A 52785-nucleotide genomic window follows, 5' to 3' on the forward strand; every position below is an offset into this window, starting at 1 on the left:
GCATCGTGAAGAAGGATGTTCAAACGCCGAATCCGGATCCAGGAACTCCAGGTCCGGGACCAGGTCCGGGAACACCGAATCCTGGTCCTGGCACATCCAATCCAGGATCAGAAAGCAACTCTGGTTCAGGCAATAATCCAGGTTCCGGTTCAGGAAGTGGCTCAGGATCAGGCTCGGAGAACGGTTCAGGTACCGGGAATGGAACGAACCCGGGTAACGGATCGGAAACAGGTTCTCAGCCTGGAAGCAGCCCTGGTACGGATTCGGGTAATGGGAATCCACCGGCGCTGAAGGATACTGCGGGGCACTGGGCCAAATCAGCCATCGATAAGGCCGTGGCAGCAGGCTTTGTCAACGGGTATGGAGATGGAACCTTCAGGCCAAATCAACAGGTTACGCGGGCTGAATTCATGGCTATGCTGGGCCGCGCGCTGTATCTGACCGAAGGCGGGACTAAGCTTACGTTTACGGACGCAGGCAAGATTCCTTCGTGGGCCAAGGATGCTGTAGCGCAAGGCGTGGCAGCAGGCATCATCAGCGGTTACAAGGATGGCTCCTTCGGTCCGCATAAGCCGCTGAACCGGGCCGAGCTGGTAGCGATGATCGTTCGCGCCAGCGGAATCAGTCCCGACTCGGTAGCGAAATTGACCTTTAAAGATACGAAGGAAATTCCGAAGTGGGCTGCGCCGTATATTGCGACTGCGGTTGATGCAGGACTTGTGGGCGGTGTGGGTAACAATCGCTTCGCACCACAGCAATTCGCAACACGGGCGGAAGCCGTGACGCTGATTATCGGACTTCTTGAATACGTGAACTGAATGAATTAGGAAGCCAATACGGGGGATTGTCCCGTATTGGCTTCTTTTTTGTGATTCCTACGTCACGGACAGCTTAAATTCCTGCCTGTTCAATAAAATTATATTTTACTAAAACTATTGAAATTTGAAATAAAATTTCAATATGATAGAGATAGAGATGAACATGTGTATACAGACCATCACGATCATCTACTCTAGCAGATCGATAGGAGGTGGGCGGCAGCCGATTTCGCTTGGAATTGGACTTCAGTTTGGATAGCAAGCATTCATACTAAAGGGAGTGAATTCGTGAATGATAACCAAAAGGCGTGTCTATCGAAGTAAGTCGATCCTATCCATGACGCTGGCGTTAGCCGTGATGTTCAGCTCGGCTGTTTCTGCTTGGGGCAATTCCATTGATGAGTACGCAAGTACCGGAGAGCCAGGGGCGATCGTTTTGGAAGATTTTGAATCGGTAACGAACTTGTCCGCATCCTCCGTAAGGGGAATGGCCCAGTTGGATGTAGTAGGAAGGCCGGAGCCAATCTATTACGGACATCACGCTGCAGCTCTAACTTATGATTTTGTGGGCAGCGAATCCGGCACCTCGGCGGCTTATCTCAACTTCAAAGATCCGGACGGTTCTACCGGCAGAAGCGTCCCCGGTTCACCGACTGCACTCGGTTTATGGGTTTACGGCGATGGCGGGAACCACTGGCTTCGGGCCCAGCTTCAGGATTCTTCCGGCGGCAAGCATGCCGTGGATTTAACCTCTACCTCCGGGTTTAGCTGGAAGGGCTGGAAATACGTCAAATTTAACGTCCCCTCTACCATCAAGGCTCCCCTCAAAGTGAATCAAATCTATATCACCGAATTAAAAGATACGAATAAAAACAAAGGTACCGTATACTTCGACAGGCTGTCCGCATTCTATACGGCTTCTCAGGTGTACGGGCTCGATATTGGCGGGCTGACGCCCATGGGCGTAGGAGAGACGGTGAAGCCCCAAGTATATGCAACCTATGAAGGATATACGGAACCTGCATTATTAACAACCGGCGTGAAACTCACCAGCAGTGACAACAACATCGCTACGGTCACGGGCGCTACATACGACACCATTGAAGCATTGGCGCCGGGAACGGTAACCATAACAGCTGAATACGGAGATGCACCGAAAGCTCAGTATGAGCTTCATATTACGCAGGATGTGCCAGCCCCTGGAGAATTGCTGTTATCCGGGCCGCTTCATATGGAGACCAGTCTTACGGGAAAAATGCGAACCAGTGTGGTTTACTCCGTATACGGAAACCAGACGGACCCTGTATGGCTGACTGAAGGAATTAGCTATGCAAGCGATCAACCGGGCGTTGTATCGGTAGATCAAGCCGGTCAGTTGACCGCAATTTCCGCGGGAACGGCAGACATTACAGCAATGTACCGCGGAATAACCGCACAGCATGCCATTACAGTGACGGACCCGGTTCCTGTTATGCAGAGCATCGAACTTCAAGGTCTTACAGCGGTTACGGTTGGAGACTCCTTCGAGACGGCGGTGTCCGCAACCTACTCCTGGATGGAGGAGCCGGTAATCATAACGGAAGGCGTTACGTTTACCAGCAGTCATCCGGATGTAGCCGCTGTCGATGATAAAGGAGTGGTATCCGGCTTGAAGATAGGTTCCGCTAGAGTAACAGCCACCTTCCAAGGAAAGACCAGCTCGCTCTACATCACGGTGAACAAAGCTTCTGAGCATCCGAAAGCCGAGATGAGAGCGGCCTGGATTGCAACCGTCGACAATATTGACTGGCCAGCCAAAGGAGTCACCGACCCGGATCAGCAGAAACAGCAGTTTATCAGCCTGCTTGACCAGCTGGAGGATGCGGGGATGAACGCGGTCATTATGCAGATCAAGCCGACGGCGGATGCATTCTACCCGTCCAATTACGGGCCATGGTCAGAATGGCTGACGGGAGTTCAGGGCAAAGATCCGGGGTACGATCCTCTGGCATTCCTGCTGGAGGAAGTCCATAAGCGGAACATGGAGTTTCATGCCTGGTTTAATCCATATCGCATCAGTCTTCAAGGAGACATTAACAAACTTGTAGCAGACCACCCGGCCAGGCAGCATCCGGAGTGGGTCGAAGAATATGGCGGCAAGCTGTATTTTAACCCAGGGATACCGGAAGCACAGCAATTTATTATCGATGGCATCATGGAGGTCGTTCGGAATTACGACATCGACGCCGTGCATTTTGACGATTACTTCTACCCGTATCCCGTAACCGGCGTGGATTTTCCGGATACGGACACCTTTAACCAGTACAAAGGCTCCTTTACGAACAAGGGGGACTGGAGAAGAAATAACGTCAATCAATTCATACAGAACGTGAACAAAGCCATCAAGGCAGAGAAGAGTTACGTGAAATTCGGCATCAGTCCGTTTGGTATCTGGAAAAATAAATCCAGCGATCCGACCGGCTCTGAAACCAGTGGTCTTGAGAGTTACAATGCCATCTATGCCGACTCGAAGAAATGGGTTGAAGAAGAGTGGATCGATTATATTACGCCACAGATTTATTGGAATATCGGTTATTCCGCTGCCGCTTACGATAAGCTGATCGATTGGTGGAGCGGGATCGTGTCCGGCAAGAATGTTCATCTATACAGCGGACAAGCCGTATATAAAATCGGGTCGAATGCCGATTGGTCCAACCCCGAAGAGATGCCGAACCAGATCCATTACAATCGCAACTTTGAGGAAGTCCGGGGCAGTATATACTTCAGCTCCAAATGGTTTAAGGATAATGCGCTCGGATTTACGGACAGACTGAAGAACGATCTGTATCGATATCCGGCATTGATCCCGGCGATGCCTTGGATCGATTCGGAGGCGCCGACTTCGCCCAAGAAGCCAAAGGCTGATCACGAGCAGGATGGTGTGCAGCTAAGCTGGAGGTCGATAGATGATGAGACGTATTATGCGGTCTATCGTTTTGATGGCCGAGACGCCGGCAGTGTTCAAGATCCGTCGCATTTGTTAGGGACTCTCCGAAAAACCGCCGGTACGACGCAGTCCTTTGTTGATCATACCGTCGTAAAGGGACAAACCTACACTTATGTTGTGACGGCCGTCGATCGTCTGCATAATGAGAGTGCCCCAAGCAAACCGGTCACGGTGAAAGTGAAACAAACCGGCAAGCCTGGAAAGCCACCGGTGAACCCACCGGGGAAACCAAGCAAACCGTGAGTTTACATGAGCGCGATAGGATATAATCCATACCGTTAACGGCTGATCCACTTCCTTAGCAAGATGTCGCTTCAGGGAACGGACGGCCCACTTCAAGAAAAAGGGACATCCCGGCTTATAGCCTTGGGATGTCCCTTTTGCGCTTGTTCCAATGGAGATGCTACGTGATACAATAGGTGCATTACGACCTGGAGTGTGGTGCATGTTCAAGAAATTAGGAATCGCATTGGTTTACGCCGCCATAGGTGGTCTTGTTTACTTTTATGGCGATGTCATATTGGTCTGGATTCGATCGACAGACAGTATCACGCTGATGATGTTCACGGCTGTCATCATGGCCTTGTTCCCAGTGATCCCTTATCCGGTGGTAGGAGGGGTAATCGGTGCCGCCCTGGGGCCGGTCATTGGCGGAATTGTCACTTGGGTCGGCTCCACCGCCGCTTCCATCCTTATGTTTATGTTCATCCGATACGGTTATCAGGAATGGGGCGACCGGGTGCTTTACCGTTATAACAGGCTGGGAAAAGTGACAACGATGTTCGAACGGAACGCCTTTTTGACCATCCTGTTTACCCGGTTAATCCCGTTTATTCCTTCCATTGTCATCAATGTGTACGCGGCTCTCAGCAAGGTAACGTTCGCATCATACAGCATCGCGTCCGCGTTAGGCAAAATCCCCGCCATGCTGCTGTTCTCGATGGTAGGCGATCATCTTATGACCGACCCTTCCCACATCATTATCACCATCGGCGTATATGGCGTATTTCTTGCGATAACCCTTATGGTTTACCGATTGTCGGGCTTTGGTCGTTCGGGAAGAACGGAGACCGAACGCTTATAGATGCTCAATTGACGAGGCGGGATCGCTCTGTTCTGCAGATGCGGAGGACCCGCTCTTTTTCTTTTGGAACCAAGCCCGAACAGCCTCGATCTCTTGCTGATCCATTCCGCTTAAACTTTCGTTGATCTCGCTGAATATCATCTTCACTTGCAGAGACAGAAGCCCTCTTCTTCGCTGTCTGCGGGTACCGCTGACCTCCATGGCGATAATCTGCGGCCGGCGTATATACCTGGTGGACATTGCAATGAAACGGCTGCGGATCGTTAGCTGTTTATCCGTTACATTAAGTCCGGAATCCCGGTGCGAGAGGAGTCCCCAAGCTAACGAGAGCGGAAGCAGCAGAAGCGATAACAAACCGAGCTTGTCAAAATACCAAATGCATGGGGCACTAACTACCGCGGCAAAAGCCAGCTTCCACCGCAGATACATCCATTTTGCGCGCGGCGGCGGCGAAGCGGTAATGGCCTGAGCGCTGAATTGAGGGGTAACCCGATTCAGCAGCGCTGGAATATCTCCGGTCTTCAGTAGAGGATGAAGCATGAAATGCTTGTCGGACTCGGACGTAAGCACATGAACCTTCACTTCAGCGTAACCGAACCAGCGCCGGAATACGCCTTCTTTAACGGTAATGGCCAGCACTCGTTCGGGAGAGAAGAGTAGTCTCTTTCTCTCCAGCAGACCGCAGCTGACCGAGATTTGTTTCCCGATTCGCTCGACGGTAAATCCCGCATATTTGATCGTGTAGAGCACGGCGGAGAGCAGCCAGGATACAATGAGCGCCACAGCGGCAATGCTGATCCAACTGCCGGGCAGCAGCTTCCCTGCCGATTGAAACAGCGATTGGTACATCCGATCCGGGAGCAGGTCATCGGCAAAAGATAAAATACCGCCCACAAAGGCTAAAGCCAGTGACAGGTTGGGTGAGGAGAGAGCAGCCATGAGCAGGCGTCCGGAGGATAGCTGCAGCAGCGTGCTGCGTTCCTCTTCTGCCGCGATTGGATCGCTTGCATTTTTTCTGCCAACGGCGCCCGAATCGGAATCCTCCAAAAGACCGATTCCGTATTCCATGTTCTGATTCAAAGTTTGAATGGATTCGTAATTCTCTCGGGTTTCCGAATGTTGAACAGATGGCCTCTCGCTCGGAGCGGGAAAGCTCTGATCGGATGGATCGGAACTTTCATGAGCTTGGTGGGCCTCCCGTTCCGTTTGTCTTGTTCGGGTTTGTTCGCGCAGCCAGCGCTGCAGCCGCTCGCCTTCGCTATTGGTGATGGCAGGCAGGATGCCGCCGCCTTCCGTTTTGCCCGGCGTTTCGATTCGGACCTGGGTAAGTCCCAGTATGCGCTGCAGCAAGGGCTGCTCCATATTCATGGAATGAATGCGGCCCGTATAGATGGACAATTCCTCACGGAACAGAACGCCGCGGCGAATGAGGATTTTGTCTTCTTCTAACGTGTAGACGAAGCGTTTCCACTTTAGATACCCGTACAGAAGCAGAAGCGAGACCAGGATGACGATGACGGCGGACAGCCAGTACCAGGGGATGTCGCGCAGCGATTTTCCGTTAAGGAATTTGATGGATACCAGAGCGGCGATCGGAATGAGTGATTTAACGCTGCTTACGAGCGGGAACAGGATGAACAGCCGGTGAAGTCTTGTCGGTTCATTCATCGTGATCCACCACTTTGGCCAGCTCGCCGATCTGTTTTTTCAATTCCTCTGCTTCTTCCAGCTTGAGCGCCTGAATGACATGAGTCGTTGCGGCGGTAACGACCTTTACCTTGGCTAAGCCATATTTACGAAGGAGCGGTCCCCGCTCCAGCTCGACATGCTGTACACGCGTCATCGGGACAAGGGTGTCACTGAGCCAGATCCAGCCGGAGCGAAGCTCCAATTCTTCCTCGCTTACCTTGAAGCCGAATTGTTTGTAGGTGAAAGAGGGTACGGCCCAGGTAAACCAGGCTCCGAGAACCAGAAGTCCGATGGTGATCCAGCCCGGTATCAGGGTCCACTCGAATATAACAGCAATGATTAGATAGGCTGCTGCAGCGAGTAGAATAACCCCATCCGTAATGAAACCCGTGATGCGAGAGATCGTTACGGAGTCCGGGTGACATCTGCGCATGGCGTCAAGCCGATTGTCCATATGTATGTTCCTCCTTGATGTTTAAGATTCGAGCAGTCCTTGCATTTATATGTATGTCTACGTTGCTCGGGAAGGATTCGTTTCATCTAGTCTCCCGTCTTGCTTGCCGTGCCTATCATTGTAGCATAACAGGTTAACGAGCAATTGAACCTGACCTAACGGTTGCATGAACACATGCCGAATCTGTTAAGCTTGAGTTAAGGAAGATTATGAAATGATCGAGAATGAAAGGATCGCGTGTAATGAAAATAGACCGGCTATTAGCCATAACCGTCCTGCTTCTGAACCGGGGAAGACTGAGTGCCAAGGAGTTGGCCGATCGGTTTGAAGTATCGAGCAAAACCATATATCGCGATATGGATACGCTATGCCAAGCCGGGATCCCGATTGTTGCCCACCAGGGAATATCCGGCGGATTTGAAATTATGGAGAATTATATGATCGACAAGTACTGGCTGTCCGCTGAGGAGATGAGTGCGCTGGTTGCAGCCGTCAAAGGGATGAGCAGCGCACTGGATGATCAACAGATGGGCATCCTGCTTGAGAAGGTAAAAGCGCTGCTGCATAGGGTAGAGCAGGGCCTTGGAGATGATTATCGTAGGGAACCTGTGGTCATGGACTTTCAGCCTTGGGGACAGCGTCAAGGACTGAAGCCCGCCGTGGGCTTGCTCAAAAAGGCTATTCAAGAAAAGCGCAGGGTCGAGATGGAGTATATCGATACGCAGGGGAATGCGGAGCGAAGAACCATTGAACCGGCATCTCTGATTTTGAAGGGCAATATTTGGTATGTACAAGCCTTTTGTCTGGAGCGGGAAGACCATCGCCTCTTCCGGTTGTCGCGTATGCAGGATATAACGATGCTGAGCGAGACATATGAGCCAAGGCCATGGCCCGGCAAGGAACGATTGGAATGGGATTCCTCTTGGTCGAGCGCGCTGGAGCAGGAGACTGTGCTGTTATTCGAAGCAGCCGCGCGTCAGCGGGTGGCGGATATTTTTCCGCCCGAACAAGTAACCGTCAACCCGGACGGCTCGTTACGCGTTCACTTGTTATACAAATTGGATGAGTGGTTTTACGGCATGATTCTAAGCTTTGGTGATCAGGTGCTGGTTGAGCAGCCGGGCAAAGCGGCCGAGGAAGTGAAGCGAAGAGCACAATTGATTATGCAGCGCTACGATAACCAGGACAGATAGATGTCCACGTTACCTCTTTAGAATAGAGATATATTCATTTTAAGGAGGATACATATGAGTGATAGCAATCAGAATCAGAGTGAACGATTTATAGAGGTTAGACCCGCCGTGTCCATTCAGGGTGTCGGCGTTCGAACGACGAATGAAGCGGAGGCGGGACCGCAAGGCAAGATACCGCAGTTATGGGACCGGTATTTCCAAAGCGGTTTGCAGACACAATTATCTGATAAGGATCAAGCCGTCTATGCGTTGTACACGGATTACGAAAGCGACGCATCCGGGGCGTACACCTTAATTATCGGCAACAGGATAGATGAAGACGTGGCTATTGCAGCTTCTTCGGAGGAGTTGCAGCAGGCGTCCGTCCCGGCAGCCAAGTACATGGTATTCCGGACAAGACGTGGCCCTTTGATGGAAATCGTTCCGCAGGTGTGGCATGAAATTTGGAGTTACTTCCAGCAACCAGCCGAAAAAAGGACGTATACCGGCGATTACGAACGCTATGATATGCAGCAGTTTGATCCCGCGAATACTGTGGTGGACGTTTATATCGCCATTGAATAGCGGTTAAGAATCGCAGACTGCTCCATTGCTTGGAGTGGAAACGACGATTCTTCGGTAAAACGACTCAATCCGGGAATACGCGATATTGGCCAATAATGAATGAGAGGGTGATCCTACAGTGGGATCGCCCTCTTTATTTCACTATCCGGAGACCGGCTTCTTGACCATCGTTATGAACGTAGTGCCGCCATAATCAAACGATGTTACTTCCGAGAAGCCCAGCTGGGTATACAAGCGAATGGCTCGTTCGTTGAATTTGGCAACGGTCAGCCGAAACGATTGGCGATTGTGAATTTCAGCGATGGACGCCAGCACGAAAGAGAGGAACTCTTTTCCCCGGCCTTGTCCGGTCGATTCCGGTTTCATGCCAAGTCCGAAATCCAGCAGATCCTCGTCATATACACCTAACGGGATCGCAATCGGAATTTGGGCAGATGAGCCTGTACAGCAAAAGCCGAACAGCTGCCCTTCCTCGTCCTGTATGGCGTAATACGAACACTCAAGGAGATCTTTTCGAAACTCCTCATCCGGCCCGCTGTTGTAGAAATCATAGGGAGGTTCATAGTTCCATTGCATAATTTGATCGGCGTACGCATCGGTCATGGCCGCGATACGAAGAGGCATTATTCTCATCCTTTGGTTTAAAAATAGTTTTCTTCCATAATCCTTTATTTCGATTTCGAAACGAAAAAACCTTCTCTTCCATGTTCATAGCTGGTTACAAGACCAAGCTACTATGGAAGAGAAGGCATCCATTCCGAAGGTCTAGCTTATTTGAACCCGGTTAGTGCCGATCCCGATTTCATGAAATACTTCTGTCCGAAGAAATAGATTAGGATCATAGGGATCGCCATGATGGTGGAAGCAGCCATGAGTTTCTCCCACTGCGCCCCGTGGTCCTGCTGAAAGCTTTGCAGGCCAACGGTGATGGTCCATTTGACCGAATCGTTCAGATAAATGAGCGGTCCCATGAAATCCACGTAAGACCATACAAAAGAAAATAAAGCGACGGTGGCCAGAGCCGGTTTCAGGATCGGCATGATGATCTGGACATAAACCCGCGGCTCTGAAGCACCGTCGATCTTCGCTGCCTCGGACAATTCGGTCGGTACGCCAAGTAGGAACTGCCGAAGCAAGAAGATGAAGAACGGTGCCCCGAAGAATGCGCCGATGGTCAGTGGCATCATCGTGTTGACCCAGCCCAGCTTGGTAAAGATAATGTACTGCGGAATCATCTGCACTTGAGCCGGCAGAATCATGGTCGCCACCACGATGGTAAAGATGATGTTCCGGCCCCTCCAGGGGATACGGGATATCGAGTAGGCCACCAGCGGCGCCGAGAAGAGCTGACCGATGATATTAATGATACAGATCATAAACGTGTTCATCATATAGCGTGTAAAAGGAATGGCTTGAAGGGCTTCTTTATAATTTGACCATTGGAACGTTTCAGGCAGGATACTCGGTGGAAACTTGAGTATTTCTTCCGGTGTCTTCAACGAGGTCATCACCAGCCATACAAATGGGAACAGGAAGATAACAGCGAATAGAAGAAGGACTACATGCGGTAAGATCACTCGCAACTTGACAGCCATGTTATTCACCTCCGTAATAGACCCAGCGGCCTGACGTTTTTAACAGGATGAACGTAATCAGCAATACGATAATAAACAGAATCCAGGCAAGCGCCGAGGCATATCCCATTTTCAGAAAAACAAAGGCTTCCTGATATAGATTGACCGCATAGAACAGCAGAGACTGCTCCGGGCCGCCCAGTGAGCCGCTTCCGTCCACCTTGCCTCCGGCCAGAATATAAGACTCCGTAAAAATTTGAAAGGCACCGATCAACCCCATGATGAGTTGAAAAAGAATGATGGGGGACAGCGCAGGAACCGTAATCTTCCAGAACCGGTACCACCAATTCGCTCCGTCGACCTGAGCAGCTTCATAATATTGTCTCGGCACGCCCTGGAGGGCGGCCAGAAAGATTAAAGCGCCCGCACCTGAGCCCCACAGGCTCATCAGGATAAGAGATGGTTTCGTATAACGGGGATCAAGCAGCCACGCCGGATCTGTTAAACCCAGGGTGCGAAGTGCCATGTTAACCAAACCGAAGTCGGGGTTCAGCATCCATGTCCACAATAGAGCGCTTGCAACGATCGGTATGACGGATGGAAGGTAGAAGATGGTGCGGTAATAATTGATCCCCTTTACTTTGAAATTGAGCATCACGGCAATCAGCAGAGAGACGGTTAGCGTGATCGGCACGGATATGAACGCCATGAAAAAGGTGTTACCGAGCGACTTATAGAAGCGGTCATCCGCAAAAATTTGCTCGTAATTCTGAAGCCCTACCCACTTGGGAGGGCTGAATAAATCGTATTCGGTCAGACTCAGGTAGAGCGAACCGAAGAACGGATAGACCGTAAAAGCCAGAAAGCCGATAATCCAAGGAGAGGCGAACGCCAGGCCAAGGTATACATAATGACGCTCCTTCCTGGACCAGCCTGATGCGTGTTTTCGTTGATTCGCTGTTGTGGAGACCTTCATCTTCGCGATTCTCCTTCCGCTTTAAGAGGTTGTTCAAAAAGTCCGCTTTTGATCACGAAGTGAATCAGGAAGCAGCTCGGCATCGAATCTTGAATTCAGCCGGGCCTTTCGGTGCTCACGTACCCAAAACGTACGCTCCGCTTCTAACGTCCCTAGCTTCATCCAACCTTCTCGGTGCTGAAAATCGACCTTTTTGAACACGCACTTTAAGTATTAGTATGCAGCTCCGCCCAATACGTCGCTGCATTGGACAGAGCCTGCTTAGCTCATCATTTCACCAGCGGCTGAATCTTTGCCTTTACCTTGTCCAAGCCTTCCTCCATGCTGACGGTACCTCGGAGAATAGCATCATATTGCGCGCTGAACTCCGTCATGTATTCGTTCGCGTAGGAGGAAGCCGGGAAGGACCTCAGGTTTTCGCTTCCCGAATAGTCGAGGAATTCCTTGAATCCGGGCACATCCTCATAGAGTGGATTGGAGAAAGCAGAGTTTCTCGTTGGGAGATTCCCAAGGGCGGCGGTAAATTCGGCCATTTGCTCCGGTTCGGTCATCCATTTAATGAATTTCCAGGAAGCGTCCGGGTTTTTGACGCCTTTCGGGATATAGAATACGCTGGTAGTCACATTTCCGGAGTTTTGAAGTTCCGGGTTGTTCTCATCATAAGGAATCGGGGCAATGCCATAATTCAGATCAGGCGAGTATTGTTTGATGAAGGTGGGCAGCCACTCTCCATCGATCGTCATCGCATACTTGCCCGAGAAGAACGGATTCTGTGCCGACATGTATTGGCCAAGCCCGGAAGAGAATCGATCCAGATTATCGGAACCGTATTGATCCCAGATCTCCTTCGAGAGCTTAATCGCCGATTGGATCCCGGGATGGTCCGGCGTCACCTGCTGCGCCGCTTCATCATAAAACGATCCGTTAAAGGCATAGCTGAACGTATACGCATCCATTCCGGGCCACAATCCGAGCCGCTGGAGGCGCCCGCCATCCTCGACGATGCTCAGCTTTTTGATATATTCTTTAAGCTCGCTTATCGTTTCCGGTGGAGCGTCATAACCAGCTTCCTGCAAAATATCCTTGTTGTAGAACAGCATGGATACATGCATGGCCGTCGGGATCGCATACGTCTTGCCTTCATGCTGGGAAGTGCTTAGGGCAGCCGGCACGAAGTCCTTAAGATCCAAGCCGTCCTTCGTTATATAATCATCCAGCGGCATCATGGCGCCGCGCAGCCCCCATGGCACGACATTTTGTCCGAATTGGGATGCGATCTCCGGAGGATTGCCCCCGGTGATTGCGGTAAGCTGTTTCTGATAATCGCTTTGGGATAGGCCTTTTACTTGAATGTCGGGATTGGCCGAGTTCCACTTGGCAATCAATCGTTCCAGCGCTTCCGCTTCCGGTCCGGTCCAGCCGTACCAGAAGTCGAGCGTTACGGCATCTTGGGCAGGCGGATTATCGGATGGCTTGTCACCAGCATCACTGCCCGATTGCGGCGGATTACCGCCAGAGCATCCTGTTACGATAGAGAACAATAGAATAAGACTCCATATCAAATGTTTCTTCTTCATTCCTCTTCCTCCCCTTGAGCAATCGTGTACAATCGTGTAATCGTAATACGAAGTTCTATCAATTCCCTCCCCAAAACAGTTGACTAAACAACCGGCCCTGATCCAGTTATTTGTAAGAATTATGGATATCGTAGCATGTAAAAAAATCATTTCATTTCACTATCGTGTTCAAAAATAGGATTATCGTATGGCATTGAACGTTCTATTTGATCGCTTGTTTACGAAAGTCGGTGGGGGAGATACCCGTGTATTTTTTGAAGATTCTGCAAAAATAAGAGAGTTCATTAAAACCGCTAGAGTAGCAAACATCCGTAACGGTTAACTCCGGCTGCTTCAGCATCATCATGGCCTGCAGAATCCTCAGGTCGGTGAGATACCGGTTGAATGTTTTGCCTGTCCATTCTTTGAAGAGGATGCAGAACGTGGACCTTGATAAATTTGATAGGGTGCATAGATCATTGAGATTCATATCTTCCTGGTAGTGGTTATGGATATGATCAACGACTCTTGTCATGATTCCCCGGTATTTCTCTGATTTCTCGAACCCTTCTTTGAGCAGTTCACCGTTGACCTGCCGTACCAGAATCGAGAGGAGGACAAGCAGCTTCGCTTTGAGCGAGATTTGAAAAAAAGGGGTTCGTCTCTCGTATTCAATCAGCATGTCCTTCAAGACATTTTGGACTGTTACGTCGGTAACGCTGTCCAGCGTTATTTTGGACTGGGCGTTCATTTCCTTGCGCAGAAAATATTCCAGAAACCCCACATCAAAAAAAGAATGATCTGTTGGCATTTCCTGAAATCTCTCGTTCACGAAGGCTGGCATAAATTCGCATCCGTAAATCTCGATATCCTCATCGGGTGAAATGCTGACACTGTGCAAGGTAAATGGAGGTATAACAAAAATATCGCCCTTGGAGATCTCGTACGCCTGTTGATAGACGGTGTGTTGGAATGCCCCTTTTGCCACATACCAAATCTGAAAATAATCATGACAATGCGTCCATAAGCTCTGTTGATAGGTCAATTTATACATTTTGCACGGAAGACCTTCCAACATTTCCATCTTTGAGTTAAAATAAACGACACCTGATCCCGTTAGTTCTTCAATATCAACCTGACTCCAATAAATACTCAATGTTTTACCCTCCCCTATTGATTTCCTTCAAATTTAAGAAAACGCTTTCAATTTATAAGCAGCCATTTTCTTAAAGATGATTATCCCTGAAAAACGAATCGTGTACAGCATTCCTCTTCCTGCCCTTTTGAAATATGTTTCGCATTCGCAAACATCCTATTTCTAGGGGAACGTGGGGTTGTTATGAAAATTGTATATTTGGATGGTTTGAGAGGTTTAGCTGCATTGATAGTGGTCGTATCTCATTTTTTTCAGGTGTTTGCACCGTCGGTTTTTGAGGGGAGGAAGGAGATCGAGCATTTCGTTTTCGAGGGGATTGCCGCGCGAACACCGTTTAATCTGCTGTTTAACGGCAACTTCTCTGTTTGTCTGTTTTTTGTGCTGAGCGGATATGTGCTCAGCTATCGATTTTTTCAAACCGGGGACAGGCTCATCATTTATTCGTCTGCCATTCGCCGCTATTTTCGTTTGGCTGTACCCGCCTTGGTATCCGTCTTCCTTGCTTATCTAATCATCGTGTTGGATCTCGGAGCATACGACAATATACGCGGAATGACGTTATCTTCGATGCCCGATCCGTTTATGGCTAACGCCAATCTGCTAGTCATGCTGAAGGAAGGCTTGTTTCATACCTTTTTCACGTATGGATCGCAGTATAATCCTGTACTCTGGACCATGACTTATGAGCTGTTCGGATCGTTTCTGATTTTTGGGTTTCTTGTCCTGTGTGGGAGACGGGTGATCCGTTATGCTGCATATGTTCTCCTGGTCTACGCCTTCAACGATTCTTACTACCTGGGATTTGTGCTGGGGATGCTGCTCGCAGACTTGAAGCATAGCGATCGGGATTGGCTGTCTTATTTCAATGCACCATGGATGAGCTTCATATGGATCACGGTTGGCATTTATCTTGGCTCTTATCCATACTTGGATCCGGAGGGAACAATCTATTCTATTCTCGTGTGGGAATCGGATAGATTCGAATTTTTTACATTTTATCATGTGATCGGATCGTTTCTGATTCTGATAGCCCTGCTGAATTCGAGATGGCTGCAAGCGTTGTTTCATCATAAGTTATTTGCCTATCTGGGAAAGATATCGTTCTCGCTCTATCTAGTGCACTTCACGATCATTTGTACACTGGGATGCCATCTATTTCTTCTGTTCAGCACATTTCTCTCCTATGGGTGGAATGTAATCGTGACGAGTCTAATCACGGTTCCGGTGATCTTTGGCGCTGCCCATGTATTCTACCGGCTGGTGGACGTTAACGTCTTATCTTTGCTGTCGCGCTGGAGCAAGAAATGGCTTGCCAGCCGGAAGAGGAGAGCGCTCAATGCCCATGTCCCTCATGAGCAATCCGTAAAGGCAGACTAAAGACTAAGGATATCAAATAAGCCCATTTATGCATGAGAAAAAACCTTCTGGTCCGCGGCCGATAGAGTTTGGGCATTTACCTAATCCCAGGCTCGGCAGGCTGCGGTAACCGAAGGTTCTTGCTATTCCTCCTTACATGAAATGAATATGTCTTACATACCCTGCTTCGATTTTTTACAGTTCAAGGGATAGTAGCGCCCGTACGCTTTTCCGTAAGACACGATTCTTTCAATGGTGTCCTTCTGTTTAAGTTTGGTGAATGGGCATGGATCAGGGAGCGTGTTCACTTCCAGTATCCAGAGCGTAAGGTCGCGATCTACTGCGAGGTCGAGCCCCAATTCGTTCAATGCAGGATAAGTATGGCTCATGGCAGCAGCCACTGCCAAGGCAATACGGTCAATCTCTTGAAGGAGTTCGTCTGTCTTCGCATCATCCGCACTTGCGCGAATAAGTCGGTCTGCGGCATAAATCGTACCGCCTTGGCTGCCGTTGGTAACCGCTTTTCTCGGATGGGCGACACGTCCAACCGTTCCGGTAGCCTCCCATTCCCCCTCCGGGTTTCTTTGAATCATGACACGAAGGTCGAAAGGGCGATGATCATATGTCAGCAAATGTATTCCTCTCTGGATCAGATAGCGCTTGCTGTCTATTTGTTCACTCAATGATCGGTACAGTTCTCGATAAGAACGACAAGTCAACGTTCTTATGCCGTTTTGATACTGATATGCCGATCCCTTCTTCTCCACGCGCATGACCCCTTTACCTTGTGAACCAGCATCGGGTTTCACATATACCATGCCGTAGCGCTCCAGCATGTCAAACAGATGTCTCCGTGAAAACAGCTGGGTGGGTGGAACGAGCTTCGCCAACTCTTGTTGGCTTTGCAGAAGTTTTGTTTTGGTCCACTTGCTCTTCACCGTGAATCGGGAGGTTTTCATAAGATGTGCCTCATTTCAGGAAGATATGGTGTTATTGTACGAAGCTGGCGGGCAAAGTGTAACCGTGCAGCTTTTTTTCTATAGGGGGAATCGAACGAAATGAAGGAAGCGACATAGACTATAGTCAGGGGTAGTGGACTCCAATCTGTCGAAGGGGGAAGCGAAGTGCGGGATTCCAACATTCTGCAGCAAGCCTTGGTCCGCTCGCGTCGTTATATGCCATGGTATGAGGGCTGGGTACGGAGGAGCATCGGAAGAGAGCTTGATGAGATGGCTCAGGAGCCGAGGTTAGAGCTGGAGCATCTACCGCTGATGACGCACACCGTGCTGGAGGAGCAATACTATACGGATGACAATCCGTTGGCAGCTCGAAGCGATGTTCATTATTATCGTACTTCCGGCACGAGTTCGGGTCGGCGCAAAGCGATTTATTACTCTGAAGCCGATGAAGAGGATTATATTCGGTTCAAGCTCCAGGTGTACCGGCAGATTCTTGGATCCGGCCAATATCGATCGGCTATTGCGGATATGGGAACCGGGCACGCAGAGGCAACGTCGATCGAGGTGTTCCGCCGCTTAGGTATGAACGCCGAATCGATCCCCTTTCAGGCGCCGATTGAGCAGCATCTTGAGCGGCTCGCACTGTGCAAGCCGGAGGTGCTATATACGATGCCGTCGATACTGGATCGCATCCTGAACGCTTCGATTGACGCGACCGCATATGGCATCCGTCACGTCATACTGGTCGGCGAAATGGCTTCCCCCGCCTGGATTCAGCTCACCGCCAAACGGCTCGGAATCGGTGCAGACCATATTACGGATACGTACGGTTCCATCGAGATCGGCACGATTGCTTATTACTCCCATGAACACGGGCGATATCTTCTGACGGACGGACTGCTTGCTGAGGGAGTACGCCCGGAGCAACTGGACGCTGATCTGGAACCGCTTGTCAATGCGGAGGAATCGGTGCTGGTTCTGACATCGGGGCATCGGGAAGCGTTTCCCGCCATTCGCTATGTCACCTACGACGTCGTGCGCGATTTGCGCCCGATAATGGTGGATGGAAGACTCCGTCAAAGCTTTAGCAGCATCGTTAAGCGAATCGGACCTGATCTGAAGCATGGAGAGAAGATCAGCATCTATGATATTGAAAACGTCGTCTTGCGCCATTTGCATGCGGGCAGCGTTCAGGTGAAGGTGGCTCATAACGCCTTAATCGTATATATATTCCATTCCACGGCAGAGCAAGCGATATTGCAGAGGATCAAGCATGATATCGAGCAGCAGATTCCCGAGATCGGTACGATGATACAGTCCGGAATCCTTGGCGAAATCCAGGTGATACGCGGAGATGGTGAGCCAGGAGCAGGTAAGACATCGGTTAAACATAAAAAAATATGGTACGAGTAAATAAGGAGAATGACCTTGGAACTTCGAGACGGGATTGCAGGCGTGATCGGTGTCACCCCATTAATCCGCCTTAGTCGATTGTTTAACAACCGTTCGTTTGATGTATACGGAAAACTGGAGTGGATGAATCCCGGAGGAAGCACCAAGGATCGACCGGCGCTTCATATGCTTCGGGAGGCCATGCGCCGCGGCGAAATCGCGCCGAGCACGGTCGTCATTGAATCCAGCTCAGGCAATCTGGGCATCAGCCTGGCACAACTCTGCAACTACTTGGGGCTGCGTTTCATCTGTGTCATTGATCCGCGCACAACGGATCAGCATCGCCGCATCATTCGCAGCTTTGGCGGGGAGCTTGAACTGGTCACGGAGCCCGACAAGGAAACCGGTGAATTTCTGCCTGCAAGAATAAGAAGGGTTAGTGAACTGGTTCACCGTTTTCCTAATGCTTACTGGACCAATCAATACGGTAACCCGGACAACTTTTTGGCCCATAAAGAAACCACCATGCAGGAAATTGCTGAGCGGTTGGGCGAGATTGATTATTTGTTTTGCGGGGCTAGCTCATGCGGTACGATCCGGGGATGCAGAGAGTATATTGCGGATCGGCAGTGGTCTACGCAAGTTGTGGCTGTGGATGCAAAGGGAAGCGTTATTTTTGGGGGAGAGAAAGGTCCGCGGAAATTGCCTGGACTGGGTGCCGGCATAACGCCGACTTTATACCACGAGGATATAGCGGACCGCGTAGAGTACGTGTCGGACCTAGATTGCATACGGGGCTGCCGGGATCTGGTTCGGTACGAGTCGATTCTCGCCGGCGCTTCATCTGGCGGGGTTATCTCAGCAGTCCAGCGGATGTCGGGCAGCATTCCTGAAGGAGCGGTATGTGCGGTGATTTTACCTGATCGCGGTGAAAGATATTTGGACACGGTGTATAACGATATATGGGTACAGCAGGAGTTTGGTGTGGACCCGGTTACTTTCTCGTTTGGAGGATAGATCATGATTTATTTACATGACGGACATATACGTGAAATCGGGATGGATTGGTCAACGCTGATTCAAAAGATAGATGAAATCATCAGGATCAAAGAGAATGGGGACTGCGTTCATCCGCTAAAGCCGTATTTACGCTTTCGCGCTCCCGAGAACCGAATCATTGCCATGCCTGCTTTTGTTGGAGGAAATGTAAATATGTCCGGCATCAAGTGGATCGCAAGCTTTCCGGGCAATAGCCTGCATGGTCTGCCAAGAGCGCATAACACGATAATCCTTAATCATCCGTTGACCGGTGAGCCCGTGGCTGTCATATATAGTGGATTGCTGAATGGTTTGAGGACAGCCGCTGTAAGCGGGTTAATGCTGAAAGCCTTCATTGCAGCCAGGCGGCTCGAGAGCGTACGGATCGGTATCATTGGCTGGGGGCCGGTCGGGCAGATGCACCTCGCGATGTGCAGGGCGCTGCTGGGGGATCGATTGGAACGTGTGCATCTATACGATCTCAAAGGCATCGATCCGGCAACCGTGCCTGAGGAGGTTCGGAACATCACAGATATTGCGGATACTTGGCAGCCTGTCTACCGAAACGCCGATGTTCTCGCCACATGCACCGTCTCGGGAGAGCGATATATCAATGAGAAGCCATCGGAGGGGATGCTGCTTCTCAATGTGTCGCTGCGGGATTATACAACAGACAGCGTAGCCGGGGTCAAGGCCATTGTTGTCGATGAATGGATGGAGGTTTGCCGTGAGAACACGGATGTGGAACAACTGCATCTGATGACCGGATTGCAGGAATCCGACGTCCTGACGCTCTCAGATATTTTATGTCGTGACGGCCTGGCCGCTTACGACGATCATGAAACGGTATTCTTCAACCCTATGGGATTAGCGGTATTCGATATTGGCATAGCCAGTTACTATTATCGCGAAGCAAAGCGACTTGGGAAAGGCATTGTATTGGATAAAGGATAGCGATCCATATTAGAACAACAGGGCCCTTCGTCCCGCTGTACAGCGGGACGAAGGGCCCTGTTGTTAAGACAGACCTTTAACCGCTCGCATGGGTCTGCACCACATGCTGCCGGCGGTAAGCGCCCGGCGTCATGCCGGTGGCCTTCTTGAACGTCCGGTTGAAGGAGGTAATGTTGAGATAGCCGACACGCTGGCTGATCTCATTGACGGTCAAGTCCGTGCACGCGAGCAGCTCCTTCGCTTTGTTCATGCGGATGCCAAGCAGATGGTCACTGAAGTTGAGACCGGTCTTCTCCTTGATATAGACGGAGAGGTAGGCGCTCGACAGGTTCAGCTTGGCTGACAAATAGTCGAGAGACAGATCATCGGCATACTGGTTATGGATAATGTTCATGAACATGGCGATGAGTGGCTCTTCCCCGGTATCCTTTTTCTTGCAAACGAGGGCGCAGGAGGCTTCGACGAGCTGACGGAATACCCCCTGGTAATCAGATAAACAATGGCATTCTGCCAGCCTTGCGCTCCACTGTTTCAAGGATTGGACAGAAGTTTTGTCTATCTGGGCCATCTCCATATAACTTAGGATCTTGGAAGCGACCGAATCGGCGAAGAAACGAAATTGCGCGATGCCCGCCTCCTTACGCTGCATTGCTTCGAGCGCCTGGTCGATGATCTGCAAGGAGCGGCTGTCGCTGCCGGATTGCAGGGCGTCAAGCAGTCCTTTTTCCTGAGACGGGCTCAGATTGACGGTGGTTGGAAGAACCCGCTGCTTGGTTACCATCTGGGATTCCTCCAGGAGCTGTGCCTGCGCGGCCAGTCCTTTGACCTGATGGTAGGCTTGATTGAATTCGGACGAATGGCTCACCTGGGAACTGACGGCGATGGTGACCAGGAACAATTCCTTTTCCTCGTTTAACATGTCCTTGATTTCCAGCAGAAGATCCTCCAGGCGGGCGGCTTCCTCCCGTTTAAAGATAGATACAATCTCATTCTTTTCGATCTGGAACGTATGAGACCCCGGATAGCGCTCAGCCGTGATCAGATGAATATGCTCCAGCATATGGCGGACAGCCTGATCGGTTTGAAGGGGAAGCTCATAAACCGGATTCATCCGGAAACGGATGTGATACAGAACCACGATAAAGCTTCCGTCATCCGACAGGAAGTCCTCCCACTCGCTGATATCGGTATTGATGCTCTTCAACTGACTGATATAAGAGTAACTGGTTAGAACGGATTTATGCTTGTTCATGCGCTCCCGTATTTCTTCCTTCTCCCGGAACAGCTCTTGAATACGGTTCTGGATCAGATCGTATTCCGTGATGCTGCCGGATTCCGGCATGGATGAACTGTTGGCTCTGTTCAGAACGGTGGTTAGAATCTGCTTCACCGGCTTGTGCAATCTGCGGCTGAGGAAATAGGAAGCGGCAAGGGCCACGCCAAGCGACAGGCAGAAAATGAGCAGCAAACCGCCGGTTAACCGGCTCAACTGAGAAGAGACATGGCTGTAAGGTACGGCCGAGACATAGGTCAGTCCGTCGGATCCGGCTTCGGCAAAATAGTAGGTTCCATCCTTCAGCACGGCTTTCTGTCCGGCTTCAAACGACGGAAGCTGATCTTGGTTCATGGAGCCTAGCGTATACAGCACTTGGCCTTCGGCATTCAGAATGGCGAGTGCACGATCAACCGACTCGCCGAAGAAGGACTGGGCGGCCTTGTCGATATCGATGAGGGCAATGACCTCATAAGGACTATCCGGCTGTTTATAGACAAAGGGCATCAGTTTTTTCTCGGACAAATCGTTGTTGATTCGATAGGTTGATGCAGGGAGGAGTTTGAAGGACTCCTGATGGCCTTCGTAGCTGCTCCAGAATGAATAAGGATACATCGAACTTGCATAGGAACGATTGAACATATAGGAAGCATCGCCGCTTCCGGATTTGCTCAGTACAAAATCAAACTCCCGAAGATAAATCAGGGTGTCCTCCAGAAAGAATAACGGGTTATAGATATCGCTCCGCATCTGCATCATCACTTCGCGGGCTTTCAAGTAATTCACTTCGTTTCCGGCCTGGTTGCGAAGCTGATTATTGAAGCCGATTAATTCGGATTGATTGTATATATCAAACATCAGCACCTGAAGCCTGCTGAATTGATTGGTGAACCGTTCCGCCGTATCGTGAACGGCCTGCTGGCTGGTATCGATGATTTCTTTTTGCAGGCTGGTCTTAAAAAGCTGGAAGATGACCATATAGAACAATCCGAATAACACGATGATGGCCAGAAAGCTCAGAAAAATCTTAAAGAATACACTGCGGCTTTTATGTCTGATCCAATTCACAGCCTTCCCCCCTTTGTATTTTTCTGACGTCCAAGGTTTCACAACATTATATAGGACAAGTGTTAAGGATTGTGCCCGATTCGTGTTAATCGTTCGTAAAAAATGGATAGTCAATATTTTAGATTTTAAGCAATGCTTTAGGAAAATGGCACTTCTGCCCAGTCATCCAATGAAAGGCGAGACATCATTAAAATGGTCAATACCCCTTAGGCATTCGGGTCGTTTATGATGCAGACGTGGACCTTGGGACACACGAAGACGCATAGACGAAAGAGGGGGGATTGCCGATTTTACAACGTCATCTTAACACCGTGGAAGCGCATTCAAACATTCGCAAGAAAAGTGCTTGGCGAAGCTGGATGATGCAGGTTCGCAGAAACTGGCAGCTTTACGCTTTATTTGCACCAGTTCTGTTATACTTCATTGTATTTCATTATGTACCCATGTATGGCGTCCAGATTGCATTTAAGGATTTTATTGCGAACAAAGGGATCATGGATAGTCCATGGGTGGGCTTCAAGCATTTTGAACGCTTTTTTGACAGCTTTTATTTTTGGCGGATTATCAAAAACACGATGGGCATCGGGTTATATGAGCTGGCGGTCGGATTTCCAATTCCAATTATCCTGGCCTTGATGATTAATGAAGCCAGATCGGGCCGGTTCCGCCGATTTGTACAAACCGTAACTTATGCACCCCATTTCTTATCTACGGTGGTCGTCGTTGGTATGATCATGATGTTCCTATCGCCGGTCAGCGGCCTAGTCAATTCGATTATCACCTCCTTCGGCGGAGAGCCGATCGCATTCATGACGGAGCCCTCCTGGTTCAAGAGCATCTACGTGTGGTCTGGCGTGTGGCAGGGCATGGGCTGGAGCTCCATTATTTATTTGGCGGCACTCGCCGGGATTGATCCGCAGCTGCATGAGGCGGCCAAGGTGGATGGTGCGGGCTGGCTCCGGCGAATCTGGCATATTAATCTGCCGGGGATCGCGCCAACGATGACCATTCTGCTCATTTTGAACATCGGTTCCGTTCTTGGCGTCGGCTTTGAGAAGATCTTCCTGATGCAAAATTCACTCAATATGGAAGCGTCTGACGTCATCGCTACGAACGTATACCGGAGCGGTATACTGGGTGCCCAGTACAGCTTTTCGGCTGCGGTTGGCCTGTTTAACTCCATCGTCAACTTTATCATGCTGATTACCGTAAACCGGATTGCCCGAAAAGTCAGCGAGAACAGCCTATGGTAAGGAGGAATGATGGCATATGCCGCAAAGCCGCAGTGAACGAATAGCCGGAGTATTTATTTACATTATACTATCTTTTATTACGCTCCTTGTACTGTATCCTTTATTTTTTGTTCTGATTGCTTCCATTAGTGCTCCGGAAACGGTGATGCGGGGGGAAGTATGGTTATGGCCGAAGGAACTGTCGTTTGTCGGCTACGAACGGTTATTTGCCAATTCGGAGCTCATGCGGGGATTCCTAAACACGCTGCTCTATACCACGACGGGCACCGCGCTGAATGTACTGATGACGATCGCAGCGGCTTATCCGTTATCGAGAGCCGATTTTAACGGCCGCGGCATTTTTACGGCGATCATCGTATTCACCATGTTCTTCAGCGGGGGGATGATCCCGAATTACTTGCTGGTCAAAGAGCTGGGGATGCTGGATACGATCTGGGCCATCATTATCCCTTCGGCCGTATCGGTGTGGAACATTATTATCATGCGGACCTTCTTCCAGAGTTCCATCCCGAAGGAAATGCAGGAGGCGGCGTTTATCGATGGGGCTTCTAACATGCGGGTACTGCTGCGGATTGTGCTTCCATTATCCGGACCGATATTAGCCGTCATGGTTTTGTTCTACGCAGTGGGCCACTGGAATTCGTATTTTAGTGCGCTGATCTATTTGTCAGACCGTGCCAACTATCCGATGCAGCTGTTCCTGCGTGAAATTCTGGTTCAGGGTCAAATGCAGGAGATGGTTGATATCAGTGATGATTCACTGGCACGAAGTCTAATGGATGCGGAAGCGATCAAATATGCGGCGGTCATTGTGACAAATCTGCCGATGCTGCTGCTGTATCCGTTCCTGCAAAAGTATTTTGTGAAGGGTGTTATGATTGGCGCAATTAAAGGTTGATCACGGATATTTCATGAGGAGGAATTGAATTTTATGGTGATGAGAAAATGGACTTCACTTACATTGGCAGCTGTACTGGCAGCCGGATTGCTGACAGGCTGCGGTAGTAAAAGCGGGGAAGGTGCAGCGGATAAGGGGGAGACGCCGCAAGCCAATTTTAACGAGACCGGCATGCCGATTGTGAACGAGCCCCTCAACCTGACGTTCTTCACGGGCAAGTCGCCATCGAACGGGAGCAAATTCGAGGAAACGCTCGTATGGAAAACCTATCAAGAGATGTCGAATGTGAATGTGACCTGGAACCTCATTCCATTCGATACCCTTACAGAGAAGCGGAACCTAGCGCTGGCAGGTGGAGATTATCCGGATGTATTCTACTCCGCAAGAGTCAGCTCCGCAGAATTAACCCGTTATGGGGAGCAAGGAGTATTTATACCGCTGAATGATCTGATCGATCAATATGCACCGAATTTCAAAAAGCTGATGGAACAGTACCCGGATATTCGAAAAGGGCTGACGATGCCGGACGGCAATATTTATTCCCTGCCTTCTTTCTACGATCCTGCGCTGCTCTCCATGTTGATTGGTACACCGATATGGATTAATCAGGAGTGGCTGGATCAGCTCGGGATGAAAGAGCCGCAGACGACCGAAGAATTCTATGCGTATTTGAAGGCGGTCCAGAAAACCGATCTGAACGGTAACGGTAAGCATGATGAGATTCCATTCGCTTCAACAGGCATTACCGGAATCATCGATCACTTGAAAGGCTCTTGGGGACTTGGTACAAGTGGACTTGGCCATAAATTGGTAGACATAGATCCGGATACAGGGAAACTGCGCTTCACCAAAGCCTTGCCGGAGTATAAGGAAATGCTGCAGTTCGTAAACAAGCTGCACCAGGAGGGACTGCTCGATAAAGAGATCTTCACGATTGAGGGCGGCGCATTGAATGCGAAAGGGCAGGAGGGCCTGCTCGGTGCCACGATTGTGCCGAATCCGGAGATGGTGATGGGACGTAAAGAATACATCGGGCTCGGGGCGCTTAAGGGACCGCATGGAGATCAACTCTATTCTCATGTCAAAGTTCCGATGGTTCACGTAGGTGCATTTGCGATTACTGATAAGAACCCGAATCCGGAAGCAACGATCCGCTGGATGGATTATTTCTACGGGGATGAGGGAGCCCAGTTCTATTTCATGGGTAAAGAAGGCGAGACTTACACGAAGAACGCTGAGGGTCAACTGGAGTATGTGAAGGAGATTACGGAAAATCCAAATGGATTAACGCAGGATCAGGCGTTGGCCAAGTATTTCACTTGGCTCGGGGGCAGCTATCCGGGATTTGTGCGGGAGAGATGGTTCAAAGCCTCGGAGACACGACCTAACGCAATGGCCGCTGCTGAAAAAGCAGAGCCGTATGCCGTGAAGGAGATCCTGTACAATTTTAACTTTACATTGGAGGAAATGGACGTCATGACCTCGATCGGTAAAGATATCGAGGATTACGTGAAGGAAATGGAAGCGAAATTCGTGAATGGTTCGGCCTCGTTCAGCCAATGGGAAGAGTATGTGAATACACTCAACAAGATGGGGATGGACCGATATATGGAGGTTTACCAGGCTGCATTTGACCGCTACCAGGCGGAGTAATCGGAAGATATGACAATCGAAAGACGCGGTGCGGGGGGTTCCGTATCGCGTCTTTTGCTAATCCAAATAATTGGTGAAACAGGTTACATGATGAAGCGGCCCTTTCAAGGAAACATCCTTGATTACGGACCGCTTCTGTTATGGTTTAATCGGATGAGGAACAGAGTTCTTCTACATGGATGGTACAGAACAGCAAGGCGGTTCTGCCGGGCTCCAGCACCTGCATGCCGGTGATTTCCGGATCCAGTTCCAGGTTGAAGGCATTGGTAGCACATGTGTAAGGCTCGGGGCATAGATAACCGCTCGCTCCATCGCCATTGTGCAGCACCCATTGCTTGAATGCGTCATCCGCACGGTATGTAACCCGGAGGCCTGCCGCCGAATCGGTTAATACGGTTTCATTACGGTCTTCCGGCATGGCAAGGAACAGATCATCGAGCGGAAACTGACTGACGGAGATGCCATCCCGTAAGCCTCTGCTGCGGAAATCATGGGCGAGCTCGCCGGTCGGCAGCACGCGGTCATTAAGGATCCATCGTTTCCCGACAGGGGCCTGCAGCGTGCAGCGTTCCTGACCGTATTCATTCCCGAAGGGAAAGCGGAAGGTGGTATGATATCCCAGTCCCCATGGAAAAGAGCTTGTGCTTTTATTGCGAATTTCCGCGGTCTGCCTGAACGAGGCCCCATCAATGCTCATACGCAGAAGGATGGTGAACTCGTGGGGAAATTGCGACAGGATCGTTGGACGGCCTCTTGAAGAGAACACGGTTTCGATCACGGCCCGATTCCCTTTTGTCCAGCAGCGTCCGACTTCCCATGCCTGGTCATGAACAAGCCCGTGCGCATGATTATGATGCTGCGGCTCGTTGATCCGGAATTGATAGGGCCGGCCTTCAAAAGTAAAACTCCCGTTTTCGATCCGGTTGGGCGGAAATAAAACAGGAATGCCATATAACAAGGGTGTCCGCTCATATTCCGTCATGGAAGGCGGCATACGCAGCAATTCCGTGTCTGATGGTTTCCACCGCAGCGAGATGACGCTGCTCCCCCAGCCTGGAACCACCGTCATGGATAAGCGATCATTCTCGGCCCTAACTGCAGGCATGTCAAGAAATGTACATCGTTCAACTGCTGGGCATGTCTCCATGTCACACCTGCTCTACTTGTCCGCTTAAGACGGAGCGATGGATGGCATGCACCAGCTTGGTATTCAACAAACCGGCAGCTGCGCCGGATTCCGGCATCGTATCCAGGCGGATATGATCGACGAAGGAATGGAGCATATAATTGGGTGCTGCAGTATATTGGCCGTTGATCGGTGTACCGAGCGTATGGACATGACTGTACACGCTGCCGCCTTTACGGACCATTTGATCGGATAAATCGACATACAATGCCCCGTCTTCGCCGATGATCTCGACCTTGAAGTCGTAGATAAGCGGCATCGATTCGGGCAGCACCCAGCTGGTCGTAAATGTAGCGTGCGTGCCATCATCGAAGGACACGATCGTTTGCATGGAATCGTAGGTGTCGATCCCCATCGCGACTAATTTCTTCTTCGTGCCTACCGCGTAAACGCTCACCGGCAGAACCCCGCTTTTCAGCCATAAGGCAATATCCGTGGCATGAGGGAAAAGGAACCAGCCGGGTGTTGATTCCCCGGCCCATTTCAGCATTTTGGTGGGCACGTAGATGGTGTCATTTAAGCGGGTATTGATGGTCAGAATGTTGCCTATGTCACCATTTTGGACCGCTTCCTTAACTGCAACGAATGGAGAATTCCAGCGATTCTCGAATGCGACGAGGCACTTAATGCCCGCCTTCTCGACCTCGGCGTACATGTCCTCGGCTTCCTCGACGGAGGTGGAGAAGGGTTTTTCAACCATGATATGAATGCCTTGCCGTGCTGCAAGCATAACGGGCTCTTTATGCAGGAAATCCGGCGTGGCAATAACGATGGCGTCCAAAGCCTCGCTTGCCAGCATATCTTCAACCTGCAGATAACCGGGAACCCCGTATTTATCCATGCTGGCGTTTCGTGTTGTTTCATAAGCATCGCTGACCGCGGCCAACTCCGCATAGGGATTTTGGCTAAGGGTATCGGCGAACATATTCCCGCGAATCCCCATGCCTACGATTCCTATTTTTATCATTATGAACCCTCCTCGAATGGTTAAATTATTTAACTGCTCCGGCTGTCATTCCACTGACCAGATGTTTCTGCAGCAGCCAGAACGCAATCACGATCGGAAGTGTGGTTATGACGGAGCCCGCCATGAGGTAATCCCAGTTGACGACATACTGTCCTTGAAAGCTGGCGATGCCGATCGACAGCGTCCATTTGTCGTAATCGCTGATGAACGTCTGTGCAAACATAAACTCGTTCCAGCTGGTTAAGAAGGAGAAGACGCCGGTTACCACGAGCCCGGGAAGCGTGAGCGGAAGCAGGATCCGGATAAAGGTCGTCCATCGGTTGGCCCCGTCTACGCTCGCAGCTTCGTCGATGGACTGGGACACGCTGTCAAAGTATCCTTTTAGCATCCATGTACAGAACGGTACTGCAAACGTGGTATATGCGATTACGAGACCCAGATGGGAATTCAGCAGATTGTAATCCTTCATGATAAGGTACAGCGGAATAATGAGCAGTGAGCCGGGGAGCATCTGCGTCAACAAGATGATATATCCGAGCGACATCCGTCCCCGGAAGCCGAACCGGGACATCGCATAGCCGCCAAAAGCGGAGATGACAAGGGAGAACACCGTTGTTAGCAGCGAGACTAGCGCCGTATTACCGAACCATTTCATAAAGTTGGCGCTGTCATCCGCATTGGGATTCAGCATTCCCTTGTAACCATTCCAATTAAGTTCATGTGGCAGGTACGTCAGCGGCGTGCTGTAGATTTCGGCCTGAGGCTTCAACGAAGTCAGGATCATCCATAGAAAAGGAGATACGGCAAACAACGAAATAAAAACAGCGCATACATATACAAGAATCTTGTTTGGGCCTTTGCTCATGACATTTCACCAGCCTTCGTCGCTTTCATGTACATGACGGTGAACACAATGGAGATCGCCAGCAGGATCATCCCTGCAGCGGAGGCCAGACCGAAGTCAAACGATTTGAAGCCTGCCCTGTAGATGAAGATGGTCAGTATTTCGGTTACCCGGCTCGGTCCGCCCCCGGTGAGGACGTATACGATGCCGAAATCCTTAATGGTCCAGATGATAAGCAGCAGGAACACGATGACGGATACGGGCTTCAACATCGGGAAGGTGATGCTGAGAAACTGGCGCCATTTCGAGGCACCGTCGATTTCCGCTGCTTCGTACAAGCTTTTGGATATGCTTTGCAAACCGGCCAGCAGCATGATGGCCGCGAACGGGAAGCCCTTCCATACATTGACGAACATGGCTGCCCAGAGCGCGGTGTCGGCTTCGCCGAGGAAAGCGACCGGATTGACCAACAGGTTGAGCTTCAGCAGCAGATCATTGATCACGCCGAATTGGTAATCATACATCAGAATAAATACGAGACATGCAACGACTTCAGGTACGGCCCATGGGATGATCACCAGTGCTCTTACAAGCCCTCGGCCCTTGAAGGGAATATTCAGCAGGACGGCCGTACCGATTCCGAGCAGGAAACGCAGAGCCACCGTCACGATAATATATAGAAAGGTAATGCCTAACGATTTCAGGAAGTTCCCCGACTGGATCGCGGCTGTATAGTTGTCCAATCCTACAAAGGGATTGCCTTCGGCAATCGGTTTGGCAACCTTCCAGTACTGCACGCTCATCAGCGCCGATTTCAGAATCGGATAGAGGAGCACGAGAGCAACGGTAATGACCAGCGGTGCAATAAATAAATATGCGGCTATATTTTTTTTGAAATGTCGTTTTTCCTCTAGCCATAAACGCTTTGCCCTCGATGGTCTTTTCAATGGCAAGGGAGTTTGCCTGCTTGTCACATCCGTTCGCGTTGGATTCATTCCCCTACCTCCTTATGATGTAAGTGCCGCCCGGCCATGAAGCCAGGCGGCTTCAAACGTTTGATCATCCGAATGTTTTTTAATGCATCGTGTCCTTCATTTGCTCAGCTGCACTGTCCAGCGTTGTCTTGGCGTCTTTCATGCCAACAAACATTTCCTGCGCGGCATTGATCAGGATTTGGGAGAGGGAGCCGAGTTCGGGAATTGGCGGGTCCATAACGGCCGGCGCATATACATTCTCCTGGAAATCGAAGAATTGGGCAGCCAGCGGATTCTCCGATTTGTATTCTTCGGATTCGGCATATTCCTTGCTGCTCGGAATCATGCCGGAGCCGGCGATAATCTGCTGCGCCTCTTGGGATGTCATCCATTTAAGGAACTCCCAAGCTTCATCAGGATGCTTGCTGTCTTTGGAAATCATCGATACGATCGGGTAATTGTGCGGGTTCGGTTTATAGGTTTGGCCTTCGTATACGACGGAAGGCTGCGGAATGAGTCCAAGGTCGTCCATTAAAGCTTCATCGCGTTCTTTGGTCATGCCGATAAACCAAGGGCCATCCATCATCATGCCGGCTTGCCCATTCCAGAACATCTCGCGGCTGACCTTCTTGTCGCGGGTTCCTGGAGGCGTTGCCTGCGGGTTCTTGATTAGATCCTGCCACCACTCCGCTGCCCAAACGTTCGGTGCCGAGTTGACATTAATCCGGTCGGCTTCGTAAGGGCCTGCCTCGCCGTCTGGGAAGTAAATTCCTCCTGATACCGGACGAGCGAGCAGCCTGTACCATTCCGAGGCGATAAAGGGATGCGTGCCGATGACGCTGGAGAACCCGTATTGCCCGTCTTTAACACCGCCAAGTTGAATGGCGGCTTCTTTGAAGTCGTCCATCGTTTGAATGGAGGCAGGATCAATTCCGGCCGCTTCGAACATCGATTTGCTGTAGAAAATGCCGGTTGATCCCCATGCGTAATTGGACAGCGCATAATAGGAGCCGTCGACCTTGCTCAGTTCCTGTCCGACAAGCTTGTCCTCAAGTCCGCTCGCTTGAATCTTTTCGTCGAGATTCACGAAAGTGCCGCCGCTCTGCAGCGCATTATAGGTGGCAATATTCTCAGGGTATACCTGAACGATGTCCCCCTGTGTACCTGCCAGAATCTCCGTGGTCAGTTTATCCCAGTAATTCTCGTAGTCTGTGCCGTGAACTTTGATGGTGACGTTAGGGTGGGATTCATTGTATTTGGCAATGAGCGCATCGATTGCCTTCTTATGAGGTTCTTCCGCATACACCGACGTCTCGAACGAGATCGTAATTTGATCACCTTCGGACGGGTCGTTGCTTGCCGATGCCGGGTCTTTACCACCCGAGCATGCGCTTAATACGGTTGATAACGTAAGGGCTGCAGCGATGAGAGCCGTCCATCCCTTTTTCTTTCTGTTCTTGTCTACCATGCTAGTTCATCCCCTTCTGGCTTTTTAGTATTGTGGAAAGCGCGGTGAGGCGCCGTTCCTATGCCCTTAATAAAAACACCTGCTGCCAAGTCAGGACAACAAACACTTTTCGTAAAACAAACCGAAAGGTGAATACAGTGTTAGTGTAAACGTTACCGCGATGGCAATTTAAATAACACTGGAAATTGTATGTAATATTAAGCACAAAAAACTTTTCTCTACGAGAAACTATTTTCTACTTTGCGGTGAAGGGCATCACTGCGCGGGTAGGAGCAACCAAGGCATAGACGGGAGAAGGCCGAGGGAGACTTTTATGTCCTCCTCGGCCTTCGTTTGAGATCGGGGCCTGCGCCGTTTTATTTGCCTTTACGATAATCCATTGGGGGTACGCCGGTAATTTTTTTGAAAGTCCTGGCAAATGATATCGGGCTGCTGTAACCGACCCGTTCCGTAATTTCTTGTACAGACAATGCGCTTTCCGTAAGGAGTCGTTTCGCTTCCTGAATTCGCAAATCGATCAAAAAGTCCACAAATTTCAAGCCATACTCTTCCTTGAATAATCTGCTCAGATATTTGCCGCTGATCCCGAATTTGTCTTGCAAGTAGTCAAGGGATAGTTCCGCTTTCGTATAATGCTTTTCAATATAAGCCTTAACCTCTTGTACGAGGTTTCCCTGGCTTCGCAGATTCCGCTGCTTATCCAGCCGTTGGGCAAATTGCTCCAGAAGCTGGAGCACCATCTGCGTCCAATCTTCCGGCAGGTCGATTTCTTTCTGAACCCGGTCGAGTGCCGGCATCGTTTCCGTTTTCCAGAGCAGGTAGTATTCGTCATTCATACTGGAAGCCGTCTTGTTCAAATGGTACGTCAGGTAATGCAGTACGCTGCTTGCGCCCCGTCGGGATATGCCTTCTTTCAGCATATTCTGAAAGAGCGCCTGCATCTGTGTCTTCCACTTGACTTCTTGCAGTTGGAAGGCGTCAACGATCCGGTCGACCTGTTGAAAATAATGAAAGCTGTGATCCTTCGACAAGGCATCGGACGAATAGGGAATGATCATGGCACTTCGGTTTACGGGCTTCGTTTGCAGCGCATCCAATGCCTCGTGATAGGAATCATGCAGATTATCCGGATGCTCAACCGGCTCCCCGATGCCGACGGATACGGTGAACGATAAGGCATCGGCAAATCGGCACTGGCATTCTTCGGTGAAGGAGAGTGCCTCGAATCCCTGTTTCTCCGCTTGTGGCGATATAACCAAAATGCAAGCAAGCTGGTGCAAGGACACCCACAGAAGCTTTACCTCGCAGGCGTGATCCGACGCCGCTTTCAGGATGATCGTTTCAATGGCTTTTTGCTGGGAGCCATGCTGCTTCTGACCGTAGTTGGCGCTCCACTCTGAACGATGATCAATTTCCAGGACAAAAACCAATGGCTTGCCAAACAGCACAGGCAGGCCGTGCTTGGCTGCTTCCTTCTCCCATTCCTTCAGATCGAAAGAGCGCGTCCCTTCTAGCAGCTCGTACATGAAAAAATTTTGCTGAGCCTTCAAGTCCTCCTCGAACTGAAACTGGAACCTTTTATTCTGATCAATCATATTTTGCAATTTGGAATTGATGAACGTAAATTCGTTTTTATGGATTTCCTCCGGGACGTCATCCTTGGAGGATAGCTGCTGCAGCTGGTTGACCAGGCGCTGAATGGGTCTGTAATTTTGCAGCGTCACGTAGACGATCCAGGCAACCGAAACGGCACATAGAAGCAAACCGGCAATAAACCATATATTTGATAAGCTAATGATGAAATTGAAGGTATCCGCCCCTTGAACGCTGCTAACGATGCGCCAGCCCGTATACTCGGAATTCGCTTCTGACTGAAGGGCGCCGTTGTTGGTTACAGGCTTGCTTACAGAAGTCTTCGATTTTGCCATATCAAATAAGCTGTTCCCTTGGGTATCATACAGGCTTAGTATGCGGGATGACGGATCGTGCATTTGAAGAAGCATTCCCTGCAAGGCGTCAGCGCTTACATTAACGACGATTAGCCCATGATGCTTCGAGAAGATGGAAACGCTGCGCGTCAATGAAACGACCGGCACCCCTTTGTCGGAGGGCAGCTCCTTGTATGATCTGATATCCGACCAATGGCTGTTGGGTGTTTCCAGCTTGGAGCGAATGAAGGCGTTATCGGCATATTGATCCAAGGGATAGCTCGTGCTTTCATTGAGGACTTGATTATGATCCGCTTGAACCATATAGATGGAATGAATCAGGGGGTTGGTCATTTTTAAATCGCGCAAAAGATTCATCACGTCCACCTGAAGGGGGAGATCCTTTTCCGTGCTTCTGGAGAAAAAGGATATGACCTTTCGATTACGCAGCATCTCGAGCGAAATTTTCTGATCCAGCGAAGACAACGACGTATCAATCATCAGCATCGCTTGTTGGGTTACGAAAGCATTGGAGCGCTCGGCATCCTTTCGGTTGCTCTCGCTCAATGATTGGGAAAAGACAAAAAATAAAAAGGCGGGGACGATCAGAAAGACAGGGATATACAGCATGAGCATCCGCGTAAACCAGTTACGATTCATGTTGGTTCCTCTTTCCTAGGCAAACATAAACGATATCCACACGTTATGGCCTCGAATAGTCATGAATAGATCTTCGGCTGTTATTCTTGTGAAGTGTTTGTTACAAATAGCAATTCTTTATGTTAGTTTATCAGACATCATGTCGATTTGACTACAATATTGTCGGAAATGTGACAAAGAAACATTTGAGATGGTGAATTTTACCAATGAACATGATAAAATTCAAGAAATGTGTTCAATGACTTGCCGGAACACTTGCGTTGTATATCCTACGTACAAATTGAAAGAAATGGAGGAAGACGCAGCAGATGGAGCCGAAGACGACATTCAGAAATATCCCAAAGGGGTTTGCTGTATGGTTGTTTAAGCAGAGGCGAAGGTATAGCTCGAATAAAAAGGTTGAATGGATGGTTGAGCGGTTGATTCAGGGCTTTCTGCTCATGTGGGCCATCTTGTTCATACGTTGGTGTATATTGATAACCATAGCCACGATGAGGCATTTTGGCATCATTGGTTAAAGGCGATGAGAAAGCGGGTAATTCTTCTGATAAGTGGAGTATCACAAAGCATATATGAAGGTAATTTCAAGGCGGCAGGTAGCTCGGACACAGCTGCCGCTTACAGAAGCCCGGCATGGCTGTCGCGGCTTTTTTTGCTGTGTAGCGTCCATTTTACACAAACCGTGACCTTTATTGAGGATGCGTTAACACTTCTTCCTTACACTTGAAATTAAATAAGGATAGAAGAGGGGATATGGAGTTGAAGCATAAAAGCATGAAAGTAGTCTCGCTCTTGATGGCGGCGGAAATCACGATGACCTCTTTATTTTCGGCAGGCACCGTGATGGCTGAAGAGGGACAGGAGATACTCCAGACGGTCAGCATGGAGACAGCATCACAAGATGCAGCTGTCGCTGCCGTTGATTTCGGCATTACTGATAAAATTTTTCCGGATGCACATGCAGAAGAAGCATATACGGTAACCGTTGATGTGTATGGCGGACAAGCACCGTATACGTTCTCGGCGACGGGTTTACCGGCAGGCTTGGACATTATGTCCGATACAGGATCTATTACGGGTACGCCTGCTGCTGGACAAGAGGGCGAATATACGGTTGAGGTAACGGTACAAGATAGTGCAGCCGTACCTGCTAAGGCTCAATCGACTGTGAAATTGCAAGTATTGGGGAAACGACCTGATCCGGTGGCTGACAAGCTAGCCATGAAGATGATCGGGCATTATTCTGTGGGGACCTCCAATAAGGATGGCGGCGTTGCGGAAATTGTAAAATACAACAAGGATAACGGGAAGCTCTATCTGGTCAATGGTTCAACTCAGCCGGCTAGTCTCGAAATCGTGTCGCTTGGCGCTGACGGCAGCTTGCTGAAGGACAAGCAGATCAATGTGGAAGACTTGGCAAGCACGGGCGGTTTTCTGTATGGGGACCTGACCAGCGTGGATATCAACACCAAGACGAAGCAGGTGGTGGTCGCTGTTCAGGAGCAGGATCATGCAAAAGCCGGCAAGGTTCTGGTACTCGACTATGACGGAGGTTTGATCGGATCTTATGAAACCGGCATCCAGCCGGACATGGTCAAGTATACTTCCGATGGCCGTTATATCCTGACAGCGGATGAAGGCGAGCCTCGTACAGAGACTGCTCCTGATCCGGAAGGAAGCATTACGATTATCGATACCCTATCGGGCGAAGTAAGTTATCTGAAGTTTGATGACCCGTCGATCATTGACGATCAGGTACATATTCGCGGACCTGTGGAAGCGGACGGGCAAATTCGCAGCACCGGAAACAAGGACGATGCTGTTCATGATCTTGAGCCCGAGTACATCTCGTTGTCCGAGGATGAGCTGACGGCATACGTCGCCTTGCAGGAGAATAATGCGATCGCCGTGGTCGATATCGCCGCGAAGCGTATTCAATCGGTTAAGGGACTCGGGTATAAGGACTTCAATCAACCAGAGAATCAGTTGGACCTCCTGAAGGATGGACAAATCAAGTTTGAGAACGTTCCTTTTTACGGAATGTATATGCCTGACGGAATCGCGACCTACAGCGTGAACGGACAGCAGTACATTCTGTCCGCGAATGAAGGGGACGCAACAGGCTGGGATGAGCGAAGCAATGAAAGTAACATTGGCAAAATGAAACCGAATCTGGATCCGTTGTCTCCGGCAGCTCAATTTCTGACTGACAAGGGAACCACCTATGACAAGGTTGAAGTTGCCAGCGATATGGGCAATGAGGGCCTGTACCTGTACGGAGGTCGTTCATTCTCCATATGGAATGCAGCCGATATGTCCCAGGTGTATGACAGCGGCAGTGATTTTGAGAAGATTACGGCCGAGCGTTTACCGAATCATTTCAATGCCAGCAATGATAAAACCGATCTGGACAGCCGCAGCTCCAAGAAAGGACCAGAGCCCGAATATGTAACGGTGGGTAAGGTAGGACAGAAGAGGCTGGCGTTTGTCGGCTTGGAGCGCATTGGCGGGGTGATGACGTATGATGTAACGAACCCATCCGATCCGGCGTTTCTGAACTACATCAATACACGGGATTTTAACGGCGGAATTGCGTCGGATTCCGGCCCGGAGGGACTGGACTTTATTCCGGCCGCAGACAGCAAGACAGGACGCCCGCTGCTGCTGGTTGCGAATGAGGTCAGCGGAACGGTGGCACTGCTGGAGCTTCAGGTGACCAAAATTACGTTGGATCACTCTTCGCTCACGCTGAATCCGGGCGGTTCCCCGGTACAATTGCAAGCGAGCGTTGATCCCGCTCGGGGCGGATCCAGCGAGCTGGCCTGGAGTTCCTCTGATGAAACGGTAGTTACCGTAGATCCGAACGGTCTGGTTGCACCGGTATCCGTAGGTGAAGCCGTGATCACCGTTCTGAGCAAGGACGGCTATGGATCAGCGGAAGTACCGGTTAAGGTAACGGATGGTTCGCCGGAAGGAGAGCCATGGAAATTAACGGTTATGCATACGAACGATACGCATGCGCATCTGTCCGAAGTGGCCAGAAGGGCTGCACTGGTTAAGCAGGTCCGCAGCGAGGGCGGAAACAGCCTGCTGCTGGATGCAGGGGATGTATTTTCCGGCGATCTGTATTTTACCAAATGGTTTGGATTGGCCGATCTGGCCTTCATGAACTATATGGGTTATGACGCGATGGCATTCGGTAACCATGAATTCGATCAAGGCACCAAAACGCTAGCAGATTTCGTAAGCAAGGCACAATTCCCGCTCGTCAGCGCAAATGTGGATCTTAGTCAGGATGCTAACATTTCGCACCTGATCCGTAAGCCGGCCGTGATCGATACCGATCAGCCTAAGACGACGGCAAATAGCGGGGTATATCCATACGTGACATTGCTAGTTGACGGCCAGAAGGTCGGGGTATTCGGCTTAACCACTGAAGATACAGCTGAGACGTCCAGCCCGGGTAAAAATGTGGTATTCAACGAGGCGGTAACCTCAGCTCGTGCAACGGTGGAGGCAATGGAGCAGGAAGGACTTAACATCATCATCGGTCTGTCGCATCTGGGCTACGCCAAAGATCAGGCGCTTGCCGAAGCGGTTGAAGGCATCGACCTCATTGTTGGAGGCCATACCCATACGACGCTCAATGCACCGGAAGTGGTGACGGACAATGAACACGGTACACCAACCGTCATCGTGCAAGCGAATGAATGGGGGAAATACCTCGGCCGGGTCGACTTGCAATTTGACAAGGAAGGCAAGGTCCTCGTCGGAGAAGGCGAGCTCGACGGCAAGCTGATTCCGGTGGATAGCAGTGTGGTAGAAGACAAGCAGGCCAAGGATATGCTGGCCCCTTATAATGCCGAATTAGAAGAGCTCATGAAGCAGGTAGTCGGTATAGCAGATGTTCTGCTGGACGGTAAGCGCGAGAATGTCCGCTCCAAGGAAACGAATCTCGGCAATCTAATTGCGGATGGCATGCTGGCAAAAGCCAAGGAGCTTAAGAACGCCGATATTGCCCTCACCAATGGAGGGGGTATTCGCGCCGCTATTGATGAAGGTGAAATCACGATGGGCGAGCTGCGCACGGTGATGCCTTTCGGAAACACGCTGTTTGTCTTGGACGTCACAGGACAGCAGCTGAAGGACGGATTGGAAAACGGAATTAGCGGTGCGAAATTGGCCGATCTGCCGGGGAAATTCCCGCAAATCGCCGGGATGAAATTCAAATGGGATCCTAGCGCTCCGGCAGGGAATAAAGTGTACGATATACAGATTATGAAGGGCGGAAGCTATAAACCCATGGTATTGACCGAAACGTACAGGATGGCAACGAACAGTTTTGTGGCCAAAGGCGGGGACGGATATAAATCCTTTGCCGAAGCGATTGCCGAAGGGAAATATAACGAGGATCTGGGTTACCCGGATTATGAAATCTTCATGGAATACGTGACCAAGCTTGGCGGAAAGGTTTCGCCGAAGGTCGAGGGGCGAATTACGGAGCAGAAGAAACCGGTGAATCCTGGCGACGGCTCCTCTCCGGGATCAGGTTCAGGATCAGGCGGTTCGGGAGGCGGTTCTGTAACACCGCCGACAACGCAGCCTAACCCTCCTTCCACGGGTGGAAATACATCATTGCCCAACGTAATGACAGGTAAGGATCTGAATATAAGCGCTGCAGGTGGAGCAGTGGACCACATTACGGTGAAGGAAGAGGCGTGGAAGAAGGCAGTTGCCGGATTGTCTGCGAACGGGCAGCAGGAACTCATTATTCGGGCCCCTGAGTTGAACCGTGCCGCTGAGCTATCCCTTTCGGCAGCAGGTCTGAAGCAGGCGATGGAACGGAATTCGAATACGACCCTGGTGCTGGAGACTGCACTTGGAGCGTTCCGTCTTCCGGTAACGGCTCTGCATTTGGATGAGGCTTTGAAGTCTGTACAAGGCTCCGGCAGCATCCAAGTGAAAATATCCATGACCCCGGTTGGTAGCAGCGTGGTGGATGCTATGACAAGCAAGGCAGCTTCCATGGGCGCCGCGATGGCTGCGAATGGAGTACTTCAGTTTGGCGTAGCGGTTGGCGTGCCGGGCGCAGAGCAAGAAGTAAAGGATTTCGGGAAGCGTGTGGTCAGTCGCATCCTGCCGCTGCCGGCAGGAACAGCTCCGAATTCGGTCACTGCTGTAATCTATGACGCCGATGCAGGAACCTTCCGATTTGTACCGGCTGCAGCGACGACATGGAACGGTAAACCGGCCATCGAAGTGAAGCATGCCGGAAACGGCATTTATGCACTGCTGCAGTACAAGAAAACCTTTGCGGATCTAAACGGACACTGGGCGAAAGCGGAAATCGAATCTATGGCTTCCAAGCTTCTCGTGAACGGAGTTAACGCTAACTCGTACACACCGGGCAAGGTAATCACGCGAGCAGAGTTTACGGCTATGCTGGTCCGTGCGATGGGACTTAGTCCAGTTATCGAGAGCGGAGCATTCAAGGATGTCCAGGATGCCTCCGCGTATGCTGGCGAGATCGGCGCAGCGTTGCGTTACGGCTTGATCGAAGGCGGCACAGATGGTGTTTTCTCACCAAATGCCGGCATGACCCGGGCAGAAATGGCTGTGATGATTACCCGGGCTATGGAAGCGGTAAGTCCGACAAGCCTGCCAAACCAGGGTGCGAATGCTGGTAATGAATTCAAAGATCAGGCATCCATCCCTGTCTGGGCGGCTGCCCATGTAGCCAGTCTTACTAAGCAAGGCATCGTGCAGGGTGATAATCAGGGTAATTTCGGAGCACTCGATTCGGTTACCCGTGCACAAGCAGCACTTGTTCTGAAGCGGACTTTGGCAGCATTGAAGTTCATGAACTAAGCGAAGCGGGAATACATTAGAAATTATAAGACCGTCCTTAAGGTTGATCTGAAACCTTTCGGGCGGTTTTTTTATATCTAAGTCATTTGTGAGCGATTAAAGAGAAGTGTCCAGGCATCCGATAATTGAAGTAAGGGTTAAAATAACAATTGGATAAGGATGTGAGTTCATGCGCGTTGAGTTAGCATATACATACTGGAGTCCTGTGAAATCGAAGAAAGCCGAACCAGCCCAAGAAGGGTTTGAACAGCTGCTCCAGAAGAACAAAAAGGAAGAAGAGGGCAAGGGAAAGATGGTAACCGTTAGAGAAGGCGGTTATTTGCGTCAGTATATGGTTCGGCCGGATGGGAGCAAAATGCTATTAAGCGAGACGAAGCAGTTCGAGAGTGAAACCGCCGCCAGTTCAACAGATCTATCGATGTCGCTGCCTCGAGCAGGCGGAATGAGCCTCAATACCAAGGAAGCTCTCGATCTGTTATGCCTTCAGGCTGGGGCAGTCGGTACCCGGTCCATCTTCAAGGTATTCGATATAACATAAAAGGAAAATGGCAAAAAATCATACTGGTAACAAATCGATACTTGCTGTATAATTCTCAGTAAGTCTTGGTTGAACGTGAGATTTTTCATTGTATTTAAGTCTAATTTCATTTATTTTGAAAATAGATGTATTTACATGAAAGGATTCATGTTATAATTCAATTCATCAACTAAGCTTATAGGGATTATCGGTTAATTAGTATGGATGCATGACAAAAATAAAACATGAATATGGATCTTCGGGGTAAGGTGAAATTCCTAACCGGCGGTGATGGTTCGTTCCGGCGTGAACGAAACTCAGCCCGCGACTCGCTGCGTTCTGGCACGAACATGAATGCAGCGACTGACTTGGTGCAATTCCAAGGCCGACGGTAAAGTCCGGATGGGAGAAGATCAAAGATGAGTTTGCCGTAGATGGGAAATTTTCCATTCGACGCAGGCTTATTTGATCAGCCCCCGTATAAGTCGACACCTGTCGACAACGGGGGCTTTCTGCTAGTAAGACCTCCGTATTCAAGACAGGAGAGGGCAAGATGAGTAATATGAATACTGGAGTCAAGGTGAAACCCTATGATTCCGACGCACAGGCAAGTCGACGCTTTAAGGGAGGGTTCTGGCTCGTCGTTTTGGGAGCCGCCCTATGGGGCGTAGATCCGTTATTTCGGGTCATTCTGCTCAAGAATCTGACTTCAGCTCAGATCGTTTTGCTTGAACACATCATTATTTCGCTGATCGCAATCCCTGTATTGTGGAAGAACCGCGAGGAATTAAAAAGCCTTGGCTGGAATCATGTCGGCGCGCTGCTGTTTATATCCTGGGGCGGTTCGGCATTGGCAACCGTATTGTTTACGATGGGGCTGTCGAGCGGCAATCTGAATGCCGTCCTGCTGCTTCAGAAGCTGCAGCCGCTGTTTGCCATCATTCTAGCTAGCTTGCTTCTGAAAGAGAAGCTTCCGCGTCATTTCGGGATTCTGCTTATCATCGCTTTGGCGGGCACATATTTATTGACCTTCGGTTTAACCCTGCCTATTGGCCACTGGAATGAGTTTATTCAAGTTGGCAGCCTCTTGTCCTTAGGGGCAGCAGCGCTGTGGGGCGGTTCAACCGTGATGGGACGCCTGATGGTAGGCAAACTGAAATACGAGACGGTAACCTCGCTGCGTTTTGTGCTTGCATTGCCGCTCCTGACCGTCATTACGTGGAGTGAGGGGGCGGCATGGAATATGCCGGCATGGAATACCGGAGCATTTGCTCTGGTATCGCTGAACCTGATCGGCCAGGCATTGCTGCCGGGTCTCCTGAGCCTGCTGGTTTATTATAAAGGATTAACCACGACCAAAGCCTCTGTGGCAACACTTGCGGAATTGAGTTTTCCTATGGTGGGCGTGCTCATCAACTGGATCGTATTCCAACAGATCGTGACAGGTCCTCAGCTTCTGGGATTCCTGCTGATCTGGCTCGTGCTGTTTATCATATCCAGACAGCAATCCGAGGCTTCTCAACAATTATAATAATTTCATTAGTGCTTGCAGAAAGGCCGATCCGAATGGGATCGGCTTTTTTTGTCTTGCCTACAGCCCTTCATGCATGGAGAATACCTGAATATTTTATCCATAGCAAAAAAATGTATTGAAATTGTAGAAAACGTCCATTAAAATGAAACCAACTACCATACTAGTTATACTAGTATGGTGAAAGTGACTCTCTACATAGGTGGGAGAAGCAGCTGGTTCACTTTGTCAGTCAAACGTTCAAGATACGGGAGTCTATTTTTTGAACATAATTGTAAGCGTTTAACATTGGAGGGGGGATCAATAGAGGCCGGATATTACCCATTATTCTGTCGTACAGTAGCAGCCTGTTTATAGCCACAATAAATGAAAGCGATTTCATAACGAGTGTTGAATGGAGATGGATAATGAAATACGGCCGTATTCCATGAATGAAGAGGTATGAGAAGAGGCCATACGGAATGGAGTGAATAACGTCGATGGAGCCAAAAGTTGTAAATCATTCTTTGCCAGCAGTGAAAACAGCAAAGAAAACACCCAAACTTAAAACCGTCGCTGCCCTGGTCCGGAAGGATTGGCAGCTGTATTCCCTGTTGATTTTGCCGGTTATGTACCTGCTCATTTTTAAATACGGACCGATGATTGGCAACGTGATCGCTTTCAGGCGGTTTATGCCCGGAGGCAGCATCTATGGGGAGAAATGGGTGGGACTGCATTATTTCAAGATGTTTGTCCATGACCCTGCGTTCTGGAACGTGTTCAAGAACACCCTGCTTCTTGGTGCGTTGTCCCTGCTCTTTACGTTCCCGGTTCCCATCATCTTTGCACTGCTGCTGAATGAGGTGAAGAGCAAGCGATTCAAGAAATTCGTCCAGACGGCTTCTTATCTCCCGCACTTTTTGTCCATCGTCATCGTTGCCGGGATGATCCTGCAATTGACGTCGGTTAATGGCTCTGTTAACTCGCTTGTTGAGTTCTTTAATGGAGAACGAATCAATTTCATGCAGCGCGCCGAGTGGTTCCGGACGATCTATATCTCTTCGGAAATATGGCAGGGCATGGGCTGGGGCGCGATTCTGTATCTGGCCGCATTAACGACGATTGATGAATCGCTGTACGAGGCGGCGAGGATCGACGGGGCCAACCGCTGGAAGCAAACGCTGTTTGTCACGATTCCGGGTATCCTCCCGACAATTGTGACGCTGCTGATCCTGAATATGGGAGCGTTCCTGGCGGTAGGGTTCGAGAAAATATTGCTGCTGTACAATCCGGTCATCTATGAGACGGCCGACGTCATCTCGACTTACTTGTACCGGGTCGGTCTCGTATCAAACAACTTCAGTTATGCTACAGCCATCGGATTGTTCGAGTCCGTGATCGGACTTATATTGGTCTTCTCCGTGAATGCGATCTCGCGAAGACTGACGGATCGAAGCTTATGGTAAGGAGGGAGCACCTATATGAAGGAATCAAGATCCTATAAGGCATTCAAAGTGTGCAATGCCATTATTCTGCTGTTCGTTGTCTTCATCACGCTGTACCCCTTCCTGAACGTGGTTGCTCAATCCTTCAGCAGCGAGTCGTACATCAACTCAGGGAAGGTGAACTTAATTCCCAGGGGCTTCAATATCGATACCTACAAAACCGTGACCAAAGACGCCATGTTCTGGACGAATTACAAAAACACCGTCGTATACAGCGTGGTTGGCACTGCGATATCCATGTTCTTAACAACGATCTTTGCTTACGCCTTATCCAAGAAAAGGTTAGTAGGCCGCAAGTTTCTGACAATGTTTGCCGTGTTCACGATGTTCTTCAATGGAGGGCTGATCCCGAACTATGTGCTCATTAACAGCCTCGGCTTCAGCAACTCGATCTGGGCCATTGTAATCCCGGGAGCCATCAGCATCTACAACATGCTCATCATGAAATCCTTTTTTGAAAATATGCCGGAAGAGCTGGAGGAAGCCGCGGCCATTGACGGCCTGAACACCTATGGCATGCTGCTTCGGATCGTGCTGCCCTTAAGCAAAGCGGTGATCGCGACCATGGTCCTCTTCTATGCAGTCGGGCACTGGAACTCCTGGTTTCCGGCCTTTCTGTACCTGGATCAGAAGGGACTCTTCCCGGTCACGATTTATTTGCGGAACATGATAGCGGGCGCGACAGGCGTGACTTCCGCAGGCGCCACTTCTGCCGATAACTTGACGCAGATATCTGCCAATATCAAATCGGTGACCATGGTGCTGACCATTTTGCCGATATTGACGATTTACCCGTTCGTGCAGCGATATTTCGTAACCGGCATCATGCTTGGGTCCGTAAAGCAATAGGATCATCCATCGGATTGGCCATTATTGATACTTTGGGGGGAATAGGAAAATGAAAAAAAGTCCTCGTTCGTTTGCTGGCAAAGCTTTATTGATAACGTTGATTGTTGCGGTATTGGCGGCGTGTACCGATAAAACAGGCGGCAAAGAGGCCGAGAATCAAGATAAGGGCGCCATGGAAACTTACGCGGTAGGCGATACGTTCAAGGCGACGGAGCCCTTCGATCTTTCCATCCTTTACAGCGACCAGCCGGCTTATCCTTACAAGCAGGACTGGATGCTTTTTGGTAAACTAAAAGAAATGACAAACGTGACCTTGAAACCGACGATCGTACCGATGAGCGATTACAGTCAAAAGCGCAGTCTGCTGATTAGCTCCGGTGACGCTCCGCTGGTCATTCCAAAGACTTACCCCGGGGAGGAATCCGCGTTTGTGGCTTCCGGTGCGATTCTGCCGATTAGCGATTATATTGATCTGATGCCGAATTTCAAGGACAAGATCGAAAAATGGGACATGGAGAGCGAACTGGAGGGACTTCGCCAAGAGGACAAGAAATATTATGTGCTTCCGGGCTTGCATGAGGCGGTGTGGCCGGACTATACGCTGATCGTGCGTACGGATATTTTCGAAAAGCATAACATCGCGATTCCGACCACCTGGGATGAGCTGTATACGGCCATGAAGCAGCTGAAGCAGGAGTACCCGGACGTTACGCCGTTCTCCGACCGCTTCAAATTCAATAGTACGCTGAACATCGCGGCTACGGGCTTTGGCACCAAAGGCGGATGGGGCTACGGCAGCGGACTTACGTATGAGGAAGACACGGATGAATTTGTGTATACGGCAGTAACGGATGAATATAAGGACATGCTGGCCTACTTCCACAAGCTGGTGGATGAAGGACTGCTGGACAAAGAGAGCTTTACCCAGGATGACGATCAGGCTGTGCAAAAGTTCGTGACCGGCAAATCCTTCATCATTAACGGCAACTCCCAGACCGTGGTCCAGCACCGCAATGATATGGACAAAACGCTGGGCGAAGGCAAGTATGCAATCGGCAAAATCACGGTTCCCGGCGGCCCGGCAGGCCAGCTGATGTCCGGCAGCCGACTTGAGAACGGAGTGATGATCTCTTCCAAGGTGAAAGAGAGCGAGCACTTTAAAGCCATCCTGCAGTTTATCGACTGGCTCTATTACAGCGATGAGGGACAGGAATTTACGAAGTGGGGCGTCGAAGGCGTGACGTATACCAAGGAAGGCGGTGTACGCAAGCTAATGGACGACATTAACTACAACGGACTGAATCCGAAGGGCACGAAGGATCTGCGGATCGAGCATGGCTTCTCGGGCGGGGTGTTTGCATACGGCGGTACGACCGAACTGCTTCAATCCATGTTCAGCAAGGAAGAGCAGCAGTTCCAGAAGAGCATGAGTGAAACGAAAACCGTCGTGAAGCCGGAGCCGCCGATTCCGTACTCGGTCGAAGAACGTGAGCGAGTGACGCTTTTGAGTACGCCGCTGAAGGACTACACGGATCAGAACACGCTGAAGTTCATTCTGGGCGACCGCGATCTCGCCGAGTACGACAAGTTCGTGAAGGAGCTAGATAGCCAGGGCGTGGGACAATACCTGGAGATTGCGAATAAAACTTATAAAAATTATAAAGAGCAACAATAACCAACGGATCAACAGACTGCCGTTTCTTTATGGAAAGGCAGCCTGTTTGGAGGTTCGGACGGTCGCGATGATCCTGCAAGGTTAACGACAAGGAGGTTGTTCTAATTTGAGTGTGACCGTTCAAGACGTAATCAACCGATTAACAGAACCGGCGGGAAACCTTGAATCCACGGTGGACAGGATTGTAGCTGGAAGCGCGGATGCCGTCGTTCACGGCATTGCCGTCACGTTCGCCGCCTCGCATTCGGTTTTGCAGAGAGCCATACAAGCGGGAGCAAACCTTGTGATTACCCATGAGGGGGTATTTTACAGCCACCATGCGGATGGAGTGGAAGGGGTGCAGGCAAGTCCTGTCTACCAGGATAAAATAGACCTGATCCAATCCGGCAATCTAACGATTTACCGGTTTCATGATGCGCCTCACAGGTACGTTCCCGACATGATTACGCAGGGATTAGTTCAGGCGCTGGACTGGGAACCCTATATCGATAAGTACCTTCCGACAGCGGCCGTAGTCACACTGCCCGGAGAAATGACGGTTCAGGATATTGTGGAAGATATAAAAAGAAAGCTGAATCTTCCGTATCTTCGTTATGTCGGGAATCGAAGCCGAGCATGCTCGAGAATCGGCATTGTCGTCGGCTACCGGGGCGGAGGATCGCACACCATTCCCTTCTGCGTGAATGAGCGGCTGGATCTTCTTATCGCCGGCGAAGGCCCGGAATGGGAGACGCCCGAATATATCGGCGATGCAGCGGCCCAAGGCCGGAACCCGTCCATGCTCCTGCTCGGTCATGCCGCCAGCGAGGAGCCCGGCATGGCCTGCGTGGCCGAGCGGCTGCGAGAGCTTTTTCCGAAGATTCCCGTACATGATATACCGTCCGTGCCCTTGATTCAGGTAATATAGAGAGAGGATAACGTAAGCAAAAAGAACATTGAGCATAGGAGAAAGAGGTAACGATATATGTCAACAGAGCAAAAGATTAAAGGCTCTACCAGGGAATATTCATATCAACTACTGAAGGACCGGATATTCCATCTGGAGCTGGAGCCGGGTACGAAAATCTCGGAAAAGGAAATTGCGGATGAATTGAACGTCAGCCGCACTCCAGTCCGGGAAGCGTTCATGAAGCTTGCCGAGGAGGAACTGCTCGACATCATTCCGCAAAGCGGGACAATCGTATCCCGTATTAATCTCAGGCATGTTGAGGAAGGCCGGTTTATCAGGGAGAAGATCGAGAAGGAAATCGTGGCGCTCGCCTGTGAGTTTTTCCCCGAAGAGTTCCGTTTCCGTCTGGAAACCAATATTGCGCTTCAGGACGTATGCGCAGGCAACCATAATTTCTATAAGCTGTTTGAGCTGGACGAGGAGTTCCATCAAATTCTGTTTGAGGGTACGGGCAAAGAACGGACCTGGAAGATGCTGCAGCAATTGAATATTCATTTCAACCGTCTGCGGCTGCTTCGCCTGTCCAAGGACTCCAACTGGGAGAATATCATCTCGCAGCATAAAGAAATATATCAGCTGATCGTCCATAGACAAGCGGAGCAGGCCATGAACGTGATGGAGCGTCATCTGCGTCTTGTCGTTGTGGAGCAGGATATTTTACGCGAGAAGTATCCGCATTATTTTATTTAACATTAAAAAACAATGACCCGCAGGAGAGTCACTTGGGATCAAGTGAGCTGCCTTGCGGGCCATTTTTCATTAGATCGATCTGCGGATGACACGGTCAAGCATTTGGGCCACGTGGGATGGACCTTGATCCAGATCCTGTTGATCCAGGGTTACCCAGGAATGCTGTTCATCCATATCGAGTGATCGCTGGAGCCAGCCTGAAACGCCTCTGCCTCTGCGGTCGACTTCAACCAGAATGGAAATCCCGTCCTGCTCCGGATAGAGGATCAATTCAAGCTCTGTGATATGGCCGGCATAGGAGGAGCCAGGATAAAATTCAATTTCTTGCACAAATGGAACACCCCGGCCTAATCTAGGATGATATTCGCATGTTGCTATTTTGAAGCTGAAGCCAAGGGCTTCCACGGCGTCAAACACAACGGATGCGTCCGCGTTCGGTTCAACGTCGATGAAATCACGATCCTTCGGATCGATGGCATTATCGATATCAAGTCCGGTATGGATCCATACTGGCTGCCGTGAAATGGTGAGCGGTGTTTCTAACGGCAGGGGAAAAGAGAATGGTATTTCCTGTTGATCGCCAGGCTTCAATGTGAGGCGGCTGGAGACATTGATTTTGGCAAGGGTATAGGATTCTATGTATTTCTTGTCGTCGCTTTCCTTGGTATATTCCGTCATCACTTTCAGGTAAATGCGATCGACCGTCTGCTCTACGTTCCCTCCCTTAATGTGAATGATGCCGCGTACTTCTTCACCCGGATAATAGGAGGATTTTTCGAGATGCGTATCGATCTGGGCTGCTCCAATTCCTACACTGGCTAGCATTTTGTTAAAAAACGACATAAAAGATACCTCCATATGAGAATGTATGATAATGGAATTATACGCTGGAATATCACCTCTGGTTTCCGAATTACAAAAATATTTTTTTGCGGTTTTATGCAGTGAAGATATTGACGCCAAGGAAGCAGAGGAACATCGATGAAATCGGGTAAAAGAACACGGCCCGTTAGCATTCGCAGGTTCAGCATGGTATATTGGACACGATACCATTAAGGATGGAGAAATCAAGGCATGAGCGAACAACGACGTTCCGGACAAGGAACCAAAAACAACAAATCAACTGCATACGGAAAGAAGCCGGGTGAGCGGACTGCAGTGAACCAAGCTGGGGCCAAGTCGGCTTTTAAGCGTGAACATAGGAAGAACAAGGATTCGTTATCGGCTTCATCGTATTCGAAGGCGAAACCGTCCGATAAATATAAGCAAGAAGTACGCGGGCCAAGGCCTTCATCCGGACGTGAGCACGCGGATGAGCTGCAAGCCGGCGACATTATAGTCGTTACGATCAAACGGCTTGGGATTAACGGCGAAGGAGTCGGTTATTACCGCCGCAAGGCAGTGTTTATTGACGGAGCGATCACGAACGAAGTCGTCAAAGCCGAGGTAAAAGAGGTCCAGCCTAAATTTATTAAGGCACAGCTGGTAGAAGTGGAGAAGCGTTCGCCTCACCGGATTGAGCCTCCTTGCCCGGTGTTTGGTATTTGCGGCGGATGCCAAATTCAGCATATCTCTTATGAGGGACAGTTGCAGGCCAAGACGGATATCGTGCGTGAAGCATTCAGCCGATACGCAGGACGTGACGACGTGAAGTTTAAGCCGATTCTCGGAATGGAGCATCCATGGAATTACCGGAATAAAGCGCAGCTACAGCTGAAACGGAAGGGCCATGAAGTGATCGCAGGGCTCTATGAAGCGGACAGCCATACAATTGTGGACATTAGCGGCTGCCCGATTCAGCACCCGAAGGTGAATGAAGCGGTGGAGAAGGTCAAATCCGTCCTCGAAGAATTGCGGATTCCGCTGCACAAAGAGAATGGAAACAAGGACGGCGTACGGACGATTGTGGTTCGCCACGGCTTCCAATCCGGGGAGATTCAGGTGACACTGGTCACGGCCGGAAGCAAGCTGCCAAGGCAGGACGATCTCGTTCGTCTGCTGCGCCTTACCATTCCGGAGGTGAGCGGGATTTCACTCAATATCAATCCGAAGAAAACCTCGCTCATCTTCGGAGACCGGACGATCTCTCTGTGGGGAGCCGAGAGCATGCAGGAATCGCTGAGCGACCTGCAATTCTCGCTGTCGCCGAGAGCGTTCTTCCAGCTGAATCCGCAGCAGACGGTCAAGCTGTATGAGTCGGTCCGGGGGGCAGCCGGATTGACGGGGAAGGAAACCGTCATCGACGCCTACTGCGGAACCGGCACGATCGGGCTGTGGCTTGCGCCTTATGCCCAAGAAGTACGGGGGATCGAGACGATCCCTGAAGCCGTCGAGGATGCCAAGGCCAATGCGCAGCGAAATGGACGTGCTAACGCGAGCTTCCACGTCGGCCAGGCAGAGGAACTGCTGCCGCGCTGGGTCAAGGAGGGCATGAAGCCGGACGTCATCATTGCCGACCCACCGCGCACCGGCCTGGACCCGCGCTTCTTGGAGACAGTGCTCCGCACCAAGCCGAAGCGGTTTGTGTACGTTTCTTGCAATCCTTCAACCCTGGCGAAAGATTGCAAGGTTCTGCTGGAGGGCGGTTATGAGATCGAATGGGCACAGCCGGTAGATATGTTCCCGCAGACAAGCCATGTGGAGGCGGTAACGTTGTTGGTGAGGAAAGAATAGATGAGATGTGACAGTGTTGCTCAAAGTTATACGGCGTGGTGGGTATCGCACATAATTGTATGAGGGGGGAATCTAAATTGGCAAAGGAATTGTCAACAGAGCAACGTGAAGGGCTACTCCATACATTGAAAGCCCGTTATGAGAAAAACATGAACCGCCATATAGGCCTGGAATGGGCTGACGTACAAGCCAAGCTCGTAGCAAATCCTGAAAAGCTATGGTCGCTCCATGAGATGGAAATAACCGGCGGAGAGCCGGATGTTGTAGGTCATGACAACCAGACGGGCGAATACATTTTTTATGATTGTTCAGCGGAAAGTCCTAAAGGCCGCAGGAGTATTTGTTACGACCGTGAAGCGCTGGAATCAAGAAAAGAACACAAACCGAAGAATAGTGCCGTTGAAATGGCAACCGCCATGGGCATAGAGTTGCTATCGGAAGAACAATACCGGGAATTGCAAAAGCTTGGAAATTTCGATTTGAAAACATCGAGCTGGGTGGTAACACCTGCCAGTATTAGAAAACTCGGCGGAGCCATTTTTTGTGATCGCCGCTACGACACTGTCTTCGTGTACCACAATGGAGCGGAATCATACTATGCTGCCAGGGGATTCCGTGGCTCGCTAAGGGTCTGAATTTTGAAGGGGTTTTAATAGGGGATTCCATACCACCGCGGTCGACAACCCCCCTTGTCTATGATATGGTAGCAAGTAATTAGGCATTTCGTTCCCATGGGACGAGGTGCCTTCTCGCATATATAAAAGCGTTTTACATTAAATGTCTATCTGGAGGTGATGCAATGGTGCTCCTACTTTCCCCGCTACGGGGGGAGAAATCCGTAGTTCATTATGGATGATTGATGGTGAGTGCACCCAAAATAACGATAATTTGAGGAGTGTTGTTGAGATGAGAGTAAATTTACGAGCAGAAACGCGCGCCGCGATGAACAAAACCGGACTTAAGCAGCTTCGTCTTTCGGGGCGAATTCCGGCAATTGTATTTGGCACAGGGGAAGAGAATATGATGATTCAACTGTCCGCCAAAGAATTTGGCAAATGGGCAAGGAACGGCAAAGGAGGAATCCTTGAGCTTCGTTTTGACGATCGGGAGCCGCTTCCGGTTTTGCTGGAGTCGGTTCAGCGTGATCCAATCACTCGTGAATACATCCATGTCGACTTTTTACGTATTAATATAAATGAAGTTGTGCGCACGAGAGTGAATCTCGATTACATCGGTACCGCCAAGGGAGCCAAACTTGGAGGAGTCGTCCAAATACAAAGCACGTTCATCGAGATTGAGTCGTTCCCGGACCGTATTCCTGCCACCATTCCTGTTGAAATCAGCGAACTGGAGATTGGGCATTCTTTACATGTCGGGGACCTTAAACTGCCCGACGGCGTCGTGCTGATCTCTTCGGCAAACGAACTGCTCGTGTCGGTGGTGACACCGAAAGTCCAGTCGGAACAACCGGAGGCTATGTAACTTCTGCTGCCGGCGATTGCTTCCCGATATTCCATCGGGAAGTAATCGCCGTTTTTTTTGCTTAAAACCTTGAACAGAATCCGGAACTTTCCATCAAGAGAGACTAGGCTTGGCCGTCATTATTATTGTACACTCAAGTCATGTGGAGTGCGGCCTGCCGCTTACCCGGCAGCTGCATACTAAGCCAATGAAGGAAGTGTCGAACCATGAATGTGGAATCCGTAATGTCGGAGCTTGAAGCACTCGGCAAGGAACGGCTCAAGAAAATGTACCTGTCCAATGGGGCGCGTGAACCGCTCTTTGGCGTAGCAACAGGCGCCATGAAGCCGATTGCCAAGAAAATCAAAATCAATCAGCCTTTGGCTGAGCAGCTTTACGCCACCGGAAACTATGACGCCATGTACTTTGCCGGCATCATTGCAGACCCTAAAGCGATGACGGCAGCGGATTATGATCGTTGGATGGATGCGGCCTATTTTTATATGCTGTCCGATTATGTGGTTGCCGTAACGTTGGCAGAGGCGGATATCGCGCAAGACGTTGCTGATCAATGGATCGCAAGCGGTGAAGAGCTTAGAATGTCGGCGGGGTGGAGCTGTTACTGCTGGCTGCTCGGAAGCAGACCCGATCGTGAGTTCCCGAAAAGTAAAATCTCGGCCATGCTCGAACTGGTGGAAAAGACCATTCACGAGTCTCCGGACCGAACGAAATCCGCGATGAATAACTTCATGTACACTGTAGCCGCATCTTATTTGCCGCTCCATGATAAGGCGGTTGAGACCGCAAAGGCCGTAGGACCGGTAGAGATGAAGCGGGGCGATAAAAGCAAGTTCCTGAACGCTTCCGAAAATATTAGAAAAGAAGTTGAGAGAGGGAAGCTTGGTTTCAAACGCAAGTATGTAAGATGTTAAACCATTCGTTAGTTTTAATTGGCGAGGCAAGCGGGATTCTGACGGAATGTTTCGATTGCGGTGCGATGCAGGCGATACTCGGCCGGACAACTTTACATATTCGCGTTGTTTAATAAACGGCTGGAAATGAACGCTGATCTCGTTTATGAAACCTATTAACCTGTGAAATGCTCTTCTGTCAAGAAAGTGGACACCTTTAGAAGTTAAGCTGCATTCTCGTAGTAGAGCTGTTCAA

Annotated in this window: 40 protein-coding genes and 1 riboswitch (1 of these 41 cut by a window edge); of the genes, 24 read left to right on the top strand and 16 right to left on the bottom strand. The window is 50.1% G+C overall.

Annotated elements, in window-relative coordinates; translation table 11 throughout:
- The 3 genes from CRG97_RS06795 to CRG97_RS06805 all read left to right on the top strand — a co-directional run.
- A protein-coding gene (locus CRG97_RS06795) for an S-layer homology domain-containing protein (protein WP_098742349.1) crosses the window boundary here: on the top strand, window positions 1-818 show its 3' portion. It extends 3292 nt beyond the left edge of the window; only the last 818 of its 4110 coding nucleotides appear in the window; its start codon lies beyond the left edge, outside the window; the stop codon is at window positions 816-818.
- Window positions 819-1110: 292 nt separating this feature from the next.
- Window positions 1111-4047 carry a family 10 glycosylhydrolase gene (locus CRG97_RS06800; RefSeq protein WP_098742350.1) on the top strand — a complete coding sequence of 979 codons (2937 nt, stop codon included), beginning with the start codon at window positions 1111-1113 and terminating at the stop codon, window positions 4045-4047.
- A gap of 202 nt (window positions 4048-4249) precedes the next feature.
- Complete coding sequence (locus tag CRG97_RS06805; protein WP_098742351.1) at window positions 4250-4888, top strand: TVP38/TMEM64 family protein; 639 nt, start codon at window positions 4250-4252, stop codon at window positions 4886-4888.
- Here the strand turns inward: CRG97_RS06805 and CRG97_RS06810 are convergent.
- Together CRG97_RS06810 and CRG97_RS06815 are read right to left on the bottom strand one after the other, a co-directional pair.
- The gene (locus CRG97_RS06810) at window positions 4883-6556 is read right to left on the bottom strand and encodes a PH domain-containing protein (RefSeq protein WP_098742352.1); all 1674 of its coding nucleotides are present in this window, start codon (window positions 6554-6556) and stop codon (window positions 4883-4885) included. The genes CRG97_RS06805 and CRG97_RS06810 overlap by 6 nt on opposite strands.
- Window positions 6549-7031 carry a PH domain-containing protein gene (locus CRG97_RS06815; protein ID WP_098742353.1) on the bottom strand — a complete coding sequence of 161 codons (483 nt, stop codon included), beginning with the start codon at window positions 7029-7031 and terminating at the stop codon, window positions 6549-6551. The genes CRG97_RS06810 and CRG97_RS06815 overlap by 8 nt, the downstream gene beginning before the upstream one ends.
- Before the next feature lie 242 nt (window positions 7032-7273).
- Between CRG97_RS06815 and CRG97_RS06820 the strand changes: the two genes are divergently transcribed.
- Together CRG97_RS06820 and CRG97_RS06825 are read left to right on the top strand one after the other, a co-directional pair.
- Window positions 7274-8224 (top strand): helix-turn-helix transcriptional regulator, encoded by a 951-nt coding sequence (locus CRG97_RS06820; protein WP_098742396.1) that lies wholly within the window; start codon window positions 7274-7276, stop codon window positions 8222-8224.
- A 54-nt stretch (window positions 8225-8278) separates the two neighbouring features.
- The gene (locus tag CRG97_RS06825) at window positions 8279-8788 is read left to right on the top strand and encodes a GyrI-like domain-containing protein (protein ID WP_098742354.1); all 510 of its coding nucleotides are present in this window, start codon (window positions 8279-8281) and stop codon (window positions 8786-8788) included.
- Window positions 8789-8929: 141 nt separating this feature from the next.
- Here the strand turns inward: CRG97_RS06825 and cpaA are convergent, their stop codons facing one another.
- The 5 genes from cpaA to CRG97_RS06850 all read right to left on the bottom strand — a co-directional run bounded on the left by cpaA (window position 8930) and on the right by CRG97_RS06850 (window position 14050).
- The gene (gene cpaA, locus CRG97_RS06830; RefSeq protein WP_098742355.1) at window positions 8930-9412 is read right to left on the bottom strand and encodes a capreomycin N-acetyltransferase CpaA; all 483 of its coding nucleotides are present in this window, start codon (window positions 9410-9412) and stop codon (window positions 8930-8932) included.
- 146 nt (window positions 9413-9558) lie between these two features.
- Complete coding sequence (locus tag CRG97_RS06835; protein ID WP_098742356.1) at window positions 9559-10383, bottom strand: carbohydrate ABC transporter permease; 825 nt, start codon at window positions 10381-10383, stop codon at window positions 9559-9561.
- A 1-nt stretch (window position 10384) separates the two neighbouring features.
- Window positions 10385-11338 carry a carbohydrate ABC transporter permease gene (locus CRG97_RS06840; protein WP_098742357.1) on the bottom strand — a complete coding sequence of 318 codons (954 nt, stop codon included), beginning with the start codon at window positions 11336-11338 and terminating at the stop codon, window positions 10385-10387.
- Window positions 11339-11607: 269 nt separating this feature from the next.
- Window positions 11608-12915: an ABC transporter substrate-binding protein gene (locus tag CRG97_RS06845; protein ID WP_098742358.1), complete on the bottom strand. Its 1308-nt coding sequence runs from the start codon at window positions 12913-12915 to the stop codon at window positions 11608-11610.
- Between the two features lie 202 nt (window positions 12916-13117).
- Window positions 13118-14050 (bottom strand): helix-turn-helix domain-containing protein, encoded by a 933-nt coding sequence (locus CRG97_RS06850; RefSeq protein WP_098742359.1) that lies wholly within the window; start codon window positions 14048-14050, stop codon window positions 13118-13120.
- A gap of 183 nt (window positions 14051-14233) precedes the next feature.
- Here CRG97_RS06850 and CRG97_RS06855 point away from each other — a divergent pair, with 183 nt between their 5' ends.
- Window positions 14234-15427, top strand: a complete 1194-nt coding sequence (locus tag CRG97_RS06855; RefSeq protein WP_098742360.1) for an acyltransferase family protein — start codon at window positions 14234-14236, stop codon at window positions 15425-15427.
- Between the two features lie 152 nt (window positions 15428-15579).
- On the opposite strand, the gene CRG97_RS06860 is transcribed toward CRG97_RS06855, so the two are convergent.
- On the bottom strand, window positions 15580-16365 hold the full coding sequence (locus tag CRG97_RS06860) for a YheC/YheD family protein (RefSeq protein ID WP_098742361.1): 786 nt from the start codon (window positions 16363-16365) through the stop codon (window positions 15580-15582).
- Between the two features lie 165 nt (window positions 16366-16530).
- Between CRG97_RS06860 and CRG97_RS06865 the strand changes: the two genes are divergently transcribed.
- From CRG97_RS06865 to CRG97_RS06875, 3 genes are read left to right on the top strand one after another with little or no spacing between them, the layout of a single operon-like run.
- Window positions 16531-17778 carry a phenylacetate--CoA ligase family protein gene (locus CRG97_RS06865; RefSeq protein WP_237566322.1) on the top strand — a complete coding sequence of 416 codons (1248 nt, stop codon included), beginning with the start codon at window positions 16531-16533 and terminating at the stop codon, window positions 17776-17778.
- 9 nt (window positions 17779-17787) lie between these two features.
- Complete coding sequence (sbnA, locus tag CRG97_RS06870; RefSeq protein ID WP_098742362.1) at window positions 17788-18774, top strand: 2,3-diaminopropionate biosynthesis protein SbnA; 987 nt, start codon at window positions 17788-17790, stop codon at window positions 18772-18774.
- Window positions 18775-18777: 3 nt separating this feature from the next.
- On the top strand, window positions 18778-19749 hold the full coding sequence (locus CRG97_RS06875; protein ID WP_098742363.1) for a 2,3-diaminopropionate biosynthesis protein SbnB: 972 nt from the start codon (window positions 18778-18780) through the stop codon (window positions 19747-19749).
- 76 nt (window positions 19750-19825) lie between these two features.
- On the opposite strand, the gene CRG97_RS06880 is transcribed toward CRG97_RS06875, so the two are convergent.
- Entirely contained in the window at window positions 19826-22090 is a 2265-nt protein-coding gene (locus CRG97_RS06880) for a helix-turn-helix domain-containing protein (RefSeq protein ID WP_098742364.1), read from the bottom strand.
- 362 nt (window positions 22091-22452) lie between these two features.
- On the opposite strand from CRG97_RS06880, the gene CRG97_RS06885 reads away from it, so the two are divergent.
- Genes CRG97_RS06885 through CRG97_RS06895 form a run of 3 tightly spaced genes read left to right on the top strand, consistent with a single transcriptional unit; the run spans window position 22453 to window position 25894 of the window.
- Window positions 22453-23343, top strand: a complete 891-nt coding sequence (locus CRG97_RS06885; RefSeq protein ID WP_237566323.1) for an ABC transporter permease — start codon at window positions 22453-22455, stop codon at window positions 23341-23343.
- A gap of 16 nt (window positions 23344-23359) precedes the next feature.
- Entirely contained in the window at window positions 23360-24241 is an 882-nt protein-coding gene (locus CRG97_RS06890) for a carbohydrate ABC transporter permease (protein WP_076322931.1), read from the top strand.
- Window positions 24242-24274: 33 nt separating this feature from the next.
- Window positions 24275-25894, top strand: coding sequence for an extracellular solute-binding protein (locus tag CRG97_RS06895; RefSeq protein ID WP_098742366.1), 1620 nt, complete (start codon window positions 24275-24277; stop codon window positions 25892-25894).
- Window positions 25895-26039: 145 nt separating this feature from the next.
- Here the strand turns inward: CRG97_RS06895 and CRG97_RS06900 are convergent, their stop codons facing one another.
- From CRG97_RS06900 to CRG97_RS06925, 6 genes are all read right to left on the bottom strand, one after another.
- Window positions 26040-27041, bottom strand: a complete 1002-nt coding sequence (locus tag CRG97_RS06900) for an aldose 1-epimerase (protein ID WP_098742367.1) — start codon at window positions 27039-27041, stop codon at window positions 26040-26042.
- Between the two features lies 1 nt (window position 27042).
- Window positions 27043-28047, bottom strand: a complete 1005-nt coding sequence (locus tag CRG97_RS06905) for a Gfo/Idh/MocA family protein (RefSeq protein ID WP_098742368.1) — start codon at window positions 28045-28047, stop codon at window positions 27043-27045.
- Between the two features lie 25 nt (window positions 28048-28072).
- A complete protein-coding gene (locus CRG97_RS06910; protein WP_098742369.1) occupies window positions 28073-28912 on the bottom strand; it encodes a carbohydrate ABC transporter permease in 840 nt (279 codons plus the stop codon).
- Window positions 28909-29886 (bottom strand): carbohydrate ABC transporter permease, encoded by a 978-nt coding sequence (locus CRG97_RS06915; protein ID WP_202618880.1) that lies wholly within the window; start codon window positions 29884-29886, stop codon window positions 28909-28911. Before CRG97_RS06915 ends, CRG97_RS06910 begins: the two co-directional genes overlap by 4 nt.
- 79 nt (window positions 29887-29965) lie before the next feature.
- Window positions 29966-31333, bottom strand: coding sequence for an ABC transporter substrate-binding protein (locus CRG97_RS06920; RefSeq protein WP_098742370.1), 1368 nt, complete (start codon window positions 31331-31333; stop codon window positions 29966-29968).
- 356 nt (window positions 31334-31689) lie between these two features.
- The gene (locus CRG97_RS06925; RefSeq protein WP_098742371.1) at window positions 31690-33921 is read right to left on the bottom strand and encodes a helix-turn-helix domain-containing protein; all 2232 of its coding nucleotides are present in this window, start codon (window positions 33919-33921) and stop codon (window positions 31690-31692) included.
- Between the two features lie 753 nt (window positions 33922-34674).
- Between CRG97_RS06925 and CRG97_RS06935 the strand changes: the two genes are divergently transcribed.
- The 8 genes from CRG97_RS06935 to CRG97_RS06970 all read left to right on the top strand — a co-directional run bounded on the left by CRG97_RS06935 (window position 34675) and on the right by CRG97_RS06970 (window position 47484).
- Entirely contained in the window at window positions 34675-39789 is a 5115-nt protein-coding gene (locus CRG97_RS06935; RefSeq protein ID WP_098742373.1) for a choice-of-anchor I family protein, read from the top strand.
- Window positions 39790-39958: 169 nt separating this feature from the next.
- Window positions 39959-40327 carry a hypothetical protein gene (locus CRG97_RS06940; protein WP_098742374.1) on the top strand — a complete coding sequence of 123 codons (369 nt, stop codon included), beginning with the start codon at window positions 39959-39961 and terminating at the stop codon, window positions 40325-40327.
- A 230-nt stretch (window positions 40328-40557) separates the two neighbouring features.
- Window positions 40558-40724, top strand: a riboswitch (FMN riboswitch).
- A gap of 135 nt (window positions 40725-40859) precedes the next feature.
- Window positions 40860-41837, top strand: coding sequence for a DMT family transporter (locus tag CRG97_RS06945; protein WP_098742375.1), 978 nt, complete (start codon window positions 40860-40862; stop codon window positions 41835-41837).
- A 479-nt stretch (window positions 41838-42316) separates the two neighbouring features.
- Window positions 42317-43282 (top strand): ABC transporter permease, encoded by a 966-nt coding sequence (locus tag CRG97_RS06950; RefSeq protein WP_098742376.1) that lies wholly within the window; start codon window positions 42317-42319, stop codon window positions 43280-43282.
- 15 nt (window positions 43283-43297) lie between these two features.
- Entirely contained in the window at window positions 43298-44170 is an 873-nt protein-coding gene (locus CRG97_RS06955; protein ID WP_098742377.1) for a carbohydrate ABC transporter permease, read from the top strand.
- A gap of 49 nt (window positions 44171-44219) precedes the next feature.
- A complete protein-coding gene (locus tag CRG97_RS06960; protein ID WP_098742378.1) occupies window positions 44220-45845 on the top strand; it encodes an ABC transporter substrate-binding protein in 1626 nt (541 codons plus the stop codon).
- A 106-nt stretch (window positions 45846-45951) separates the two neighbouring features.
- The gene (locus tag CRG97_RS06965) at window positions 45952-46752 is read left to right on the top strand and encodes a Nif3-like dinuclear metal center hexameric protein (protein WP_098742379.1); all 801 of its coding nucleotides are present in this window, start codon (window positions 45952-45954) and stop codon (window positions 46750-46752) included.
- A 57-nt stretch (window positions 46753-46809) separates the two neighbouring features.
- On the top strand, window positions 46810-47484 hold the full coding sequence (locus tag CRG97_RS06970; RefSeq protein WP_098742380.1) for a GntR family transcriptional regulator: 675 nt from the start codon (window positions 46810-46812) through the stop codon (window positions 47482-47484).
- A 69-nt stretch (window positions 47485-47553) separates the two neighbouring features.
- On the opposite strand, the gene CRG97_RS06975 is transcribed toward CRG97_RS06970, so the two are convergent.
- On the bottom strand, window positions 47554-48327 hold the full coding sequence (locus tag CRG97_RS06975; protein ID WP_076322948.1) for a sporulation protein: 774 nt from the start codon (window positions 48325-48327) through the stop codon (window positions 47554-47556).
- A 231-nt stretch (window positions 48328-48558) separates the two neighbouring features.
- Here CRG97_RS06975 and rlmD point away from each other — a divergent pair, with 231 nt between their 5' ends.
- From rlmD to CRG97_RS06995, 4 genes are all read left to right on the top strand, one after another.
- Complete coding sequence (gene rlmD / locus CRG97_RS06980; protein ID WP_098742381.1) at window positions 48559-50157, top strand: 23S rRNA (uracil(1939)-C(5))-methyltransferase RlmD; 1599 nt, start codon at window positions 48559-48561, stop codon at window positions 50155-50157.
- 59 nt (window positions 50158-50216) lie between these two features.
- Window positions 50217-50792, top strand: coding sequence for a DUF4256 domain-containing protein (locus tag CRG97_RS06985; protein WP_098742382.1), 576 nt, complete (start codon window positions 50217-50219; stop codon window positions 50790-50792).
- Between the two features lie 271 nt (window positions 50793-51063).
- Complete coding sequence (locus CRG97_RS06990; protein ID WP_098742383.1) at window positions 51064-51639, top strand: 50S ribosomal protein L25; 576 nt, start codon at window positions 51064-51066, stop codon at window positions 51637-51639.
- Window positions 51640-51845: 206 nt separating this feature from the next.
- Window positions 51846-52550 carry a DNA alkylation repair protein gene (locus tag CRG97_RS06995; RefSeq protein WP_098742384.1) on the top strand — a complete coding sequence of 235 codons (705 nt, stop codon included), beginning with the start codon at window positions 51846-51848 and terminating at the stop codon, window positions 52548-52550.
- Window positions 52551-52785 lie beyond the last annotated feature (235 nt).

The sequence above is a fragment of the Paenibacillus sp. EZ-K15 genome, assembly GCF_002573715.1.
Classification (GTDB): domain Bacteria; phylum Bacillota; class Bacilli; order Paenibacillales; family Paenibacillaceae; genus Paenibacillus_AQ.

What these genes read in the sequence shown, in the direction of transcription:
- CRG97_RS06800 (WP_098742350.1), top strand. Translation starts at nt 1,111, where the DNA reads ATGATAACCAAAAGGCGTGTCTATCGAAGTAAGTCGATCCTATCCATG.
- CRG97_RS06805 (WP_098742351.1), top strand. Translation starts at nt 4,250, where the DNA reads ATGTTCAAGAAATTAGGAATCGCATTGGTTTACGCCGCCATAGGTGGT.
- CRG97_RS06810 (WP_098742352.1), bottom strand. Translation starts at nt 6,556, where the DNA reads ATGAATGAACCGACAAGACTTCACCGGCTGTTCATCCTGTTCCCGCTC.
- CRG97_RS06815 (WP_098742353.1), bottom strand. Translation starts at nt 7,031, where the DNA reads ATGGACAATCGGCTTGACGCCATGCGCAGATGTCACCCGGACTCCGTA.
- CRG97_RS06820 (WP_098742396.1), top strand. Translation starts at nt 7,274, where the DNA reads ATGAAAATAGACCGGCTATTAGCCATAACCGTCCTGCTTCTGAACCGG.
- CRG97_RS06825 (WP_098742354.1), top strand. Translation starts at nt 8,279, where the DNA reads ATGAGTGATAGCAATCAGAATCAGAGTGAACGATTTATAGAGGTTAGA.
- cpaA (WP_098742355.1), bottom strand. Translation starts at nt 9,412, where the DNA reads ATGCCTCTTCGTATCGCGGCCATGACCGATGCGTACGCCGATCAAATT.
- CRG97_RS06835 (WP_098742356.1), bottom strand. Translation starts at nt 10,383, where the DNA reads ATGGCTGTCAAGTTGCGAGTGATCTTACCGCATGTAGTCCTTCTTCTA.
- CRG97_RS06840 (WP_098742357.1), bottom strand. Translation starts at nt 11,338, where the DNA reads ATGAAGGTCTCCACAACAGCGAATCAACGAAAACACGCATCAGGCTGG.
- CRG97_RS06845 (WP_098742358.1), bottom strand. Translation starts at nt 12,915, where the DNA reads ATGAAGAAGAAACATTTGATATGGAGTCTTATTCTATTGTTCTCTATC.
- CRG97_RS06855 (WP_098742360.1), top strand. Translation starts at nt 14,234, where the DNA reads ATGAAAATTGTATATTTGGATGGTTTGAGAGGTTTAGCTGCATTGATA.
- CRG97_RS06860 (WP_098742361.1), bottom strand. Translation starts at nt 16,365, where the DNA reads ATGAAAACCTCCCGATTCACGGTGAAGAGCAAGTGGACCAAAACAAAA.
- sbnA (WP_098742362.1), top strand. Translation starts at nt 17,788, where the DNA reads ATGACCTTGGAACTTCGAGACGGGATTGCAGGCGTGATCGGTGTCACC.
- CRG97_RS06875 (WP_098742363.1), top strand. Translation starts at nt 18,778, where the DNA reads ATGATTTATTTACATGACGGACATATACGTGAAATCGGGATGGATTGG.
- CRG97_RS06885 (WP_237566323.1), top strand. Translation starts at nt 22,453, where the DNA reads ATGCAGGTTCGCAGAAACTGGCAGCTTTACGCTTTATTTGCACCAGTT.
- CRG97_RS06890 (WP_076322931.1), top strand. Translation starts at nt 23,360, where the DNA reads ATGCCGCAAAGCCGCAGTGAACGAATAGCCGGAGTATTTATTTACATT.
- CRG97_RS06895 (WP_098742366.1), top strand. Translation starts at nt 24,275, where the DNA reads ATGGTGATGAGAAAATGGACTTCACTTACATTGGCAGCTGTACTGGCA.
- CRG97_RS06900 (WP_098742367.1), bottom strand. Translation starts at nt 27,041, where the DNA reads ATGGAGACATGCCCAGCAGTTGAACGATGTACATTTCTTGACATGCCT.
- CRG97_RS06905 (WP_098742368.1), bottom strand. Translation starts at nt 28,047, where the DNA reads ATGATAAAAATAGGAATCGTAGGCATGGGGATTCGCGGGAATATGTTC.
- CRG97_RS06910 (WP_098742369.1), bottom strand. Translation starts at nt 28,912, where the DNA reads ATGAGCAAAGGCCCAAACAAGATTCTTGTATATGTATGCGCTGTTTTT.
- CRG97_RS06915 (WP_202618880.1), bottom strand. Translation starts at nt 29,886, where the DNA reads ATGAATCCAACGCGAACGGATGTGACAAGCAGGCAAACTCCCTTGCCA.
- CRG97_RS06920 (WP_098742370.1), bottom strand. Translation starts at nt 31,333, where the DNA reads ATGGTAGACAAGAACAGAAAGAAAAAGGGATGGACGGCTCTCATCGCT.
- CRG97_RS06925 (WP_098742371.1), bottom strand. Translation starts at nt 33,921, where the DNA reads ATGAATCGTAACTGGTTTACGCGGATGCTCATGCTGTATATCCCTGTC.
- CRG97_RS06935 (WP_098742373.1), top strand. Translation starts at nt 34,675, where the DNA reads ATGGAGTTGAAGCATAAAAGCATGAAAGTAGTCTCGCTCTTGATGGCG.
- CRG97_RS06940 (WP_098742374.1), top strand. Translation starts at nt 39,959, where the DNA reads ATGCGCGTTGAGTTAGCATATACATACTGGAGTCCTGTGAAATCGAAG.
- CRG97_RS06945 (WP_098742375.1), top strand. Translation starts at nt 40,860, where the DNA reads ATGAGTAATATGAATACTGGAGTCAAGGTGAAACCCTATGATTCCGAC.
- CRG97_RS06950 (WP_098742376.1), top strand. Translation starts at nt 42,317, where the DNA reads ATGGAGCCAAAAGTTGTAAATCATTCTTTGCCAGCAGTGAAAACAGCA.
- CRG97_RS06955 (WP_098742377.1), top strand. Translation starts at nt 43,298, where the DNA reads ATGAAGGAATCAAGATCCTATAAGGCATTCAAAGTGTGCAATGCCATT.
- CRG97_RS06960 (WP_098742378.1), top strand. Translation starts at nt 44,220, where the DNA reads ATGAAAAAAAGTCCTCGTTCGTTTGCTGGCAAAGCTTTATTGATAACG.
- CRG97_RS06970 (WP_098742380.1), top strand. Translation starts at nt 46,810, where the DNA reads ATGTCAACAGAGCAAAAGATTAAAGGCTCTACCAGGGAATATTCATAT.
- CRG97_RS06975 (WP_076322948.1), bottom strand. Translation starts at nt 48,327, where the DNA reads ATGTCGTTTTTTAACAAAATGCTAGCCAGTGTAGGAATTGGAGCAGCC.
- rlmD (WP_098742381.1), top strand. Translation starts at nt 48,559, where the DNA reads ATGAGCGAACAACGACGTTCCGGACAAGGAACCAAAAACAACAAATCA.
- CRG97_RS06985 (WP_098742382.1), top strand. Translation starts at nt 50,217, where the DNA reads ATGAGGGGGGAATCTAAATTGGCAAAGGAATTGTCAACAGAGCAACGT.
- CRG97_RS06990 (WP_098742383.1), top strand. Translation starts at nt 51,064, where the DNA reads ATGAGAGTAAATTTACGAGCAGAAACGCGCGCCGCGATGAACAAAACC.
- CRG97_RS06995 (WP_098742384.1), top strand. Translation starts at nt 51,846, where the DNA reads ATGAATGTGGAATCCGTAATGTCGGAGCTTGAAGCACTCGGCAAGGAA.